Source organism: Bacteroides sp. MSK.20.12, from assembly GCF_019052435.1.
In the GTDB taxonomy this organism is placed as follows: Bacteria; Bacteroidota; Bacteroidia; order Bacteroidales; family Bacteroidaceae; genus Bacteroides; species Bacteroides xylanisolvens.
This window is the reverse complement of sequence record NZ_JAHQVH010000040.1, coordinates 1-56,733: the sequence shown is the minus strand read 5'-3', so window position 1 is coordinate 56,733 and position 56,733 is coordinate 1. Positions and strand designations below refer to the sequence as shown.

The 56,733-nt window shown below is 41.2% G+C and carries 49 protein-coding genes; 25 read left to right on the top strand and 24 right to left on the bottom strand.

The window, feature by feature from the left end; translation table 11 throughout:
- Positions 1-183 precede the first annotated feature (183 nt).
- From KTR06_RS18555 to KTR06_RS18530, 6 genes are read right to left on the bottom strand one after another with little or no spacing between them, the layout of a single operon-like run.
- Positions 184-435 carry a hypothetical protein gene (locus KTR06_RS18555; RefSeq protein WP_217290696.1) on the bottom strand — a complete coding sequence of 84 codons (252 nt, stop codon included), beginning with the start codon at positions 433-435 and terminating at the stop codon, positions 184-186.
- On the bottom strand, positions 432-1,865 hold the full coding sequence (locus KTR06_RS18550) for an ATP-binding protein (RefSeq protein ID WP_306462965.1): 1,434 nt from the start codon (positions 1,863-1,865) through the stop codon (positions 432-434). Before KTR06_RS18550 ends, KTR06_RS18555 begins: the two co-directional genes overlap by 4 nt.
- 31 nt (positions 1,866-1,896) lie before the next feature.
- The gene (locus KTR06_RS18545) at positions 1,897-3,927 is read right to left on the bottom strand and encodes a site-specific DNA-methyltransferase (RefSeq protein ID WP_151923517.1); all 2,031 of its coding nucleotides are present in this window, start codon (positions 3,925-3,927) and stop codon (positions 1,897-1,899) included.
- A gap of 4 nt (positions 3,928-3,931) precedes the next feature.
- The gene (locus tag KTR06_RS18540; protein ID WP_217290695.1) at positions 3,932-4,828 is read right to left on the bottom strand and encodes an abortive infection system antitoxin AbiGi family protein; all 897 of its coding nucleotides are present in this window, start codon (positions 4,826-4,828) and stop codon (positions 3,932-3,934) included.
- A 7-nt stretch (positions 4,829-4,835) separates the two neighbouring features.
- Complete coding sequence (locus KTR06_RS18535) at positions 4,836-5,486, bottom strand: DUF4391 domain-containing protein (RefSeq protein WP_151923515.1); 651 nt, start codon at positions 5,484-5,486, stop codon at positions 4,836-4,838.
- Positions 5,487-5,495: 9 nt separating this feature from the next.
- Entirely contained in the window at positions 5,496-8,759 is a 3,264-nt protein-coding gene (locus KTR06_RS18530; RefSeq protein ID WP_217290694.1) for a helicase-related protein, read from the bottom strand.
- Between the two features lie 394 nt (positions 8,760-9,153).
- Here KTR06_RS18530 and KTR06_RS18525 point away from each other — a divergent pair, with 394 nt between their 5' ends.
- The 3 genes from KTR06_RS18525 to KTR06_RS18515 all read left to right on the top strand — a co-directional run bounded on the left by KTR06_RS18525 (position 9,154) and on the right by KTR06_RS18515 (position 12,158).
- The gene (locus tag KTR06_RS18525) at positions 9,154-10,899 is read left to right on the top strand and encodes an ATP-dependent endonuclease (RefSeq protein WP_151923513.1); all 1,746 of its coding nucleotides are present in this window, start codon (positions 9,154-9,156) and stop codon (positions 10,897-10,899) included.
- Between the two features lie 108 nt (positions 10,900-11,007).
- A complete protein-coding gene (locus KTR06_RS18520; RefSeq protein ID WP_151923512.1) occupies positions 11,008-11,583 on the top strand; it encodes a hypothetical protein in 576 nt (191 codons plus the stop codon).
- Positions 11,584-11,723: 140 nt separating this feature from the next.
- Entirely contained in the window at positions 11,724-12,158 is a 435-nt protein-coding gene (locus KTR06_RS18515) for a DUF6078 family protein (protein WP_217290693.1), read from the top strand.
- 100 nt (positions 12,159-12,258) lie between these two features.
- Here KTR06_RS18515 and KTR06_RS18510 read toward each other — a convergent pair whose 3' ends face one another.
- The 6 genes from KTR06_RS18510 to KTR06_RS18485 all read right to left on the bottom strand — a co-directional run bounded on the left by KTR06_RS18510 (position 12,259) and on the right by KTR06_RS18485 (position 22,506).
- Complete coding sequence (locus KTR06_RS18510) at positions 12,259-14,349, bottom strand: BT4734/BF3469 family protein (protein WP_134993551.1); 2,091 nt, start codon at positions 14,347-14,349, stop codon at positions 12,259-12,261.
- A gap of 571 nt (positions 14,350-14,920) precedes the next feature.
- Positions 14,921-15,781 carry a hypothetical protein gene (locus tag KTR06_RS18505; protein ID WP_004314783.1) on the bottom strand — a complete coding sequence of 287 codons (861 nt, stop codon included), beginning with the start codon at positions 15,779-15,781 and terminating at the stop codon, positions 14,921-14,923.
- Positions 15,778-19,446: an ATP-binding protein gene (locus KTR06_RS18500; RefSeq protein ID WP_217290692.1), complete on the bottom strand. Its 3,669-nt coding sequence runs from the start codon at positions 19,444-19,446 to the stop codon at positions 15,778-15,780. Before KTR06_RS18500 ends, KTR06_RS18505 begins: the two co-directional genes overlap by 4 nt.
- Positions 19,430-19,981 (bottom strand): hypothetical protein, encoded by a 552-nt coding sequence (locus KTR06_RS18495; protein WP_004308256.1) that lies wholly within the window; start codon positions 19,979-19,981, stop codon positions 19,430-19,432. The genes KTR06_RS18500 and KTR06_RS18495 overlap by 17 nt, the downstream gene beginning before the upstream one ends.
- A gap of 29 nt (positions 19,982-20,010) precedes the next feature.
- A complete protein-coding gene (locus KTR06_RS18490; RefSeq protein WP_118194656.1) occupies positions 20,011-21,207 on the bottom strand; it encodes a hypothetical protein in 1,197 nt (398 codons plus the stop codon).
- Between the two features lie 69 nt (positions 21,208-21,276).
- A complete protein-coding gene (locus tag KTR06_RS18485; RefSeq protein WP_217290691.1) occupies positions 21,277-22,506 on the bottom strand; it encodes a YecA family protein in 1,230 nt (409 codons plus the stop codon).
- A 169-nt stretch (positions 22,507-22,675) separates the two neighbouring features.
- Here KTR06_RS18485 and bla point away from each other — a divergent pair, with 169 nt between their 5' ends.
- The 3 genes from bla (at position 22,676) to KTR06_RS18470 (ending at position 25,702) form a co-directional block, all read left to right on the top strand.
- Positions 22,676-23,557: a class A beta-lactamase, subclass A2 gene (gene bla / locus KTR06_RS18480; protein ID WP_217290690.1), complete on the top strand. Its 882-nt coding sequence runs from the start codon at positions 22,676-22,678 to the stop codon at positions 23,555-23,557.
- 76 nt (positions 23,558-23,633) lie between these two features.
- Positions 23,634-25,103, top strand: coding sequence for a GNAT family N-acetyltransferase (locus KTR06_RS18475; RefSeq protein ID WP_217290689.1), 1,470 nt, complete (start codon positions 23,634-23,636; stop codon positions 25,101-25,103).
- Positions 25,104-25,177: 74 nt separating this feature from the next.
- Positions 25,178-25,702, top strand: a complete 525-nt coding sequence (locus KTR06_RS18470) for a hypothetical protein (protein WP_212134797.1) — start codon at positions 25,178-25,180, stop codon at positions 25,700-25,702.
- 71 nt (positions 25,703-25,773) lie between these two features.
- Here the strand turns inward: KTR06_RS18470 and KTR06_RS18465 are convergent, their stop codons facing one another.
- Positions 25,774-26,448: a MarC family protein gene (locus KTR06_RS18465; RefSeq protein ID WP_049703233.1), complete on the bottom strand. Its 675-nt coding sequence runs from the start codon at positions 26,446-26,448 to the stop codon at positions 25,774-25,776.
- A gap of 158 nt (positions 26,449-26,606) precedes the next feature.
- Here KTR06_RS18465 and KTR06_RS18460 point away from each other — a divergent pair, with 158 nt between their 5' ends.
- Positions 26,607-27,587, top strand: a complete 981-nt coding sequence (locus KTR06_RS18460) for a linear amide C-N hydrolase (RefSeq protein WP_008021122.1) — start codon at positions 26,607-26,609, stop codon at positions 27,585-27,587.
- A 220-nt stretch (positions 27,588-27,807) separates the two neighbouring features.
- Here KTR06_RS18460 and KTR06_RS18455 read toward each other — a convergent pair whose 3' ends face one another.
- Positions 27,808-28,272 carry a MaoC family dehydratase gene (locus KTR06_RS18455; protein ID WP_004308264.1) on the bottom strand — a complete coding sequence of 155 codons (465 nt, stop codon included), beginning with the start codon at positions 28,270-28,272 and terminating at the stop codon, positions 27,808-27,810.
- Between the two features lie 120 nt (positions 28,273-28,392).
- Positions 28,393-28,920: a GDSL-type esterase/lipase family protein gene (locus tag KTR06_RS18450; protein ID WP_008651245.1), complete on the bottom strand. Its 528-nt coding sequence runs from the start codon at positions 28,918-28,920 to the stop codon at positions 28,393-28,395.
- A gap of 119 nt (positions 28,921-29,039) precedes the next feature.
- Here KTR06_RS18450 and KTR06_RS18445 point away from each other — a divergent pair, with 119 nt between their 5' ends.
- Together KTR06_RS18445 and KTR06_RS18440 are read left to right on the top strand one after the other, a co-directional pair.
- Positions 29,040-31,034 (top strand): RluA family pseudouridine synthase, encoded by a 1,995-nt coding sequence (locus KTR06_RS18445; protein WP_217290688.1) that lies wholly within the window; start codon positions 29,040-29,042, stop codon positions 31,032-31,034.
- A 60-nt stretch (positions 31,035-31,094) separates the two neighbouring features.
- On the top strand, positions 31,095-32,078 hold the full coding sequence (locus tag KTR06_RS18440; protein ID WP_008021115.1) for a fimbrillin family protein: 984 nt from the start codon (positions 31,095-31,097) through the stop codon (positions 32,076-32,078).
- A 96-nt stretch (positions 32,079-32,174) separates the two neighbouring features.
- On the opposite strand, the gene KTR06_RS18435 is transcribed toward KTR06_RS18440, so the two are convergent.
- Positions 32,175-33,548 (bottom strand): MATE family efflux transporter, encoded by a 1,374-nt coding sequence (locus KTR06_RS18435; protein ID WP_004314776.1) that lies wholly within the window; start codon positions 33,546-33,548, stop codon positions 32,175-32,177.
- 197 nt (positions 33,549-33,745) lie between these two features.
- Positions 33,746-33,949, bottom strand: coding sequence for a hypothetical protein (locus tag KTR06_RS18430; RefSeq protein WP_008771178.1), 204 nt, complete (start codon positions 33,947-33,949; stop codon positions 33,746-33,748).
- A 184-nt stretch (positions 33,950-34,133) separates the two neighbouring features.
- Between KTR06_RS18430 and KTR06_RS18425 the strand changes: the two genes are divergently transcribed.
- From KTR06_RS18425 to KTR06_RS18410, 4 genes are all read left to right on the top strand, one after another.
- Positions 34,134-34,433: a nitrous oxide-stimulated promoter family protein gene (locus KTR06_RS18425; protein WP_008021113.1), complete on the top strand. Its 300-nt coding sequence runs from the start codon at positions 34,134-34,136 to the stop codon at positions 34,431-34,433.
- Positions 34,434-34,454: 21 nt separating this feature from the next.
- The gene (locus KTR06_RS18420) at positions 34,455-35,186 is read left to right on the top strand and encodes an SDR family NAD(P)-dependent oxidoreductase (RefSeq protein ID WP_049703238.1); all 732 of its coding nucleotides are present in this window, start codon (positions 34,455-34,457) and stop codon (positions 35,184-35,186) included.
- Positions 35,187-35,304: 118 nt separating this feature from the next.
- Positions 35,305-35,571: a zinc ribbon domain-containing protein gene (locus KTR06_RS18415; protein ID WP_004314772.1), complete on the top strand. Its 267-nt coding sequence runs from the start codon at positions 35,305-35,307 to the stop codon at positions 35,569-35,571.
- Positions 35,572-36,020: 449 nt separating this feature from the next.
- Entirely contained in the window at positions 36,021-38,774 is a 2,754-nt protein-coding gene (locus KTR06_RS18410; protein WP_217290687.1) for a PAS domain-containing hybrid sensor histidine kinase/response regulator, read from the top strand.
- A gap of 37 nt (positions 38,775-38,811) precedes the next feature.
- Here the strand turns inward: KTR06_RS18410 and KTR06_RS18405 are convergent, their stop codons facing one another.
- Together KTR06_RS18405 and KTR06_RS18400 are read right to left on the bottom strand one after the other, a co-directional pair.
- On the bottom strand, positions 38,812-39,075 hold the full coding sequence (locus KTR06_RS18405) for a GNAT family N-acetyltransferase (protein ID WP_120067492.1): 264 nt from the start codon (positions 39,073-39,075) through the stop codon (positions 38,812-38,814).
- Positions 39,076-39,253: 178 nt separating this feature from the next.
- Entirely contained in the window at positions 39,254-40,567 is a 1,314-nt protein-coding gene (locus tag KTR06_RS18400; protein WP_087323516.1) for a TIGR01777 family oxidoreductase, read from the bottom strand.
- A gap of 60 nt (positions 40,568-40,627) precedes the next feature.
- Between KTR06_RS18400 and KTR06_RS24550 the strand changes: the two genes are divergently transcribed.
- From KTR06_RS24550 to KTR06_RS18375, 5 genes are all read left to right on the top strand, one after another.
- Positions 40,628-40,858, top strand: a complete 231-nt coding sequence (locus KTR06_RS24550; protein ID WP_032851589.1) for a hypothetical protein — start codon at positions 40,628-40,630, stop codon at positions 40,856-40,858.
- 21 nt (positions 40,859-40,879) lie between these two features.
- On the top strand, positions 40,880-41,860 hold the full coding sequence (locus KTR06_RS18390) for a lytic transglycosylase domain-containing protein (protein WP_217290686.1): 981 nt from the start codon (positions 40,880-40,882) through the stop codon (positions 41,858-41,860).
- A 131-nt stretch (positions 41,861-41,991) separates the two neighbouring features.
- The gene (locus KTR06_RS18385) at positions 41,992-42,840 is read left to right on the top strand and encodes an ion transporter (protein ID WP_009040786.1); all 849 of its coding nucleotides are present in this window, start codon (positions 41,992-41,994) and stop codon (positions 42,838-42,840) included.
- A 91-nt stretch (positions 42,841-42,931) separates the two neighbouring features.
- Positions 42,932-43,246: a type II toxin-antitoxin system RelE/ParE family toxin gene (locus KTR06_RS18380; RefSeq protein ID WP_141409009.1), complete on the top strand. Its 315-nt coding sequence runs from the start codon at positions 42,932-42,934 to the stop codon at positions 43,244-43,246.
- Between the two features lie 12 nt (positions 43,247-43,258).
- Entirely contained in the window at positions 43,259-43,567 is a 309-nt protein-coding gene (locus KTR06_RS18375; RefSeq protein ID WP_009040788.1) for a HigA family addiction module antitoxin, read from the top strand.
- On the opposite strand, the gene KTR06_RS18370 is transcribed toward KTR06_RS18375, so the two are convergent.
- Positions 43,562-43,927, bottom strand: a complete 366-nt coding sequence (locus KTR06_RS18370; RefSeq protein WP_117811035.1) for a DUF2809 domain-containing protein — start codon at positions 43,925-43,927, stop codon at positions 43,562-43,564. The genes KTR06_RS18375 and KTR06_RS18370 overlap by 6 nt on opposite strands.
- Before the next feature lie 175 nt (positions 43,928-44,102).
- Here KTR06_RS18370 and KTR06_RS18365 point away from each other — a divergent pair, with 175 nt between their 5' ends.
- Positions 44,103-44,771: an MgtC/SapB family protein gene (locus KTR06_RS18365; RefSeq protein WP_004314765.1), complete on the top strand. Its 669-nt coding sequence runs from the start codon at positions 44,103-44,105 to the stop codon at positions 44,769-44,771.
- Positions 44,772-44,858: 87 nt separating this feature from the next.
- Here KTR06_RS18365 and KTR06_RS18360 read toward each other — a convergent pair whose 3' ends face one another.
- Positions 44,859-45,632 carry a TIGR03915 family putative DNA repair protein gene (locus KTR06_RS18360; protein ID WP_151926783.1) on the bottom strand — a complete coding sequence of 258 codons (774 nt, stop codon included), beginning with the start codon at positions 45,630-45,632 and terminating at the stop codon, positions 44,859-44,861.
- A 233-nt stretch (positions 45,633-45,865) separates the two neighbouring features.
- Positions 45,866-47,128, bottom strand: a complete 1,263-nt coding sequence (locus KTR06_RS18355; RefSeq protein WP_004314762.1) for a putative DNA modification/repair radical SAM protein — start codon at positions 47,126-47,128, stop codon at positions 45,866-45,868.
- A 279-nt stretch (positions 47,129-47,407) separates the two neighbouring features.
- Here KTR06_RS18355 and KTR06_RS18350 point away from each other — a divergent pair, with 279 nt between their 5' ends.
- The 6 genes from KTR06_RS18350 to KTR06_RS18325 all read left to right on the top strand — a co-directional run bounded on the left by KTR06_RS18350 (position 47,408) and on the right by KTR06_RS18325 (position 52,017).
- Positions 47,408-47,683 carry a DUF4248 domain-containing protein gene (locus KTR06_RS18350; protein WP_217290685.1) on the top strand — a complete coding sequence of 92 codons (276 nt, stop codon included), beginning with the start codon at positions 47,408-47,410 and terminating at the stop codon, positions 47,681-47,683.
- Positions 47,684-48,260: 577 nt separating this feature from the next.
- On the top strand, positions 48,261-48,881 hold the full coding sequence (locus KTR06_RS18345; protein WP_217290684.1) for a hypothetical protein: 621 nt from the start codon (positions 48,261-48,263) through the stop codon (positions 48,879-48,881).
- A gap of 16 nt (positions 48,882-48,897) precedes the next feature.
- Positions 48,898-50,259 (top strand): replicative DNA helicase, encoded by a 1,362-nt coding sequence (gene dnaB, locus KTR06_RS18340; RefSeq protein ID WP_118407843.1) that lies wholly within the window; start codon positions 48,898-48,900, stop codon positions 50,257-50,259.
- A 190-nt stretch (positions 50,260-50,449) separates the two neighbouring features.
- Positions 50,450-50,974 (top strand): HU family DNA-binding protein, encoded by a 525-nt coding sequence (locus tag KTR06_RS18335; RefSeq protein WP_008644339.1) that lies wholly within the window; start codon positions 50,450-50,452, stop codon positions 50,972-50,974.
- A gap of 266 nt (positions 50,975-51,240) precedes the next feature.
- On the top strand, positions 51,241-51,564 hold the full coding sequence (locus tag KTR06_RS18330) for a hypothetical protein (protein WP_117811028.1): 324 nt from the start codon (positions 51,241-51,243) through the stop codon (positions 51,562-51,564).
- Positions 51,565-51,567: 3 nt separating this feature from the next.
- A complete protein-coding gene (locus KTR06_RS18325) occupies positions 51,568-52,017 on the top strand; it encodes an N-acetylmuramoyl-L-alanine amidase (RefSeq protein ID WP_004314755.1) in 450 nt (149 codons plus the stop codon).
- Between the two features lie 417 nt (positions 52,018-52,434).
- On the opposite strand, the gene KTR06_RS18320 is transcribed toward KTR06_RS18325, so the two are convergent.
- Together KTR06_RS18320 and KTR06_RS18315 are read right to left on the bottom strand one after the other, a co-directional pair.
- The gene (locus tag KTR06_RS18320; RefSeq protein ID WP_195504125.1) at positions 52,435-55,296 is read right to left on the bottom strand and encodes a hypothetical protein; all 2,862 of its coding nucleotides are present in this window, start codon (positions 55,294-55,296) and stop codon (positions 52,435-52,437) included.
- A gap of 374 nt (positions 55,297-55,670) precedes the next feature.
- A complete protein-coding gene (locus tag KTR06_RS18315; RefSeq protein WP_055236279.1) occupies positions 55,671-56,609 on the bottom strand; it encodes a site-specific integrase in 939 nt (312 codons plus the stop codon).
- Positions 56,610-56,733: the final 124 nt, after the last annotated feature.

Sequence of the window (56,733 nt, the reverse complement as noted above, 5' to 3'; positions counted from 1 at the left end):
TAAAGGTTACGGCGCAAAGATATGGCGGCTAACAACTTATGTCAAGGCGGAAAATAGAATGGTTACGCGGAAAATAGAATGGTTACCGTATGTTTTACCTGTACCGGTTTCCATCTCAACATCAAGCTGACAATGCCCAAGCTTGTCTACCACCTCATTTGATAAACGAATATTATTTTCAGTCTAAACCTGATGAATGTTTTTCAATAATTCATCTTTAGTCAAGACTATATCTCCGTTTTTATATCCGGTAGAGTCTTCTTCGAAATGTATATTCTTGACTTCTGTCAGCTTACCATTATCCTTTACATACGTTTTTCCTTTATCCACTACATACTCTGCCAACCCCTTGTTAGGCTGTCCGTTAAATACCTTCACTACATTTTCGACAGCATCTGTTTGGTATTGTTGTATCTTGAATTTAAGTTTCATCATCTTCCTTTTATTAATTTGTCCACTCCCGATTTCACTTTCCAGTATCCTGCTTTGTCTGAACCTATTCGTTCTATAATGTTTAGCTCTTTTAATTGAGCTATAGCCCTTCTGATTGTTGCCAGACTTACGTTTAAACGTTCACATAATTCAGGCCGAGTTATAGTCGGGGTTTCTTTTAACAATGAGATTAAGTCCTTTTGCAGTAAAGTAAAAGATTTTACAGGGTCATTTACAGGGTCATTTACAGGGTCATTTACAGGGTCATTCGTTTGACTTCTATAATTATTATTCAGCAGTTCAGTATAAAAGGAAGTAGCTTGCGAACGGAATCTAGGTTCTTTTGCTTCAGTAAAACCCGGAAGTTTTGCCGTTTCATTATATATCTTTCGTAATCCACTTCCTCTCTTTTCCATGAAATCCAACTGTGCAAACACATCGGCTAATATAGGATTACGACGTTTGGATGAAACATCATCCAAGTCCCGGTCTTGAATAAGTGTTCCATCAAACATTCCTCCCGGAGAATAAATAACCAATCGATCATCATAAATATCAATATGAACTTCACTTCCCAACTCTGAATAATCACGATGGATAAATGCATTAACCAATGCTTCAAACACTGCACGGCGTGAGTAATCAGGGGTGTTCAGACGGCGATTCGGCAATTTTATCCATCCTTTCAAATTGTGTAAATCCACAAATTGTTCTCCCGCATCAAGCAACGACAATAAGTTTCCCTGATATTCACGAGAGTCTTTAGCATCATCTTTATGAATACCTGTCCATCTGGTGCAATAAAGACTTGAATGTCTATAAGGACATTGGTCTGAAAAAAGCACACCTGCATTCGTCAAGAAGCCTTTGTCAGTAATCAGAGAGAATGAACGTAACAACTTTTCTTGAAAGGGAGAACCGGTTTGTTTTTCATAAGCTGTTGCCAATGCATTAAAACTCATTTCTTTCAAGGTGTATTCCGTAGATAATGAATCATACGTTACATTTCTACCTTTGAGTACTAAACCGCTTAGCTGATGGGCGTTGGCTACAACACTTTCATCCCCCATCCTAACAAAAGCGATACGGCTTCCGCTATTCACGAAATAATAAGGCGTCATACTTCCCGATAACACACGAAGTTCGAGAATATTTTTTCCGTCTTCTGTTTGGAATGTTTTCAGTTCAAAGTCTGGTATAGGATCTATTATAGTCTTTATTTTATCACTAATAAACTCTGTGTCCGATTTAATATTATTCAAACCTACTACTTCACCATCATCATTTACACCAAAAAATAAGGAACCGCCAAGCCCATTAGCAAAAGCACTGACACTTTTCAACCAACTTTTGAATTGCTTGCGTTCCAAAAATTCTTTGAAATCACAAGTGGTATTCTCGCCAATCAGCCGTTTAATTATATTATCCATCATTTACTTCTGATTATTCCGGTTTCATTGTTTCTTATAGTACTTTTGTTACTGTATTGGGAGAATAAGTTTTAAATATCTGTTCAAAGTTAGTGGCGGTACTGTCGTCTGTCATCGAGCTATCGCGAAACACAGCATATTGGGGCTGCATTTTAGCAATAGTGGTAACAACACTATCATCTATTTCATTATCAAAACAAGCAACAAGATAATTATTGGCAACATTATAGATAGCCTTACCTTTTATTTCTATTTGCTCAATCTTACTATCAAGAGTAGCTCCTAATTCTAGCATTACTTGAAATAAAAGATCTTCACCGGTACGGTCTGATTTAACGTTCTCTGTTTTTGCAAAAAGCTCTTGTTGACTATATTCAACAGGAGAATAATAAACATTCTCCATATTACTACTGTCAAGTTTGAGAACACGAAAACCGATATCAAGAGTCAGTTCTTTTTGTCTAGTAGTAATTCTTTCATCATGTTGTTTAACTGCTAATTCTTCTTTAATCTTCTTTCCAGCACGACGAATACGCTCTTTACCAATATCACAAATAGTTTTATAACCTGCTTTATAGGCTTCACTATTTAGTTCTGTTTTTTCTGGTAATTGTACCATAATAAATTTACGATTTCCACCAACTTCTGCATTAAGCTTCATTACAGCATGGGCTGTTGTTGCGGAACCTGAGAAGAAATCCAAAACAATAATAGGTTCATTAGAATCATTATATGAAGTAACATACGCAACAAAACGTTTTATAATCTCTTCATCTTTTGGGAAATCAAAGATTGAATTATCAAATAAAACTTGTAACCGTTTGGAAGCTCCACGCCCATCTTTATAAAAGACACTAGAAGCAACTTCATATTCCGTTTCTTTTAAATAGCGTTTCAAACAAGGTACCTTAGTTTCGTCCTCACCAAAATGTATTCTATTTTCCCGTAACAATTCAGGAAGTTTAGATTCTCCAAATCTCCACCCCCCTTTAGGCAATTTACATGGTCTACGTGTAATAGGGTGTAATATTTCAAACCTACCGCCATTGCCTGTCCCCTGTGCTATATCTCCAGGAAAATACAAACCTTTAGAGTCAACACATTTATACTGACTTTGTCTTTTTGCAGGATTGTCATCAGATAGACTCTTATAAAAAGCCTTAATACCTTTTTCTATTGCATTATAATCACTACCATATATATTTTTTAGATTCTCATATTCATTATAAATCTGTTCAAGGCCTTCTTTCTTATCTGACCAATTATGATTAGACTTTAACGAATCATTTTTTATATTCTCTATCCGATTCTTACAATAAATCAAACAATATTCATGATTAATTGCTATCTGAGCTGCCATTGATTTTCTTCCTTGTTCCCATACAATTTGGCTAACAAAATTAGAGGATCCAAATATTTCATTACATATTTCCTTCAAATTCACAACTTCATTATCATCAATACTGATAAAAATAACGCCATCCTCCGTTAGCAAATCTCTAGCCACCTTCAAACGTGGATAAATCATATTTAACCAATCTGTATGAAAACGCCCATTACTTTCCGTATTAGCAACAAGTCGATTACCCTGTTCATCATACTGCCCACTATTAGCCAAATATTCAGAAGTAGATTCAGCAAAGTCATCATCATATACAAAATCATTACCAGTGTTATAAGGTGGATCAATATAAATCATCTTCACCTTACCCAGATACGTCTCTCTCAAACATTTCAACACATCAAGATTATCACCTTCAATATAAAGATTCTGTGTATTATCAAAGTCAACACTCTCTTCACGACAAGGCCGAAGTGTAGCATTGATAGGTGAGTTAGCAAGGAGTATTGCCTTCTTCTTGTTTGGCCATGTAAACTGATAACGTTCTTCACGCCCCTCCGCTATCTCCGAAGATAACTCTTGACGAAGCTTATCAAAGTCAATAGAATGTACTAGTTGCCCTTTTTCATCTACCTTCTCTGTTATACAATTAGGGAAAAGTGCAGCAATCTTATCTATGTTATTCTGAACGCCATCAAGCGTTTGCATCTTTAATTTGTCCATATTATTAATAATCTTTTCTAATTCTTTCTATTGTATTTAGTCTACTTATCAATTGGTCTTTAATTTCATCTGTAATATCTACAGTTCCAAAAAGCTCTTTTGAAGAACGTATAAATTTTATATATGACTTCATTATTTCTTCATTAGGTAAAATTATATGATTTACTATATTTAAAATTTCAATAGGAGAAAAATTAATATAAAATTGAGAAGCTCCTTCCGTAATTCTATTCATATATTTTACAAGTTCTCGGCTTATGGTACTAGCATTCCCCTGCTCATCTTCAACTTGTAAATTTGAAGATCTATAATTCCAAGAAGCACCATCTTTAATATTATTAGGAAGTATAGCCCTCCATTCCCGCTCATCATAATAGTTACAATTAAAGTTATTATCATCACACGGCTTAAATAAAGAGTAAAATAATCCTATAAGTTTTTGCAAATTCTCACCCTCTACAAATTGATTGGGGCCCAAACTTATAATTGGATTATATACTATTTCATTCAGACCATCTTCCTTTATTTTCTCACTTATCAAATAACATTTTGATAGTGCATCTGCATACAAAGAAGAACTCACATAGAAAACAGAATTTAAACTATCTTTTAGCTTTTCTCTAAGTTTTGCTTTGTCAAATCCAATACCATATTTACCATATTTCACAATATGCTGTTCAACGCGTATTATCGGCGTATCACAAAAGCATATTATAGGTAGCACTAAATTATCCGCATTTTCTCTTGTACCAAAATTTTCCGGTTTAAATTCACAGGAAAAAGAGTATTTCAATCCAGTTTTAAGAATCTTCTTTAATATAGAGGATTTTTTTGTAAAATGGAATAATGAAGTCGAACTTATACAATTACCCATTCTATTATTGTTTAGCTTTAATGCCATCTTTATCTTACTTTATATGCCTTTCTAATTCAATAATCTGTTTATGAATCGCAAACTTCTTTCGAGGCTGCCTCTCCTTCGCTTCTTTCCACTTTAGAATCTCTATTTCTTTAAGCAACATTTCACGTTGAGTCGATTTCTCCACATCCTCACGTAAACTTTCGCTTTGTGCAATAATGCGCTCCCCTGCTACTTGGCGAACAAGTGCTTCATAGATAGCATCCATCGTCAACCCCTCTATGGAAAGACTGATTTCTGTATCTTTTATCCATTGAGAACGATACGTCTTCGCAATACGAAAAGTTTTATCCGTATTCGTACTGCTTTCCATCCATTCTTTGTAATTGAGGTGCAAACAAGTCATATCTCCCCAACGCAAAATAAAGATTGTATGTCGTGGTATCATACCATCAATAAAAGAAAAAATATCATCCGGACAATTTTCATCCTTAATAGGCACAAGGAAGATAGTGATTTCATGTACTTCTTTTCCATCTGCCACATTAATAGTACTTGGCGCTAACTTAGCCAACCATTCCACTCGAACCACATCATTTGTGAAGTGATCCTTCATGCGAGTATTAGCTCCCCATTGATTTACAAACGTTTTCTTGGGGATAACTCTGTTTACGATAGTTGATTGCGGAAGATTATACATAACGTTTCACTATTTAATCACCAAAAAACAGATTAACTCAAAATCATCAAGCCCTGATATTTTATTTCGAAGTGCAGTAGTTTCACCCGCCGAGAAAAGGCTCATAATATCCGATTCTTCTTTCACTTCAATAATGCTATGAATAGCTTCCTGCAACAAGTCAGAATAGTGACTCATCTCACGCCCGTCTTTCGTTTCTTTATTGAACACAGAACATAAAGTTTTATCTGGTTCATGTTTTCCCCGACAGGCTGCACGCATATTGTCAAGCATAGTTTTAGGGGACAAATGATCACAAAGCACTTCTCCCTCATGACTTATATAAACCATATAGAATGGATGAAGTAAATTCTGATTATTGATATTTACTCCATTGTTCCGGTTCTTCAACACATAGATAACTCCCGGCTGCACAAAATCTGAACTTCCAACAACAGCACTCATCCCAAAAGGAGTATGAGCAATATCCGGATTATCCTTCATGTAAGCCAAAAGGTCTAGCCTGAACTCATTAAGTCCTAAATCCATGATATTGATACCCGTATCCATATCTTCAATATCAACAACTTCTTCTTGTAGACGCTTCAACTGCTCCTTCCGGTATTGTAAATCCCCTTTTTCTTCGTCAGAGAGAAGATTATCATCACCAGTGGCAGTCATAACAGTAACCTTCATGCGAGCCTCTACACGACCTTTCAACTTGATATAATCATCCAACTCTACATCAGGCCAGTAATTTACCAGTTGAATCACCTCATTCTTGGAGCCAATACGGTCTATACGCCCAAATCGCTGAATAATACGAACGGGATTCCAATGTATATCATAGTTTATCAAATAATCGCAATCCTGCAGGTTCTGACCTTCCGATATACAATCTGTAGCAATAAGTACATCTATTTCAGTATTCGAACCGGGAAATAAGACATCACGTTCCTTTGAACGAGGCGAAAAGAGTGTAAGAATTGTATTAAAGTCAGGCTTTAATTTTTTGATAGTACACATTCCGTCCACCGAACCTGTCACCATAGCAACATTCAAACCATATTCATCATGAATACGGTCAGCCAGTTCCGAATATAAATATTCAGCCGTATCAGAAAAAGCCGTGAAGATCAAGACCTTTTTATTTTTATCATTGATAGGATGACTGAATTTAGATTCCAAATCTTCAATAAGTTGTTGCAACTTACTGTCGTGACGAGGAGTAATATCTTGAAGCATCACCAAAAGAAGGTTAAGAATCTCATTATCCCATTCCAGATACTGCCGCCAAGATATAAAATCCATATCAGCTAAATCAATCTTTGTCTTTTTTCCACCAACAAAAGCAGAGCCATAATATTCTTCATCTTCAGCTACCATTGATGGGTAATAATCGTCCACTTCCAAAGAGGTATGTCCATATCTGTCACGCGAGAAGTTATCTATCCTGTTTATCGTATTTTGGATAAGTTCCTGTATACGTTGAATAGTCAAGCGAAATGAATTAACTGAACTTTCCAAACGTTTTAGCATATTGATTGCCATCAATTGACGAATACCCTTTTCACGTCCATGCATGGATAACCCACTTTCACTGCCAGACTCGTCCAAGTCTACATACTTACTTATTCTGCTCGCCAATATAAAATCAGAAGGAGTATATATAGCAAGATTCAACGTTTGCAACTGGGTGTAAATTTCATTATAATTGATAGCTGCACTCAAATCCGTTAAGCATGGACGGCGGGATATTGGTTTCAGACGGGTAGGAAATTTACCGATATCTGTAGTATCATAATATCGCTCAATATGTTTTCGACTACGGGCAATTGTCACCGAATCTAACACCTCAAAAAAATCAAAGCTTAACATTCCCAACAACTTAGCCGTAGTACGTTCCGTCGGTTCAAACTTCACCCATCTATTATATGCAGTTTGTGCCTGACGGAATATATCATCAATGCTACTTTTAGTATCCAATAAAGAATCAATCTTTTCAACTTCACCCTCATAAGCCAACTGCAATTGATTCTTTAAATCCTTGAAGCCATTGTTGACAGGAGTAGCAGAAAGCATTAGTACTTTTGTCTTCACTCCGGCACGAATCACCTGATTCAACAAACGTAAATAACGGTTTTCTCTGGGATTCTCATCTTCCTCGTCAGTTGTAATCTTGCCACCATTACGAAAATTGTGACTTTCGTCTATGACGATAAGGTCATAGTTTCCCCAATTGATATGAGAGAGGTCTAATCCATTAGACGTCCCGTATTCACGAGATAAGTCTGAATGAAATAAGATATCATAGCGTAACCTGTCTGCTGCGATAGGATTATTCTTATAATTACTGCGAAACGTAATCCAGTTATCATTCAGTTTTTTAGGGCACAGAACCAAAACGGATTTATTTCGGTTTTCATAATACTTAATCACAGAAAGTGCCGTGAAAGTCTTACCTAAACCAACGCTATCCGCCAAAATACAACCATTGTATTTCTCTAATTTATTGATGATAGCAAGAGCTGCATCTTTCTGAAAATTATATAGTTTATTCCAAATCACACTATTTTTGAACCCTGTAGCTTCATTGGGCAACACATCTTCGGATATATCATCAAGAAACTCGCTGAAGATATTATAGAGTGTGATAAAGTAGATGTAATCCGGTGAGTTTTCCTTATAAACCGTTTCAATATATTCCAAAATCCGGTCCGTTACATCTACAAATTTTTCGCTATTGTTCCATTGCGCATTAAATATTTTCAGGTATTCTTCTGTAAAAGGCGACGGCAAGCTATGTACCATGGAATACACACTGTTCCCTCTATCCAAACCAAGTTCTGTTGTAGTGAACTCATTAAAAGGTGCATAAGAACGTGATTCAACATCAGACACTTGCAAGAAACCACCCATTACTTCCGATGAAGAATTAGATTTAAAGCGGACTTTCTTACGTATCCAATCTGCACATTCTCTGGCTATGGCTTTTTGAGATAATTGATTACGAAGTTTTATTTCAAAATCAGAACCATAAAGATTCCGCTCGCGATTTAGCTTAGGAATATAGAATTCACGCTTCTCCTTTTCTGCTTTATCTTTAACAAAAGTAGGTGATGTGAAAATAAAACGCAACTCTTCTACATTCTCCAATTCTTTTTTTAATGCCTCAAAAGCATAAATAGAAAATGAAGCAGCAGCTATGGACACTTTCGATTTAGTGGACAATCTGACTCTTAGATCGTCTATCACACGTTCATTTATGTTATTTATCAGTTTGGGTAGTTCCATGCTACTTAATATATAAAAAGAAAAAGTCAAGATATAAAATATCTACATGATGATTGCAAAGATAGGAAATTGTTATTTCAAATTGCTGTACATACCAATATTTTTTCAAAAGTTTCAAATCCGCAATACCGAATTTTTTCTTTTTAGATTATCGAGTTCTATACGAAAAATATCCTTTACAAGATAAATATCCTCAAAAGGAATGATATTGCTAAATTTTATTGCTACTTTTGTACAATTGAAAGAGTATTTATTTTTTTGTTTCGTAATGCTAATACTGATAAATTCCTGGAGTTTGCAAACTACTATTTATCAATCATTTATTTTACAACAAAAGGGTTAATCTCTTAAATCGAGACATTGTCACAAATTATAAACCACAAATAATCAAAACATGAAGCTAGTAAAATTTAAGGTTCAAAATTTCAGAGGTTTAAAAGGAGAGCATAATGAAATTCAGTTCAAAAAGTCTGATATTATATTTCTTATAGGACAAAACAATACTGGTAAATCCACTTTTTTAAGAGCCTACGAATTCTTCACTAATTCCAAGCAGAAAGCGACTTTAGATGATTTCTATAATCAGGATATCACCAATACAATAAAAATGGAAGGATGGTTTGAATTAGAGAAAGATGATGATAAAGATAAATCCTATTCCAAATCAGACCCAGACTGGGCTACTAAGTGGGTGAATAGTGATGGATATATTAAAATAAAGAAAGAATGGAACAATATTAATCAAGATTTCAAGAAATATACATTTTCTCCTAATGAAGGACACTGGGTTCTTAACGGATTCGGGGGATTTGATAGTTTATTCGGCAAAGCAGCCCCTACTCCAATCTCAATAAATGCCATGGAAGATGAAGCTTCTTTAGGGGAGAAAGTGAACAAGTTGATTCAAGATCAATATTTAAAATCTTTGAAAGATAACCATCAGGAACAATATGAAAAAGTTCTTCAAGAAATACGTAATCTACAGAACTGCGTTATTGGTTGTGCCACTATCCAACAACAAGATGAATTACTCAACCAATCTTTCCAACACGTATTTGACGGATTAAAGCTTAGCATAGAAGCCAATACCTCCGAAAACATTAAAGTAGAAGATCTATTAAAAAAGAATCATACAATTACCATACAAAAAGATGGAATAGACAGAAAAGATTCTTTTCAAAGAAGCGGTCATGGTATCATACGACAGGCGCTCTTCAATTTCATAACCTTTTTATTAAATATGCAAGAAGAATCGCATCGAAAGGAGTACATTATCTTATACGAAGAACCAGAACTTTTTTTACATCCAAAAATCACTTTTAAGTTGCGCGAAGAATTGTATAATCTAGCAGCTCCCGGTAAACCATATCAAATATTGTGCGCCACACATTCACCTATGATGATTGACATATCGAAAGATCATTCTTCGCTTATTAGAGTTGTTAAAAATCAGGATGAAGAGACTATCACATACCAAGTACAAACTGGAGTTTATACAGAAATGTATTCGAAAGAAAGAGTACAAATGATAAACAGATTTAATCCTCATATATGCGAAGTTTTTTATGCAGATAAGGTTTTATTGGTAGAAGGAGATACTGAAACCATTGTATATAGAGAACTATTAAACAAGTTCTTTCCAGAGAAAGAAATCTTTGTCTTAAACACAGGTTCCAAAATGAACATTCCATTTTTCCAAGACATCTTAACAGCATTTCATATCAAACATTATCCAATCCATGATGTAGATTCTAAGCTAATCAATACAGTTAATGGACAAAAAACAAGTGCAGCATGGAGTCTTAATGAAAAGATATGGAAGAAAGTGGAAGCTGCCAATATTATTGAAAACGGATTATCAAACAGATATGTCCACAACGCTAATTTTGAGAACGCCCATAAATACAACTTATCGAATGGGAAGGATAAACCTCTGAATGCATTCCTCTTTGTTGAAACAATCAAGGATATCAACCAAGATGTTCCTTGCCTAAATTGGCTAAAAGATATACTAGGCGAATGTAAAATTCGGCATGATCAAGAACATGTAGAATCTATCGCAAAAACGATAGAAACAATCGAGAATGATAAAAAAACGTATAAAACAATCTCAATAGACGATTCAAATCACAGTATTTAAACAAGATAGTTCAGATAACAGATTAAAGTAGTTATGAGCTTTTTCTTCTAATACTCATTCAAAGAAAAGAAATCATTCTACTTTTATGAATTATTAAACACATTCCTTATGAAAGACAAGTTTCCATATTTTCCTCATTCCTCCACTACTACAGAAAAGAAGTGGGACAAAGAACTTTTTAACAATAAATTTATACATCAGTATATTCACCCTATCGCTATTGAGATAGAGTATCATTACCCCTATTACGGTTTGTTAGATAGAAAAGGAAAAAGAATCGCATTTTTTAATCGACATCGTGAACCTATACCTAAAAGTCACAGAGACAGTGAACTGCGATATTGGTACAAAATAGACATTAACAATATCGAATATTACACCTATAAGATTGAATATGAAGAATTTCAAAATATTAAATGTGAAGTAATTCAATTTTACGATCAATCCAATGCAGTCAATGATGAAAAAAGTTTCACTGAATATATTAAAAGACTTAATCATATAGATGAAACACTATTAGAAGTATCCCCTATGCAACAACGTTTTGCCCTGACAATAAAAAAAGCCTATGAATTGAAAAAAGAAAATGATTACCTAAATATTGAGAATGAACGATTAATGAGAATAAACAAAGAGCTACGTGAAGACATAAGAAAGAGAATAAGAGATGCAAATAATGCATAAGGAGCATAATGAAAATTCCTATTATATACAAATAAAATAATCCAAACGCTTCCCATTCCCAAAATAAAGCCCTACTTTTGTGGAGAATTCTGTTTGCTATATTTACAACAGTATTTCACAAATAAAATAAACCCAACAAGATGAAAGAAGAACCCGACAGTCTGTCTGTCCCCTACAATTTCTCCCGGTGTTTCAATGACCAATGCCCACAAGCCTCGAAATGTTTGCGCTACATAGCTGCACAAAATGAAACAGCCGATTACCTTTATATCTCCATCGTTAATCCGGCACGTTATCCTGCGGATGGAAACCAATGCGAATGTTTCAAGACTGCTGTCAAAGTTCATGTGGCGTGGGGACTAAAACGGTTGCTCGACAGAATCCCTTATGAGGATGCAGTCAGTATCAGAATGCAATTGGTAGGACACTATGGGAAAACAGGATATTACAGGTTTTATCGCGGAGAACGAGGGCTTATGCCTAAAGACCAAGCCTATATCAGACAACTATTCCGCAATAAAGGGATAAAAGAAGAGCCAACTTACCAACGCTACACAGAAGAATATATTTGGTGAGTTGCTGTCATCTGTCACAATTTAGGGGTTAATTGTTTAGTAATGAACCGATAAGACTGTGACAGCAAGAGGTGACGGCAGGGTGATGGCATTTTTGCCGTCACCTGGTTATTAGTCTTACAACATGATAGAGTGTACCGCTACGCGTATGTTTGGAAGGTATTTCTTGCTTTTTCAGTATTCTTCCGAAGGAATTAACCCTCTTGACAGACATCGGGATTGAACTGCCTTTTTGAATATCTTCCATAATCTCCGCTGGAGACAACCACTCCCCTTCTTCAGGCTGTGCGGCACGGAAATAACGGAAGAAAAGTTGCTCTTCCGGCGGGACTTGTTCAAATTCACGGTTGTTTTCCACCATGATCTTTTCTTCCTCCTGGTCGAACCAGTAACGTTCGCCATGTTCCAATTCGTACATAGCTTGTGCGTAAAGCTGCTCATAGTCTATCGGACGGTTGGTGTCAATCACTCCGGTCACTTCGATGCAAATAAAACGACGACTGCCGGAAGGGTCGGTCAACAAGTCTTTCTGGTTACTTGTAGCTATGAATGAGGCGTACCGACGCATTTCAAGCACGGCACTGCCATGAGGTTTCTTCACATTCAGTACAGGCTTTTGCAGAATATGTTTCAGAAAGCCTTGTTGTGTCGAACTCACCTGGTCAAATTCATCGATATTGATAAGCGCAAAACGATTGAGGTAAAGTTCGGCATCTTTCTTTCGGGAGAAATCAATGCTGTCAGTATAGTAGGAACGCTCGGAAGGGGGCATTATGCTCCGGCAAAAGGTGGATTTACGTGTCCCTTGCGGTCCGACAAGTAAGGGCGAAACACTGTTTGCATACTTTTTATTGCTTCCTTTCCAATGAGAAACCATATTGAGGAACCAACGGTGGAACAAATCCATCCAATACGGATTCTTACAAGGGACGGTGGCTGCCAATGCACGAATACGGTCTTTACCGTCCCATGCGGGAAGCCGGTAGAGGAAATCTTCCAACGGGTTGAATACAGGGACGCGGTTGGAGTAAATATAACGACTAATATCCCTATCCCACAACGGGATACCTTCCATCTGTGCATCCAAAGCAATGCTGTTCAGCGCACGTTTATCGAGAGGATTGAAACGGAAACGAAAAGAAAGCCTTTCACGATATTCTACCTCACCAATTTGGGTATTATGACGGAATTCATAGCGGCGTTTCATAAATTCTTCAGTCTGCAAGGCGAGTTGCTGCTCTTTAGTCAGGCTGATATTCTTGCCGAAACCTTTGCACTCGGTATATATATTGCCAATCATTTGCCGGATAAGCTCTTCCTGTCTATACATATAGAAGTGGAAAACAGTACGTTTCACAACTTCTTCTTGTGGAAGTCCCGAAGCAAAACAGTTTTTAGCCAGTTGGACAACTAAAGGATGCCATGTGTCTTTGCTCAATTCGAGCCCCGCTTCCCGGAGATCGGCATAAGCTTTCCGAAAAGCGGCTTCGAAAAGCATCAGGAAGGCATTTTCCGCATCATATCCCGGTACGGCACGGGTCAATGGAGATTTCTCCGCCTGAACCGCTTCACGGAAAGTGGTTTCTTCGGGCATTGATGATGGTTGAGAGAGATAAAATTGGACTGAATTCGGACGATATATGATGTCCGGATCGTGGGATAATCGCGAATATTGTTCCAGAGTCGGTTCTTTGGGAAGTATATCGAACGGGATTTGGGGCTGATAACATTTCACAGCCAGTCGATAAGCATGGGCATGGAATAGTTCCGCTTCTTCCCGTGTTTTGGGAAGGGAGTTGTCCGGTCGGGTGAAGGTAGTCCATATTTTCACAGTTTTGCCACTTGAACCCATAAAAACACAACGGGTTTGTGGTTGCTCACAGGCTTTTTGTTTCACTAAAGCGATTTCCGACTTATTGGATAAAGGGCCAATGGTCAGTTCTACAATACCGTTGTAGCTTTTCATCTGTTTCTGACCGTTTACTTTTCGGAATTCAGCGGCAGGAATTATCTTGGGCAGTTTATCGGCAAACATACACCGTTCATCGGAAAGGGTATATCGCAGATGTTCTCTGAATGTAGAAACAGGACGGGATTTTATTTCTGTCTTTATCTTATTTACCAGTATATCAAGATCCATTACGCTGAGCGCTATCGTATCTTCATTCTTACGAAATTGAGTAATTTTCATTAATTTGATAATAAATTGTTTTGTCAGCGCCTTTGTGATCGTTGAGACTGCTAAATTAGTCATAATATCCGAAACCAGCAAAGAAAACAAGTTTTTAATACAGAAAATTATTGATATATCAAGCATCTCTTTAACCGAAAGAAACGGGATTGCCACCGCCGAATTACGGGGCAAATTAGTTTTCCCTGCTTGAAACTAAAGTTCCAGCTAAGGGAAACTGTAGTTTCATCGGTGAGAAACCAATGGTTTCAAGCAATTGGAACTATAGTTTCAAGCGTATGAAACTAAAGTTTCGCACCTTGAAACTGTTGGTTTCAAGGCAGGACACAACTCATAAGTACGAGGATAATAAATTGAACTACTAATCCATTGATGGCTGATACTATTTATTTTCGAGCAGCGTCTTTATTTTGTCTTTGTTTTCTAGGTGACAGCATTATTGCCATCACACTGCTGTCACACTGTGCTGTCACACTATTAAATACTTATACTCTGCAAGTTAGATTATAATCTGTGACAGATGACAGATATATTTTATTTTTTATTTCATAGAGATGCTGATATGACTAATTTAATACTTTATATATCCTTCTTGTTCATACGCTTTCCCATATTTATGAATCATTGCCACCAATGGCCTTAAACGTTCGTCAGAAACCAACATAGCCCTATAACGCAAATACTGATTATCATAAAGCTGCCGGTTTCCGTCCTTGAGGCGTTTCTTCACATCCGCAGGAATGAAAAATTCCGCACGGTTGCCCAATTTGACATAGAATTCATTTAAAAAGATAGAAATGCCAGCCAAATCTATGTCTCCGAAATGAATATAGCGATTGGGAATTATCTTTAGCCAGTTACACAAATCCTTCGATTGCGGATAACGGGACACGAAAAGAACTTTCATTCCTTCAAACAAGTACTTTTGGGCACGGATATGCTGAAAATTCTCTCCATTCTCTATACCCACTACTACAACATCTTCAGGAATACGGAAATATTCGTAATCCTGCATGAAAATAGAAGTGCCTTGCAAAGGAGAAAGCACACATGGTTCGCCATGAAACGTAGCTTCTATAGGCGTATAACAATTAAGGAGAAAACCTTTGAACGTACGGGTATATCTCAATTTAGAGTCCCCCGCCTTCGCCACTTGCTCCGAACGTGACACTTCATCCGGACAGTTCTTCATCTCAATCCAATCTTCCAGCTCCATGCCGGAAGTATAATTCTGGGAGATGTAGATACGGCATCCTTCCGGGTCAATCATACGAAAACTACGCTTACTCCCTCGGGGAACAATAGTGATGATTCCCTCATCCATTAATCTATTTGCTATCAGTCCATCAAACTTTGTGTAAGGTATGAGCTCACCGCCCAGCATTTTCAGAACCAGCCTCGCCATTGCCAATGTAAATAAACTGCCACTCATTTTTCTATCTTATTATAGGTTAACAATGGGACAACCTGGGTATTTGACCGCCCGTCTTTACTCAATAAATAGGTATAACGATAGTCTTCCACATTGTAAGTAGTGGGAGAACTGTTTACCAACAAAATATTCCGGCAATTGGCAAAGTCCAAAATACCTTTCACATTGTTGGGGTGTAACTTGCCTATTTCATCCATCATACAATGGATTTTAAAGTCACCAAACTTACGTGACGCCTTTTCTTTGAACACATTAATCAGCATGATATTGACCATTGCTTTTACCAGAATATCCGTACCGTCAGAACCTACATTGGCAATCTTCTCCACCCATCCCGTGTCATTATCATTCTCTTTCACGCGGAACTCCAGTTTGAATGTATCGGCAAGTGCCAACCGCCTGCGTCCCGGCTCGTCGAGCAGGAATTTCATAAACGACAACAAATGCCGGACAGCCACCGCATTGACATCTTCACGGGAATCCTGCGAGAACAAATCAACCTTTCCCATATTATATTGGTTCTCATCGCTAAACCGTTTAATCTCCAGCAATAACTGCATCAGTTTATCGCTGCTCTGAAGCGGGCGAAGAGCTATTTCCTTTATTACTCCGGCAAAATTCCGCTTGACAAAATCGTCGTTGATATCCTTTATTGTTCTGTGTATCTCGCTTTCATTACGGGTCAGTCCTCCCACTTCCTGCGAAATCCGGCGGATTATATCCGTATACCGTTCACTGATATGTTTCTGATAATCGGAAATCTTATCATTATCTACAAACTCGCACAGATTGGAAGCGAAATCATAGTAATCCTGTTCTCCAACCAGTTCCGTACGGAAATGAAACGTGTTTTTTGACGAGAAGTTTCCATTGAACTGCGTCACCGCTTTCTTGAATTCTTCTGTTTTTCTGATAGTGGATACGATGAGCGACTTCAACTCTTCCACAATAACATCGCAATTTTTCCGAGTAGGCTTCTCTCCTATTTCTGTCACAGAAGGCGGACAAAAAATTTCATCTTTCCGGAACATATCCACTTTATTCAACCCGTCCTCCAATAAGTGCAATTCTTTGCCAATCCGCTCGAGGTGCTCGTCCGCCCCTTTTTTCTGAACCTGCAACTTCTCCTTTTTCAGAGCGAAACGTTCGTCCAATGCAACTAGCTTCGCATCCAGTTCTTTCTTCCTGCTTCGCGTAGCAGGTTCTTTATCAAACAGCTCCTCCTTGTCTCTTTCATAAAAAAGAACTTGTGGGCGGGATTTACCTATATAATCTAATTCTTTATTTATTTCGGCAAGCCTGTCATCATACTTGCGGATAGTGACCGTATCAGCACCCTTTCCATTCAATTCATTCTCCTGCGCCTGCTTCAATTCCTTTTTCCGCTCCGCAGTTTGCTGTTTCATCCGCTCTATCTCTTGCTGAATGCCGGCAACAAACTCCTCCAGTTCCTTCCGGAGTTCCGTCCTGCTACCATTATACACTTTCCGGCAAGCTTTCAACAGTTTTTCCCGTTCCGCCAAATGCTTCTCCTTCTCGCCTTCCGCCACATAAAGACGATGTCCGATTTCATTCAGTTGCGCCTGTAATTCTTCGGTACATCCTCTTTTCCATTCCTCTTCCTTCGTCTTCCATGAGGCGTAATCAGCCTGCAAATTCTTCAATTTTGCAGGAATCTGCATTCGCTCGGCTTCCATCAGATGTTGTTCTTCCAAAATACTATGTATTTGCTTCGAATACTTCTTCTCCAAAGAAGAAACAGCTTCCCCCTCTTCTTCCGTCAGTCGGGTGAGACGGTCGGTACAGAGTTGCCGGGCTGCTTGTTGCCTATCGCGCTCCTGCTTCATTTCCTCGGGAGTGCGGACAGAACGCTCGATTGCTGTCAGATTGAGTGAAACGCCGAACAAAGTAGCTTCCTTATTCACTAATTGAGGTTGCAGTTCATTGTTGTACAACACCAGTTCCTCATCCGCCACCTTGCCTATCGTCTCCTGCCAATCCGGTTTGTTCTTCTCCAGCCATTCACACAAAGAACCTTTTCGTTTCTCAATCAAGGCGTCCAATGTTTGCAACTGTTCTTCAATCGCGCTCCGTTCTTTACGAACGGTCTCCATCTTTGTCTGAAATTCCCATTTCAATTCTTTCACTTTCCATTCACACTCCTGTCTCAACTGCTTTATTTCTCCTTGCTGCTGACGGATGCCAAGTTCCAGTTCCTTGTCCTTTTTGCGCAGTTCGTTAATCCCATCTTCACAATCGGACATTTCCTTTTGATGGGGATGTTCGTATTTCACCTTTTGAAGTTTCAGGTTACACTGTGCCTGTTCGTCGCGCAACTGCCGGATACGATTATCCACAGTCTGCACTTTCTCTTCTTGCGTTACCCTTACTTTTTCTTCTTCCACACGAAGCTGTTGCATCAATTCCTCCTGCTTGCCGGCAATCTCCGCATTCCGAGCATTTATCCGTGCTCGCTGGCTATTCTCAAAAGTACGGAAATCAGCTTCCAGTTTCTCAAACAGCAATCGGTACTTGCTCAAGACATCCTCATAAGCCCTTGTCAGTTCTGATTTCATATTCCGGACTTGTTCAAGTTCCTGAATCAGTAATTCTTCGCAAGATACCCGTTTGATGATTTCTTCAATCTGCATCTGCTCGTAATGCAGACGTTTCTCACGTATCTTTTTGAGCAAATCGTTTATTATACCTATATCCCTAATCAAGCCATCACGCTCATTGGTGTACTTTTGTTGCAGTTCACCCATAAGCCGCAGCAACCGTTCACGTTCCGTCTCGGCTTTAGCCTGTTCTTCCTTCACTAACGGAATCTCATGCAAAGCCTGTTTCTCCGCAAAGTTAAGCTCCGCACGCCCTTCACCAATCTGCTTTTGAGTATAAATCAAGTCACGATAGGCGTTCATTACTTTCTCCGCCATCTTCCGGACAGGCACTTCTCCATTCTTGTTCTTTGTAAACCAAAGCATCACGTCCCTGTATTCCTGCTCGAATTCCTTTATCTGGCTACGATAGAAGTCCAAATCGACAGAGATATCCTCATCACTCATCGAACGGATAATGGTATCTTTTATAAAGTCAGCATCCAGTTTGGAATTTAAAAAGACGTTCTGTATCGTACGGGGAATATTCTGATATTTTGCACTTTCCACAATGGCAAACTTGCGGTAAGGTATCATTTCATGCTTGCGATTATTACCGAAAATAATGTCCCGATACATTTCATAGCTAGTCACTTGTGCAGTAATCTGAATCTTCGAACCGATATGTTCGCGAATGCGTCCCCACTCGGAATGTACCACATTGTGTTCGTCAATGAACCAGTCCTGTTGGAATGGCGCATCAATAAAACGGAAAAACACCCGTCCCTGGGATTTGGCAGCTACCACACAATACGCCCCATTCTCCCGCATCACCTCATAGATAATGTAAGAATTGGCGTATGGAAAGTAAAAAGCATCGAAGCTTTTCTTCTCCTTCGGAATGCCTAGTCTTAGTTTGTCAGCATTATAAAAGAATAGGATGGCACGGAGCAGCGTACTCTTACCGACACCTTGCGTACCTATAAAATGTACATTCCCATCCAACTTCACTTCCGCATACGGAATATGGGCACTGTTCAGAAAAATAATCTTATTCAGGTATCTCATCTTGCACCTCCTCTGAAATTGTGATACAATCAACCAAGTCCTCCATATAATGGAAAGCCGACAATACTTTATACGTCCCGTCAAGTTCGTTTTCTTTCTCTATCAGTCCTATGCTCTCCAGTTCTTTCAGCAGTTTGCCGACTACTTCATCATATTTCTTCTTATCCGAAAACAGTTTAGTTGCCTTTTCTTTCAGTTCGATATCGCATCCTATCTGAATCTCAATATCAGCAGCACGAAACAGAAAGCCCGGGCCGAATGCCGAATGATAGGTTTTCAGGAAACTCAGGTAATCAATCCACTTCTGAATTGCTTCCAGTTTACGTTCCAAATCGACTTTCGATTCCTTGCGAGTAAAGTAGTAATAACCGTCACCACCTTCCAGATAAAAACCGATGCCTTTATAGTAATCATAATAATCGGGCAAATCTTCCTCAATGGCATCATACAAGCGTTTCACTTGGGTAGAGACACTATTGGAAGAAATGAATCCCCCTTTGCTAAGTATATTAAATATCTCTTCAGTATATTTCATAGTCATCTGTTTTTAGCATTCAGCATACATCATTTGGCATATATTAAAGGGTATTCCACTTCATCGGAGATTTCATAAGTATCCGTAAAGCGAAGTTCGTCGGCATACTGTGACGCCAGTTGGCAGAAAAAGATTAATTTCTCTCCACGTGTCACCTCTTTCCGGTAGCGATAGTTCATCACAAAAGAGAACAGATGGGTGCTGGACGCCATAAATGAATTATGCACCTCCTGCAAGTTTACGGTATCTATCATTTGCGACTGCCCATCCAGGTATCCTTCCGGAATGGCATCTGCCAGTTGTTTCATTCCTTTCGGAGTATTTTTCTGCCGCGCGACAAGTTTCTTCAAAATCTGAAAAGCCTCATCGGAAGTCCGTAGATTATCAATAGAAAGCTTGATGCGATAACCGACCTGCGGCTCCATCCAGACGGGATTCTTTTGCGCTGCAACCGAACGGATACTGGTATGTTCTTCCAACAGAAACTGATCTTTCAAATACTTCAGTTTCTTTACTTTCTCGAAAATACGATTCTGATAGTCAATGAGATTCAGGTAATGGATAATTTGCTTCTGGATTTCAATCAGATTGTGATATGAATCGTTCAGCTGTAGTTTCACGTCGCTTACTACATTCCGCATTTGTACGTCCATCGCCACCCGGAAGAAAACAGGCTGTCCGTAGTCTATCAATTCCTCACTTTTACGGATCAGCAGAGCAATATTATTCCGTTTCTCATCAAGCCGGACGAGTTTGGTTTTCTTTATCTTATAATTCGGTTCGTTCTTATAAGTATTATCCATGTTTCTTTTCAAGTCCATCACATTGCGGACTGTAGTCAGAGCGATGTTTTTCAGACAGCGTTTCACTTCACGCTGGTAGTTGTATTTACGTTGCTCGTTATTCTCTTTCAGATAATAGTCAATATTTTCATTCAGTCGCGTCAGGTAATCCTGCACGAAAGATACATTGATTTCTTCATTTACTTCGAGCACGTCTTCAAAGAATTTCAGATAAATATCCTCCATTTCAAGAAAGTCGCCAGTGTCCCGGATAACTCCATAGTCTATCAGATAGCGGATACGCTCTTCTTTGTACTCTGTCATTTCAAGCGCATAATCATAACGGAACGAAAGAGATTTCCGTTTAGCAAACATTTCTTTCAAGAGTTCTTTCTCCCGGTCGAGACTCTTGACCAGTTCTTCTATGGAACGAAAAGTACTCATCTAATTCACTGTTCTTCCAAATTCATAATATGTCTCATTGCAGGATATTCTTCCGCAATCGTCCTTTTCTTAATTATTTCTGCCACAACACTTTTTATATTTCTTCCCGCTTCCACAGGGACAAGGATCGTTCCTTCCGACCGTGTGTTCGGAAGGCATGCCACGAAACAGATTGTCTATCCTTTCCTGCATTTCCGGAGTAATGTCCATACCGGCAGCCTTCATATTTGGACCTGCAACAATGCGGGGAGGATTCTTTCTAAATTTGTCTTTTTGAAATAAAACGAATGCCTCCTCTGAAGAATAACCTTTCAAGAACCAACGGGGACAATGATTCACATAATCCATAAATAGTTCAATGGCCTCTTGCAGTTCCTGCATGGAAGAAAGTTTGTGGCTAATCATTGAAGTAATAATAGACATTGAATTTTCTTCCGTTTGAGCAGTAAACCACAAATATGCCAAACTACTATCCGCCTTTTCTTCCGTATATCGCAGTTTCTTCATCATATACTCCTTCAATTCATCCCAACACGGATTAGGAATGATACTCAATGGCATCATGCCCGCTGAAAAGGCTTCCTCTTTAGAAAACTTCTTCCTGTCCGGTATATCACGGCGCAGATACAATTGCTCCTCCAAAGATTCAAAATCATCCAAAAAAGGAGACTCTATGTAAAGGTTTGTATTATAACCATCTTCCACTTCAAAGGTTAGTCGCTGTATCAATGCCGAATTAGCCAAACTGTCAGCTATTTCTTCTTTTGTCACTGAATGCTGCAAATAGCCTACCAGTATATACAATAAGTCCGAATAAGAGAGAAAACCATATAAATTTACGATTCCACAGGCATACTGTTCTATCATAAAACGAACAGATTGCTTTTGGGAAGTCAACAGTTTATTCAGATAAGGAGCTACTGCCTCACGCAATTCATCGCAGATCATATAACGGACTTTACTCTCATCCATGTGACTACAGTCCGTTGCTATGAAAGAAAGAGTTTCCAAAGTAGTCACCAAAAAAGAATTTGTACATTCTACGTAACTACCAGATCCCGCTTTCACTAACTTATCAAGTAATACCAGTTCATAATGCGTCAACCGGGAAAGCCACATTTCAGGACAGGTCAAAACAGCTTCTGCAAAATAAGTTACATACTCATCCTTGTGTAACTTGGTAGGAACAGGTAAAAGCAAAATTTTCGCCATCCTCTTTAATTCCTCTTTTGTATTCATCTTCAAGCCATCCACCAATTTCAATGACGGCTGAAACAATTCCGACTGACATTTTAACATAATATCTATTCACTTATTGATTAATTCACAAAAGTAGGAATTTCTTATCCGACATCACTATTTTTGAATGAGAATTTGCAAAGGCAATTACTATTTATACCTTTGTGACTTCAATAGAGAATGTGATTTCAATAGAGAATTAGTAACCCGTTAAAAGAGGAAATTGATTATGCGTTCATTCATAGTGCTTCTTTGTTTAGTACCCACCCTCCTGCTTGCCCAACAAAGCAAACTTGAAACACAGTTGAAACAGGCAATCAAAGATAAGAAAGCTGAAATAGGGATTGCCGTTATTATTAACGGAAAAGATACAGTAACTGTCAATAATGACACTCACTACCCGTTGATGAGCGTATTCAAGTTTCATCAGGCGTTGGCATTGGCCGATTATATGGGAAAGAAAAAACAATCACTGGACACCCGGTTGCCAATCAAAAAATCAGATTTAAAGCCGGATACTTACAGTCCGCTGCGAGATAAATATCCGCAAGGGGGAATTGAAATGAGCATTGCCGACCTGTTAAGATACACACTGCAGCAGAGCGATAACAATGCTTGCGATATTCTTTTCAACTATCAAGGTGGTCCGGAAGCAGTGAATAGGTATATCCATTCATTAGGAGTTCGGGAATGTGCCATCGTTGGAACAGAAACAGCGATGCACGAAGACTTGAATCTGTGTTATCAAAACTGGACCACTCCGTTAGCTGCTGCCGAATTATTGGAGATATTCCGCAAGAAACCCTTGTTTGCAAAAGTGTACAAAGACTTTATATATCAGACAATGGTGGAATGTCAAACCGGGCAAGACCGTTTGGTTGCTCCGTTGCTTGATAAAAAAGTAACCGTAGGTCACAAAACTGGAACGGGAGACCGTAATGCAAAAGGACAGCAGATTGGTTGTAACGACATCGGTTTCGTTCTTTTACCCGATGGACGTATTTATAGCATAGCTGTCTTCGTGAAGGATTCTGAAGAAAACAGTCAGGCGAACAGTAAGATTATCGCCGATATTTCCCGCATCGTTTACGAATACGTAATACAGCATTAAGAGCGACACAAAACACGTTCGGTGCGAATCAGGATTGAAACAAAGTAAAAAGTAATAGGAATAAAAAAACATTTATATGAAACTGCATCATATTGCCATTTGGACCTTCCGGCTGGAAGAATTAAAAGAATTTTATGTCCGTTTCTTCGGAGGAAAAAGCAACGAGAAATACATTAATCCCAAGAAAGGATTTGAGTCATACTTTGTTTCTTTCGGAGAGGGAACTGACTTGGAACTCATGAGTCGTACAGACGTACAAAACACACCCATTGAAGAAAACAGGGTCGGACTGACACACTTTGCTTTCACCTTTCCCAGCCAGGAAGAAGTATTACGTTTCACCGAGCAGATGCGTTCGGAAGGATATACCATCGCCGGTGAACCGCGTACTTCGGGAGACGGATACTTTGAAAGTGTTGTGCTCGATCCTGATGGAAATCGGATTGAATGTGTATATCAGGAAATAACAGGAGGAGAAGGAAAAGGGGAAGGAAAAACAGAAACAGCAATCGGAACTGAAACTGAAGTTGGACCGGAAGCTGAAGCTAGACCAAACACCGAAACAGAAAGTATTCATTCCGTAACGCTCGATACAGAACGCTTGCTTCTCCGCCCTTTTGAAGAAGAAGATGCAGAAGCATTTTTCGCCTGTTGCCAAAACCCGAATTTGGGGAACAATGCCGGATGGCCGCCCCACCGGACATTGGAAGAGTCCCACCGTATACTCCATTCTACATTTATTAATCAGGAGGGTATATGGGCAATGATACTAAAAGAAACGCAACAACTGATCGGTTCCGTAGGAATCATCCCCGATCCCAAACGAGAAAACCCACAAGTGAGAATGTTGGGTTATTGGCTCGACGAGACTTATTGGGGCAAAGGATATATGACTGAATCAGTGCAAGGCGTTCTTAAATACGGTTTTGAAAAATTGAAACTAAGTCTCATCACTGCCACTTGTTATCCACATAATAAACGTTCACAGAAAGTCCTGAAAAAGAACGGTTTCATCTATGAAGGAACCCTCCATCAGGCAGAACTGACTTACAACGGAAATATCTACGACCACCAGTGTTATTATCTCCCCGGCATCTCCCAACCTACTCCGGAAGATTATGAAGAAATCCTCCATGTATGGGAAACGTCCGTCCGTCATACGCATGATTTTCTGACGGAAGAAGATATCCAGTTTTACAAACCACTGATGCAGGAACATTATCTACCAGTTGTTGAACTTTTTGTTATCCGCAATGCCAACGGAAAGATTGCCGCTTTCATGGGACTAAGCGACGAACTGATCGAAATGTTGTTTGTACACCCTGACGAGCAGGGAAAAGGATACGGCAAACGATTAATAGAATACGCAAGAGACAAAAAACAGATGGATAAGGTAGATGTCAACGAACAGAATGAAAAGGCACTCCAATTCTATCTCCATCTGGGATTCCAGATCATTGGCAGAGATGAAACGGACAGTATGGGCAAACCTTTCCCCATTCTTCATTTACAACTACCGGAAGCGAATACCGGTGACAGAAATTAATATCAAACAAACATCAGTTGAGTAAGTGCCCCCAAGCAATTGTTGAGCTAACTTAATGATAAAAGAAAAAAAACATGAACCTACGTGCCAGATTATCCGAACGTGTACACATTGAAGATATCAGAGAAGTACTCCATTTCATACAGGACGACAAGCGTCTTAGAGAAGAAGTCTACCAGCTGATATTCGACGAAGACCACATTGTTTCCTATCAGGCATTGTGGGTATGTACCCATTTCTCCAAAGCAGATGTAGAATGGTTGAGCCAACGACAGGACGAATTGATTGATGCCGCCATGACCTGTCCACATTCGGGAAAGCGGAGAATGATTCTGAACCTGATATGCCAGCAATCTGCCGCCGACCCGCCACGAGTGGATTTCCTCGATTTCTGCATGGAACACATGATATCCCGTGAAGAACCAGCCGGTGTGCAATCTCTCTGCATGAAACTGGCTTATCAACTGACGCGCTCCATCCCGGAACTGCAACAGGAATTACGTACCATGCTGGAAATCATGGAACCGGACTTACTGGTTCCTGCCATCCGCTCTGTACGAAGAAACACCCTAAAGGCTATGAAAGCAAAGAAAAATTGATTGTTTTTATCACTTTCATTTCAATAAGTACAAATACGTATTTAGCTGTCAAATAAGAATATACCTATCAATCAAAGTATATTCAGATGGAATATTTGAGATATACCCGTCACTGAAATCTGAATACCGATACAGAAAGTAAAAAAGGCTACGAGCTTATTAATGATTTGATTTCCCACAGGTCCCAATTTCTGAATGAACCTCTGTCCTTGCGAAAGAAACACATAGAAGATAGCCGCCATACAAATAATGACAAGCGCAATGACCAAATAATTAATTCCGGTTTGCAATAGTTTGCCTTTGACACTGGCGGACGCCATCAAAGTAAAGATGACCGATATGCTACCCGGCCCGATGCTGATAGGAAACGTGATGGGATAAAAAATCTTCTGCTCTATATTCTTCCATCTGAAACCATCCACATTCTGGCTGGCCTCTCCTTTATCAGTAGAACCCGAATCGCCCAACAACTCCATTGCCGTCTTACAGATCAGTATTCCGCCTCCCAACTGAATAACGGGAATAGCCAAACCAAAAATCAATAGAAACAGATGCCCTATCACCAACGTCCCGACGCCAATCATTATAAAATTGAACGTCAGTTTCTGAATAGCCGCTTTCCGCTGTTGAGGATCGAGATCTGTAAAAAATCCATTGACAACAAAACCGTTTCCCAGAGGATTTATCACCGGAAAAAGCGCCATAAACGATGACGAAAATATAATGAGAAGATTACTTAATGACATAATTCCTGTTTTTTGATACTTTATTAATATCTGATACTTATCTAAAACATAAATGGAACGTTATTGTTTTGAGAATATGTTTTTGCGGAATGAATTCGCATCCGTTGGATTCCCTGTAAAAGCAGCTTATAATAAACCTTTAACTAGAAATTAAAATTATGTGTACAAGAGTCGTTTATTCGGGAAAGAATGGAATGGTGGCAACCGGCCGGTCTATGGATTGGAAAACAGAAATGCACAGTAATCTTTGGGTATTTCCCAAAGGTATGGAAAGAAATGGAGAAACGGGAGCCAACTCCCTGAAATGGACGTCCAAGTATGGCAGTGTGGTAACTTCGGCTTTCGAGATTGCCAGCACAGACGGGATGAATGAGAAAGGTTTGGTTGCCAATCTATTATGGTTGCCCGAAGCAGAATATCCGATCAGGGATCAAAGCAAACCGGGACTTGCCATTACTGCATGGGTGCAATATATGCTGGATAACTTCGCCACCGTAGACGAGGCCGTGGCCGCCATTGATGAAAATACTTTCCAAGTGGTATCGGACCTGATGCCGGATGGTTCCCGCCTGGCAACCTTGCATTTATCTATTTCCGACGCAACGGGCGATTGTGCGATATTCGAATATACAGGTGGAAAGCTGACTGTTTACCACAGCAAGGAGTACAAAGTGATGACCAACTCCCCTACCTACAACAAGCAACTGGCACTAAACGAATACTGGAAATCAATAGGAGGATTGAGCTTCCTGCCCGGAACCAACCGTCCATCCGACCGTTTTGCAAGAGCCAGTTTTTATATTAATGCCCTGCCCCAAACAGATGATGTGAGAATAGCCATAGCAAGCGTATTCAGCGTTATCCGTAATACTTCTGTTCCTTATGGCATATCCACTCCCGAATTTCCGGAAATTTCCACCACACAATGGAGAACGGTATCGGATAGTAAGAATCTGCTCTATTTCTTCGAATCGAGCCTGACTCCCAATACATTCTGGGTAAATCTTCGGGAAATCGACTTGTCAGAAGGGGCTCCGGTACTCAAATTATCTATCGCCAATGGTGAAACTTATCACGGAAATGCAACCAAAGACTTTAAACCGGCACAGCCGTTCAGATTCATGGGAGTAAAGGGGTAAACGGGAATGTACATAAACTTATGCTTACTGACAACTCAAATAAAAATCGTTGTAGGTATTCATGATAAGTCAACGTCAGCCCCCTGATTGGCGTGGAGAAGATTGATACAAAAAAGACTGATATATAAGAGATTGATGCAGAAAAAAAATAGTGACGGTATCCTTGTCATATACCGTCACTATCACAAGTAGATAGAATCTGTATTTCTTCAGCTTATTATTAATTGAAATAATAAAGGAACACAGCAATTCCTTCCAGCGCCTTCTTTGGTTGGTCTTTTATTTCGATAGCAAACTTGATTTCCGCTTTTGCCACACCACGCAGATTAGTCAGCGAGTGCAAAGTAGTCACTAGACGGATACTCTGTCCTGACAATACAGCCTGACCGAATTTCATTTTGTCCATACCGTAGTTAATCATCATTTTCAGGTTATTTACCTGGATAATCTGATTCCACAAATAAGGAAGCATAGATAATGTCAGGTAGCCGTGAGCAATCGTGCTATGATAAGGGCTGTCTACTTTAGCACGTTCCGTATCTACATGAATCCATTGATGATCCAGCGTTGCATCAGCAAAAAGATTGATACGTTCCTGCGAGAGTTCCACATAATCGGAAACACCTATCTGTTGGCCTACTAGTTTTTCGAATTCTTCGTACGAATTGATAATTACTTTTTCCATAAGTCTTATCGTTTTTATGGGGGTTATTTACTATTAAATTGGGGACAAAAATAGGAAAAATAAACTGATATGCCACCAAATTTATAAATAAAAGCAAGGAATGAAGTATTTAGGTATGTTTTACAAACCGGAAGCCTGTTTCAGTGCTTCTGTCAGAATACTGTACCCCTTACCATTCAAATGTAAATCGTCGAGAGTCAACTCCGGATTCAGCCTGCCATCCTGCAATAAACGATTGAATACGTCCAGATAGACAATATCTGTTCCCTGCAATTTTTCGTGTATCTTCCGGTTAAGGATCTGGATAAATTTATTCACAGCCGTACTGTAGTCATCATAATCATTACGCGGAAAAATACAGAAAAGATATGTTTTCAGTGAAGGGACGGCAAGAACCGCTTTTACATAACGCTCTACATATTCATCTATATTTTCATCGTTCAACTGATAAATATCATTGGTTCCGAATTGAACGACAACCTGGCAATCGGAAGTGTCCACCGCAAAGGACTCCACATAGGCCAGCCCTTCACCGGGAGCACCATAGTTCAGACATTCCCATTGTGGGAAATAGATATCTAGTGCCCAAAAAGCCATGTGACTGTTACCAAGAAAGGCAAATTTTGGTTTTTCTTCTATCCTATCCATACAAATTCATTCAAACGTCCACATTATCTCACTCAAACTCTCAAACAAATATAGAATAAAATTCGCGGATTTACGTTACTTTTGCAAAGGTAATCACATTCATTCATATATATAAACCGATGATACATTTTTTCAAGAAACCCGTTTCTCACCTTGCGTTGCCGGAGAAATTCACTTATCCTTTCCATTATACCCCTCATCCATTGTGTGTGTTGGCTGCGGAAGAAGTGAAAGAATATATTGCAAGCCGGAAAGAATGGCAAGAGGAATTGGCTTCCGGAAAGATGTTTGGAGTGTTGATTGTGCAAACGGACAACGGAATAACAAACAACGAAGAAAATCAGATTGGTTATCTTGCAGCTTTCTCCGGCAATCTGGCCGGAAAGAATCTGCATCCTTATTTCGTTCCTCCTGTTTATGACCTATTACAACCAGAGGGATTCTTCAAAATCGAAGAAGAACAGATTTCTGCCATTAATATCCGTATTCGTGAATTGGAAAACAGTAGTTCTTATCTCGATTCAAAAGAGAAATGGAAGATAGAAACGGAACAGGCTAAAGCTGTTTTGAATCAAGCAAAAGCGGAGCTTAAAATGGCAAAGGAGGCGAGAGAGATTCGCCGCCAGTCATCTCCGGAGCTTTCCGAAGAAGAACAAGCCTCCCTGATTCGGGAAAGCCAATACCAAAAGGCGGAATACAAACGACTGGAAAAGGAATGGAAGAAACGATTGGAAGAGCTCGAAACGGAAGTCAGGCACTTCGATATTGAAATAGAGCGATTGAAAACCGAACGAAAAGAACGTTCGGCAGCTTTACAAAGAAAATTATTCGAGCAGTTCCGGATGCTAAACGCCCAAGGAGAGGTGAAAGACTTATATACTATTTTTGAGCAAACGGTTCAGAAAGTTCCTCCTGCCGGTGCGGGTGAATGTGCTTTGCCTAAGTTATTGCAATATGCGTATCTTCATCAATTAAAGCCATTGGCTATGGCTGAATTCTGGTGGGGCGACTCTCCTAAAAACGAAATCCGGCATCACGGATATTATTATCCTTCCTGCAAAGGAAAGTGCGAACCGATCCTGCAACACATGTTGCAAGGATTGGAGGTAGACGAAAATCCACTGCTGAATCCTGTTCATGAAGAGGAAGAACTGGAAATCGTGTTTGAAGATGAATGGTTACTGGTAGTCAATAAACCGGCAGGGATGTTGTCCGTTCCGGGAAAAGCAGAGGACAGAGATTCAGTCTATCATCGTTTGAAGAAGAAGTATCCCGAAGCTACCGGCCCCATGATTGTACACCGGCTCGATATGGCTACTTCAGGATTATTGCTCGTTGCCAAAACAAAAGAGGTACATCAGGATTTACAGGCACAATTTGCAAACAGAAATATTAAGAAACGCTATGTGGCGGTGTTGGATGGGGTGATAGTGCAGACAGAGAAGGAGAAGGAGAAGGAGAAGGAGAAGGAAACAAAACCAATAGCAGAGGAAACAACATTAATAGCAGAGGAAACTGTATCAACGAAAAAAACAGCAAAAGTAGAAAGAACTGATTTAGCACTAGAAAATACAGAACTAAGACCAGAAAGGACAGAAAAAGTAGAAAAAGACAAAAAGACAAAAAGAACAGAAAGAACAGAAAGAACAGAAAGAACAGAAAGAACGGGAAGAACAGGAAGAACAGGAAGAATCGAACTCCCTCTTTGTCTGAATCCTCTCGACCGCCCTCGGCAAATGGTTAGTAGCGAACACGGGAAAGAAGCGATTACAGAATATCAGATCATCAGTGAGTCTGAAAGAATTACCAGTGAATCTGAAAACACTTTCAACGAATCAAACAGGATTAATGAATCAGAAAGTAGTATCAATGAGTCAAGAAAATACACCCGGATTATCTTCTATCCATTGACCGGACGCACACATCAGTTACGGGTACACGCCGCCCATCCGGAAGGCTTGGGATGCCCCATACTTGGAGACGAACTCTACGGAAAGAAAGCAGACAGACTATACCTCCATGCTGAATATATAGAGTTCCGCCATCCCATATACGGAGACATTCTCTGCATACAGAAAGAGGCCGATTTCCATAAAAATATGATTAAGCCATGAACCAAATTCTTTTTGAAATGTATATAGGGGTAATTACTAATTTTCAAAAAGAACCTGACTATGGACATCAAATTCCGCATTACAAAGTATTTAGCCGTATCTGCTTTAGCAATGCTGCTACTGGGAGCCTGCTCCAAAAACAATATCTACATCAACTATCCTGACGAAGAAAACAACGGAGGTTCATCCGGCTCCGGCAATGATGACAACAACGGCAATCCGGCCAAAGAGAATGCGCTGGTTACTTTCAGTGCTTCCGTAGAGGGACGAAACATCACACGAGCCATGTCTCCTATGGGAAAAGGACTTCAAAGCTGGCTGTGTGCCTATATAGCCAACACATCGAACAATATCACAGGCGCTCCCGTTGCTCAAGGCAACTATGTCACCTCCTCCCCCGGTGTACTGACAGGAAATCTAGGATATAAAATGTATTTGAGCAATGCTATCTATAGCTTTTATGCCGTATCATGCAATTCCACCAGCCCGGCGCCCACTTTCACCAACGGACTATCCGAACCTTTATCCAACGGAGTAGATTATCTTTGGTGGCACGCGGTTCATCAGGACATCGCCAGTTCACAGGTAAACATCCCCATAACCTACCAACACGCAGCCACGCAAGTAGTTGTAGCGATCGCCGGAGGAGAAAATATCACTTTAAACAAGATACTTTCCGCTACCATCACCCCGCCGAAACCGGGCGCAATCATGGACTTGTCAACAGGTATCATCACTTCGGAAGTCAGCTATGACAAAGCAGCCGATATGGGAATCAACGACTTCACCGTACAATATATCATGCTACCCGTAAAGAGCTCCTCTCCCATGACCTTGACACTGGAGCTGATGGTAAACGGAGAAAGCTTTTCACGTACCTACACCACTCCGCTCACTCCACCCAACAACCTCCTGTCAGCCGGAAATTCATACCTTTTCCGGGCAGTTATCAATGAAAACTCCATCTCATTCGCCAATGTCAGTGTGAAAGAATGGACAGAGGTAGACGAAAGCGGAAACCCGCTATACCCTGTACAAGATTAAAATATCCGAAATAAAATCAAAGCAAACCAGGTTACGCAAGCCACAAACCGGGTTATGCAAACTGCAAGTCGGGTTACGCAAACCACCAACCGGCAATCATGCCACCGTTTGCGTAACCTGACTATTCGTAAATACCTGCTTCTTCAATCTGCGATAAACGTAGATAAAGGCCGGCACGAGGAATAAGTCTGCCGCTATCCAAGCCATCGGATCACCGTAGCAGACAGCAATAAAACCGAATACCGGTACGGCATAGAGACTGACAAGAATACGAGCAATCATCTCCGCCACTCCGGAGAACATGGCAAGATTGGTAAAGCCTACTCCCTGAATGGTATAACGCAAGATGCACAACAAACCAAGCATCGGGAAGAACATACAGGAGACATGCAGGAACAACTCCGTATCCAGCAGAATTTCCGTTTCCGACGGGTCTACGAAGATCAACGCGAAATATTTAGCCCCTACCATCAGAAGAAGGAACGTGAAGGCCGCATAAATAATCATCATCAGAGCACTAGCCTTGATTCCCAACCAAATACGTTCCGGTTTACCCGCTCCGTAATTCTGTCCGCTATATGTAGCCATCGCAATGCCCAAACTCTCGAACGTACAGATAAAGAACATCTTGATGCGCATAGCAGACGTAAAGGCTGCCACACACGCCGTTCCCAAGGCATTATTCGCACTCTGAAGCATGATGCTGCCGATAGCCGTGATAGAAAACTGCAATCCCATAGGCACACCGATGTAGAGCAGCGTCTTAGCCAGTTTCGACTGGAACCGGCGTTCTTTCGGAGTACCCTGCAATATTTCAAACTTCCGGTACATATAAATGTAGCAGAGAACAGCCGACAATCCTTGCGAAAAGACAGTAGCAATAGCAGCTCCCGCCACTCCCCAGTCAAGTACCAGAATACAGAACAAGTCGAGAATGATATTCAGAACAGCCGCAAACAACAGAAACCAGAAAGGCGTCTTACTGTCTCCCAACGCACGGATAATGCTCGAAAGAAGATTGTAAAAGAACGTACATGGCACACCGATAAAAGTGACAAGCAGATAAGCATAAGCCCCTTCAAAAATATTCTCCGGTGTACGCATGATCCGAAGAATATCCTCACATAAAATACAGGTGAGAAGTGCAATTACCACCGACATTCCCGCAGCCAGTTTCAGACTGACAGCCACATAACTGCGCATCGTACTGTAATCCCGCGCCCCAAACTTCTGCGCAACGGGTATTCCGAACCCTCCGCAACATCCATTGCAGAACCCGAGAATGAGAAATACCACTGACGTGCTGGCTCCAACAGAAGCTAACGCGTTTATTCCCAAGAACTTTCCTACAATTGCAGCATCAACAAGCGAATACGTTTGTTGCAACAGATTGCCGAGTAAAAGCGGCAGTGTAAACTTTAAAATGAGAGGTAATGCCGGCCCTGCCGTCATTTCTTTAGAAGTTGCCATACGTCTATGTTCTAAAATTGGGCGCAAAGATACGGAATATTCAACGAATTAATCCTTGTTTCCCGTCCCTCTTTTAGTTGACATAAATCAAAAAATTGTGATTAACGGTTTAGTGATTAATGCCATGCGGTATATGTGCTGCAATTCAATATTGCATAGTACGTTAATCATTAATCACTAACTCATTAAACAGTTAATCACTTAACAAGTCGTTTAGGCGAACCATGCCACGAACAACCCAGGCAGAAAACCTCTGTCAGGTCGAACCCTTCCATCGAATCTTCCGGATATTTGGGAACGACTTCACCATTTTCGAGCACATAAACCAGCAGCCTTTCACCCTGTTCATTCTTCACATACATGGCTGCAATCTTGCATTGCGGACATAATAACTTTTTCATGCCGCAAAGATACAGATTGTTTCCGTCATCCACAAGCTCTTCAGAAGATGTTTCAAAAAACCTGTTCATGATTTACCATCAGAAAAGAAAATACCCACCAGAAAGATACATTTTAACAAAATACGCCTGTGATTCTGCATAATCTTCGCTATCTTTGTCAAACCAAAGTGTAAAGAAGAAAGAGATGAAGGTATCACGCATCGCACACGAAAAGAAAACAGTAGAGTTAATGATCCGCCTCTATTGTCGGAAAAAAGAAAAAAACAAGATTCTTTGTACCGACTGTGAAGAGCTGCTTCGCTATGCGCATGCCCGTCTCGACCGTTGTCCGTTTGGAGAGAAAAAGGGTGCATGCAAAGAGTGCACGGTACATTGTTACAAGCCTGTCCTGCGCGAACGAATGCGACAGGTAATGCGTTTTTCCGGACCGAGAATGTTGTTCTATGCACCCTGGCAAACCATACGACATTTATTGAACCTATAACTTACTAAAAAAAAATCAGTGATGAAAAAAGCCATTATCATAGGGGCCACCTCCGGTATCGGACAAGAAGTTGCAAAATGCCTGTTACTGGAAGGCTGGAAAATCGGAGTAGCCGGCAGACGGCAATCTTCTCTCGAAAACCTGCAACGGGCAGCACCGGATCAAATTCAAATCCAAGCATTAGACGTAACCCAAGAGGATGCAAGCGAAAAGCTGAATCTGCTCATCGACAAACTAGGCGGCATGGATTTGTTTCTTCTTAGTTCCGGCATCGGTTTCCAGAATATGGACCTGAACATGGAAGTAGAATTGAACACAGCACACACCAATGTAGAAGGCTTTATCCGAATGGTAGACACTGCATTCATGTACTTTAAGAAAAACGGAGGCGGACACCTGGCCGTTATCAGTTCCATTGCCGGAACGAAAGGGCTCGGAGTTGCTCCTGCCTATTCTGCCACCAAACGTTTTCAAAACACTTATATTGATGCGCTCGAACAACTGTCACACCTGCAAAAGCTACATATCCGTTTTACCGATATTCGTCCCGGATTTGTAGCCACCGATTTACTGAATGACGGAAAGCATTATCCACTGCTGATGGATGCCGCCGAAGTGGGCCGTCACATCTCCTGGTCGCTGAAGCGCAAACAACGGGTAGCAGTAATCGACTGGCGTTACCGGATTCTGGTGTTTTTCTGGAAAATGATTCCCCGCTGGATGTGGAAACGCCTGCCGGTAAAAACAAATTAACCCCAAAAGTGAACAAGCCGGGAAATGAACAGGTAATTAGCAAGATCAGATAACTCCTATTCCAATAATTCTACCTATATTTGTCCTGTAACATAAACTTATAATCTAACAAAAAAAGATGGAACAAAAAATTTGTCAGAGTTGCGGTATGCCGATAGACGACTCAACTTTTGGAAAAGAAGCAGACGGTAGCAAGAATCAGGATTATTGCCACTATTGCTATGCGGACGGACATTTCACGAAAGAGTGTACGATGGACGAAATGATCGAACTCAACCTGAATTACCTCGATGAGTTTAATAAAGACTCGGAAGTGAAATACACGGTGGAAGAAGCACGTAAAACGATGAAAGAGTTCTTCCCACAGTTGAAGAGATGGAAATAAGACGTAATAAATATAGACTTTCAGAGAAAAGCGTATCTCTGAAAGTTTATATAATAAAATGAAGCGTCATGTTCCTTTCCGACTACAAATAAATTCTCCCAGATTCTATCTTTCATATATACATCATCTATTTTCAAGTCAAAATTCTAAAATTACCCATCACGAGTTCATTATTCATAAAAGACATTCTATTACAGATTTCCTTTCTTTTTCTCACAATTATACGGCAATTCAAGAGATATGATAGTAACCTAGAGATATTTCTATGAATTTGAGAAAAGCATAAAATATCCACAATTTCAGTTTTTTCGTTCATTATTTCCTTTTCTCTATTGTTTTTATTACATTTGTAGGTAAGGAGTATACTACTATGACAAAAAGTAATGTATGTACACTCTATTATTAAATTTTCCATTTAACCATACAGACGAAAATAAACAACAATTAAAATGAATGAAAAGGAGACTCTTTCCAGTGATAACGGCCAGACAATCTTTGAACAAGGAATAACAGAATTGATACACGAGCAATTTCTGTTTGCAGAAAGTGTATATGCCCGCCTGCCGATAAGCATAGAAATGTATGACACGGACGGCATTTTACGTTTCATCAATGACCATGCATTGAAAATGTACGGAGTTAACGACCGGAGTGCAGTAGTAGGCACAGTCAACCTGTTTTCCAGTCCTTACATGGACGACCAGCTCAAAGCCAGAATACAAAGCGGAGAAGAAAATATAATGCTGGAATTTGAGTATGATTTCAATCGCATTAATGAAGACGAGTACTTTACGACTCATAATAAGAACAGCATGATCTTCGAAGTCCAGGTAATCTCTTTATGGAATAAAGCAGGAAACATCATCGGACACGTGCTGCTCTCCAACGATAAAACATCGGTAAAAGAGACAGAATTCCGGACTGAAGAAAACAAGAAAAATCTGGAAATGGCAATGGAGGCCGCCAATATGTCTTCCTGGGTATATGATGTCCGCAAAAAAACATTCAGTTCATTACATGGCACGTCCATTGTGAAAGAAAAAATGACACTGGACGATTTTTTTGATATATTGCATCCGCAGGACTGTGAACAGTTGCGCCTTGTGTTTTCACAGCTAATAAATAAGGAAATCGAAAACGGACAAATCACATTACGTTTCTTTGATGAAGTCGAAAAGCAATATCGCCACTATGAAAGCAGGATGCGCCTATCCTCCGAACACATGGGGAAATTACTGATTATCGGAACACAACTGGACATCACCGAAAGACTACAAATGGTAAAGAAAACGCAGGAACTGATAAGCAAACGCGAACTTGCCATGCAAGTGAGCAATATCATTCACTGGGATTTCGATGTGCGTACCCGGAAATTCGAGTCCTACCACGATCCGATCAATGATTACGCAAGCGACAAACCTCTCACCATCGCAGAGTATATAGAAGCCGTCCATCCCGATGACCGTTCTGCCGTCTATGATGCCATGCAATCCATGCTATCAGGAAAAGATGTCACCATCAATTTCACCTGTCGCATACAAACAAAATACGACGATTCATGGCAATACTGCAACATTCTGGGCGTACCTTTTGAGAAGGATGAAGATGGCAACAACATACGCTTCACCGGTTTCCGCCAAAATATATCCAAACTTCACCAACTGGACGAGGAAGTAAAAGAAAGAAACTACAAAATGGAGCTTACTTTCAAGACTGTCGGAATGTCGTACTGGGATTTTGACGTCACGACCAGACAGTTCAAAGCCTTCAACGATCCCGTCAACGACTATCATCCGGAAAGAACCATCACTCCGAACGATTACATGGAGGCTACACATCCGGAAGATGTGGACTGTGTTTGCAAATATATCGAATATATGATTCAGCGAACGGACAAGGAATTCAGTTTCCAGTACCGTTCCAAAAGTAAATGGGAGAATGAATGGCAAACTCTGATTGTAACGGGAATCCCCGTGGAAAGAGATAAAAAAGGAAACGTCACCCGCTATACCGGTATCAAGTTCAACAACACGAAATGGGAAAAGATGGCGCAGGAACTGAAAGAGATGAAAGAAAAAGCAGAACTTTCCGACCGCCTCAAATCAGCCTTCCTCGCCAATATGAGCCATGAAATACGTACGCCTCTGAACGCCATTGTAGGCTTCTCCGGTCTGATGGTGCATTGCGATGATCCGGCCGAAAAAGAAGAATACATGAATATCATCGAATCGAACAATGAATTGTTGCTGCGGCTCATTAATGATATTCTCGATCTCTCCAAAATAGAATCGGGAATCCTCGAACGTAAGAGGGAGAAATTCAATCTGTCAAGAGTCTGCAACGAGCTGTATATGATGATTCAACAGAAAATGACTAATCCCGACGTGAAACTCTTTGTTGACAATCCTTGTTCGGATTGCTGGATATTTCTCGATGTCAACCGTCTGAAACAGGTATGGATGAATTTCCTTACCAATGCGGTGAAATGTACCCATGCGGGATTTATCAAAATGGGATATAGTATAGAAAACGAAGGAGTGCGGTTCTACGTACAGGATTCGGGTGTCGGTATCCCGGTGGAATTGCAGGATAGAGTATTCGGTCGTTTCCAGAAGCTCAACGAATTTGCACAAGGCACAGGACTCGGACTAGCCATTTCGAGAGCAATCATAGAGGGCGCAGGAGGAGAAATAGGCTTTACTTCCAATCCCGGTATCGGTTCCACTTTCTGGGCATGGGTTCCCTGTAAAATAGATACACAGGAAAAGGAGGAAATACAAGAAATTGAAAATGCACCTGCAACACCGGTCCTCGTCCAGCAAATACCTTCATTGAGCGAGATCAACAAGAAAGATTTCAAAGTACTGATTGCCGAAGATAATGACAGTAACTTTTCGTTAGTGCAGCACATTCTCTTCAAATACAACCTCACACGGGTAAAAAATGGAGTGGAAGCACTTGAGAAGTTACGCAATGAAAAGTACGACATCATTCTTATGGATATGAAGATGCCGATTATGGGGGGACTCGAAGCGGTACGAAAAATCAGGGAATTCGATACAAAAGTCCCGATTATCGCCCTGACAGCTTACGCATTTGATTCTGACAGAACGAGTGCCATGGAAGCAGGCTGCAACGCATTCCTCACCAAACCATTAAACAAAAGCCAACTATTAGGACTTTTTTCTACCAAATATCAATAAACACAAACAATTCTGTTGACGCCATCCGGACAATGGTTTAACCTAACTCCGGATGGCGTTCCAGCCATTTCACCGCATAAGAGCAGGTGGCTTTCGGTTTCATTCCGTTGGCTACTGCATAGGCATAAGCAGCTTTTACCAATGCAGCGGCTATTCCGCGGCCTTCTATCGGGCGGGGCACGATGGTATGAATGATGTCGAGAGAATCACCTAAGAGGCGATATTGTACAAAGGCGGTACGACCGTCTACTTCTGTCTTAAACAAATGCTGTTCGGGCTGATGAATAATTTCGTAATCCATAATCTATGTTGTTTTAAAGTTCATTATTGTTTTAAGTACTCTTGCCTAATAATTATCTATTATCAGGCACGGATTTTACGTTTTTTTTCAAAATGACGCATGGATAAAGCAACAGTGTTCATCAGCGTAATTCGTGCCTAGATTTATTATATAAACTAATTATGAAGCATATTTATAATCAAAATTGTTCTATCCATTGCAACCGGTTGGTATCGTAACCGCGGCGTTCGGCAGCGGTGACGAGTTTCTTTTTGATTTCCTCGGGCAGTTGCGGCGCGCGGCTTAGTATCCAGAGATATTTATCGGTGCTGCTGCCTACAAGGGCATAGTTGTAATTCTCTTCATCCAGCTCCAATATGTAATAATCAGAGTAGAAATTAAGGAAGAAAGAGACTTTCAGTTTACCCGGTTGCGCGGGATCGGGTATCTTGGCGTGTCCGTTGGCAGTCTTGCAGATATCATAAGGAGAATTGCGCTTGCATCCCCGGTTCTCCACACGAATCGTACCGTCGGGACGAAGCGTGTAAGTGGCCGTGACATCTACCAGCCCGTGTTCAAAACGGTTCTCGTAGCGGGCTATTTCGTACCAAAGTCCCATATATCGGTTCAGGTCGAGAGAGGAGACCGTGGTGTGATCCGTACCTTTAAAAAGACGTTCGACAGTAGGGATGGAAAAACGGAACCCGGCTTCCGTCAGACGTGTCGGGCGGACTTTCTGACCGGCTGTAAGGAAAGAGGCCGCTTCACCGTAAAATATACGGAAAGCCCGCTGCGGAGCAATAATCGTTGTCCATGCCTGATAAGCCCTCCCCATCTCACGGGTAAAAGAATATTGCGAAATCTGTTGCGGAGCGACCAGATTATACACACCTCGCGTTTCTTCGTGGGCGATCAAAAACTCCATAGCACGGCAAAGGTCGTGCATGGCTATCCACGGGAAAGACTGGGTGCCGGGACCGATGGCGGTAGCTACCTTCGTGGCTTGCAAAGGACGAAGCATCTGCTGCATCGCTCCCCCATCCGGAGAAAGCACTACGCCAAAGCGTGTAATGACGAGCCGGGTAGGTTGGGGACAGTGTTTGGCTTCTTTCTCCCATGCATAACAGAGATCGGAAAGAAAACCGTCGCCGCGGGTACGGGTATATTCGTCCGCTTCCACTTCCGGAGGATAATAGCCCACGGCGGAAGCTGAAATCATCAGTTTCGGTTTTGTCTTGACGGCATTTAACGCACGGATAATACGGTGCGTCACCACAATGCGGCTGTTGAACAATTCCTGTTTGTACTCCGGTGTCCAACGCTTATTGATGGGTGCGCCAGCCAGGTTGATGATTACGTCGCAATGCGTCAATGTCTGAATCAAATGTCCGGACATACCTTCGCGGAACATCGATCTTCCCAAGGGAATAATCCGGTGTCCGCCCTTTTCTGTGAGATAATTGGAAAGATGTTTACCTATATATCCGGTAGCTCCGGTCATTGCTATATTCATCTTGATTCATTATTTATTTTAACTCTACTAGAAAAACGTATAAAATGCAAGAAAAGTTCTTTGAAAAAAACAAAATGGGGCTATCTTTGCAAGGCAGACTTTAATACTGAAAGAAAAAAAATCTCTGAACAGACTGACAAAGAGAGAGAAAATTTGTTCTATCAAATAAAGGAGACGATGAACGGCATCTACAAACAGGGCGGACGGAATACAGAAAGCGATCTGTTTGGAGAGAATGGCAAGTATGTGAACAGTCCGACAAAGTCTGAACAAGAAACTGAATGGTATTAACTGAAATAATGAAATAAATAAATGAAGAAACAAACTAAAATCAACTATATTCTTACGCTCATATTAGTATTTTGCATCGGCGCATCCATTCCTGTATTGACAGGCAGCAGCCAGGTGACCGAACAACATTCCGCCAAATCGGAAGTTCCTTATTGCGTCACCTCGCCCACCGTTCCCGCCCAGGTTACTTTTGACGGAGAAACCATTGACCTCCGCCGCTATGACCGCCGCGAACGGATGGATCGTGAGATGATGGCTTTCACCTATATGCATTCCACCACCATGCTACTGATAAAACGTGCCAACCGATACTTCCCCATCATAGAACCGATACTGAAAGCCAACGGCATCCCCGACGACTTCAAATACCTGATGGTAATCGAAAGTAACCTGAACAACATCGCCCGCTCTCCGGCAGGAGCAGCAGGACTGTGGCAGTTTATGCCCGCCACCGGACGGGAATTCGGACTGGAAGTGAACGACAACGTAGACGAACGCTACCACATTGAAAAAGCAACCGTAGCCGCCTGCAAATATTTCAAACAAGCGTATGCCAAATATGGAGACTGGATGGCTGTCTCCGCCGCCTACAATGCCGGACAGGGACGTATCTCCTCCCAACTCGACAAACAACTGGCAAGTCATGCCATGGACTTATGGCTGGTAGAAGAAACTTCCCGCTATATGTTCCGCATATTGGCAGCCAAAGAGATATTCAACAACCCGCAACGTTACGGGTTTCTGTTGAAGCGGGAACATCTGTATCCGCCCATTCCCTACAAAAAGGTGACCGTCTCCACTAGCATCAATGATTTGAATGATTATGCCAAATCACAAGGTATCACATACGCACAACTCCGTGATGCCAACCCCTGGCTGCGCGACACCTCATTAAGGAACAAGACCGGAAAGACATACACCCTCTATATTCCCACACAAGAAGGTATGTATTACGATCCGAAAAAAACAGAGGCCTATAATAAACAATGGGTCATTGAGTGAAAATCCTCTCCCCCCAACCTCTTCTCATAGTGGAAAACGGAGTTTGTACTGCCCATCCACAGCCAAACAACCTCTTTCTACAAGAAGATGCCGGAGGAACGTCCAAATAGCATTTAGTATGAACTGTTAGTATGAAACTGAAAGAAAGAATCCATCGTTTTTTACATGACGAAAAACTGAAACGAAAGTTGTACGTCATCATCTTCGAATCGGACACTCCCGCCGGGAAACTGTTTGACGTGATTCTTATTGGCTGTATTCTAGTCAGCGTACTGCTTGTCATCATCGAAAGCCTGAAAGGACTTCCCAGCTTTCTGACGACTCCGTTCGTCATTATGGAGTACCTTTTCACCGCTTTCTTCACTTTCGAGTACCTAACGAGAATCTACTGCTCGCCCCGTCCCCGGAAATACATATTCAGCTTCTTCGGAATCGTAGACTTGCTAGCCACCCTTCCGCTCTACATCGGCCTGCTCTTCCCCGGTGCACGCTATCTGCTCATCATCCGTGCTTTCCGCCTGATACGGGTATTCCGTGTCTTCAAGCTCTTCAACTTTCTGAATGAGGGCGAACGACTGCTCACCGCCTTACGCGAAAGCAGCAAGAAGATTGCGGTATTCTTCTTATTTGTCGTCATCCTGGTGACTTCCATCGGCACGCTGATGTATATGATTGAAGGAACACAACCCAACTCACAGTTCAACAACATCCCGAACAGCATTTACTGGGCTATCGTCACCATGACTACCGTAGGCTATGGAGACATCACCCCCGTCACCGGTCTTGGGAAGTTCCTTTCCGCCTGTGTCATGCTAATCGGTTACACAATCATTGCCGTACCGACAGGGATCGTATCCGCCTCCATGATGAAAGACTACAAACGCAGAAGAGACAAAGAATGTCCCAACTGCCATCGCTCCGGACACGAAGACAATGCCGAGTTTTGCAAATATTGCGGACATAAATTGAATAATGACTAAACAATATCTATTCTTTATTTAACACGAAAAAGGTATTCACTATTTTCGTGAATCACAAATTAAATGCTATATTTGCAGAAACAAACGGAATATGATTATAGAATATGAGAAAGAGTATCTAAAAGAGTTATATGAGAATGGCAAGTGTAAAAGCAAAAAATATCGGTTTGATGCGGCTATTATAAAAAAATACCAGAAGCGTATCGACACATTAATCGCCGCTACCCGAATAGAAGATTTATTTGTCTTCAACTCTCTGAACTTCGAAGCTCTTCAAGGCCGTGCGGACTACTTTTCCATTCGCATAGACTATCACTATCGACTGGAATTTAAAACTCGCACTGAAGGTACAGAAATCATATTAACCATTTGCATAGTGACAGATATAACCAATCATTATCAATAAAAAGATTAAATTATGGATACAATAAAAAGATTACCAACACACCCAGGTGATATATTGAAAGAAGAATTGGAATGTCGCAGAATCTCTCAAAAGAAATTCTCGGAAATTCTGGGAGTTCCCTATACAATGCTTAATGAGATTTTAAATGGGAAAAGACCTATTACCAGTGATTTTGCATTAATGATAGAAGCCGCTCTAAACATTAATCCGGAACTACTCATCAATATGCAAGCACGATATAATATGGCTCTGGCACGTGAAAAGAAAGCACTTTCAAACCGATTAAACGAAATACGAAAAATGTGCGCCTCATTGCTATGAGTTCTTGCCAATACGCTCGAATAAAACAATAAACACACAGCCCACCGCATAACAAGCTATGTCCGCCCAATCGAACGTAGAGCCCAGAATGATTCTGGCTGCACGGTTCGTGATCCCCAATGTTTCCACCAACCGGAAGTATTGCAGCACTTCCACAAAACAGGCAAAAAGAAAGACATAAAACGGCATCCGCGGAATTCCTGTCGGGAGAAATATCCTCACAAAACTATACACCAGCACTACCACCAGCATATCTCCGACATAAGGACGTATGAAATTGTCACGCACATACAAAGCTATCAATACCTCGATGCAAAAGATCAGCAGAAAGCTGATTATATAAAAAAATCTTTTCTTCATTATTCACTCAATCACAGGGTTAAACATTCATTTGAGTCTGCGAATATACGATAAAATAGATCGAATACGTTCAAATATTACTAAATGATTGATCCATAAAAGAGAAATAATTGTATATTTATAGTTCCAAGTATTTTTCCACAAACAATAAAAAAACAGAAAGGAGATTGAACACATGATGTTGAACATAGATTTCGTCATTCGTTTATTGGTCGCCGGCATACTGGGGGCGATCATCGGACTGGACCGTGAATACCGTGCCAAAGAAGCCGGATACCGTACTCATTTCCTCGTATCACTAGGCAGTGCCCTGATTATGATTGTTTCCCAATACGGATTTCAGGAGATTATAAAAGAAAGCAGTGTCACGCTCGACCCCAGTCGTGTGGCGGCACAAGTCGTCAGTGGTATCGGATTTATCGGTGCGGGAACCATCATCTTCCAAAAGCAGATTGTACGCGGACTGACTACCGCAGCAGGAATCTGGGCAACTGCCGGTATCGGACTGGCAGTAGGCGCAGGAATGTACACCATCGGCATTGCTGCCATGGTATTGACCCTCATCGGACTGGAATTACTTAGTTACCTGTTTAAAAGCATCGGAATGAAAAGCTCGATGGTTTCTTTCTCTACTTCCAACAAAGACACTCTGAAACAGATAGCGGACAGATTCAACTCTAAAGACTACCTGATAGTCTCTTACGAGATGGAAACGTTGCATAAGGGTGAAGCAGAGTTTTATCAGGTGAGCATGGTCATCAAGTCGAAACGAAATAACGATGAAGGCCATCTGCTTTCATTGATACAGGAGTTTCCGGAGGTAACAGTGCAGCGGATTGAATAAGTCCCTTTACAAAAAGACAATAGAGAAAAGAAAAGCAGAAGAGACAAGGAGGAGTATTTTAATTCTAAAATATAAAGAGATGGAACTCTATTTCTGCTTTTCCGTCAGATACTTCCAATAACGTACAGGCATATCCTGCCTGTGCTTTCTCGGATTCATACGTTCTTTGATACAAATGGCCTTGAAATAAGTTTTCCAGAGTTGTTGGAAAAGTTTCTCATCCTTGTCCATCAGACTTTCATCCAGCATCCCCGTAATCAGATGGGATTCACGGCTGTCATCATCAAACGAGATGGTTGTCACCTCCTGCAAGTCATAATAAAAACCATAACGGCGTTTCATGTCATAGATAATCCACTTCTGATCGGCAAAACGGTCTTTGAAATGGTGAACGGTAAGAGGAAGCGCATTATACTGCGGTTCGAAAGCCGCAAAGAATGTACCATCCGCAGCTTTCTGAAAACGGACAAACTGCATCAGGTGCACACGTTCGCCATCCACTTTCTTCCATATTTGCGCCAATCGCAAAACGTCCGGATCGCCAAAATTGGTTTCGATGGAACGGGGTGAGTCGATCGCTTTACGGATATAACGAAAAATGAGCATCCCTACCTCCGGAAGCTCCGACAGCCAACTTTGTGTGAGGCAGCCCAAAGCGGAAACAGAGACTTTCTTCTGCAATCCCCGCCACACACGTCCTGCCTTCTCTTCATCGGTGACTACGGTATGCAACTCATCATAAAATAAGGGCAAAGCATCTCCTTCCGACAACAAATCATCGGGAAAGGTCTTGCGAAAATAGGCGTCGAACACGGCAGTCAGCAGACCATCAAAGCTTTTATCGTAAACGAAAACTTTCAAGATTTATGATTTATGATTTATGATTTCCGGGTTATGAATTATGATTTATGATTTATGATTTATGGGTTATGATTTCCGGGTTATGATTTATTTTTAGGCACGGATTACAGGGATTAATGCGGATTCTTTGCAGCAATGACAGCACTAAAAACCGTGTAATCCGTACCTAAATTATTATATAAGCTAATTAACATACTTAGTAATTCGTTTAATCAGAATTCATAAATCAGAAATCAGAAATCAAATCGTAATTGTCGTTCATCCACTTTCTTTTTTGGTTTCGGGAGCAATAAGCTACGTACCCGTTGCGGCGAAAGTTCGTTCACAGTCAGCATTTGGAGAGGCAGCTCTTTGCAGGTGATGAAATATTGCGCCTTCTTCATCACCACTCCTATCTTCTTCAGTTCATAAAAACCCAGTCGCGAAAAACGGCGGGAGGCGACAATCAGCTTCGCCGACTTCACTCCCACTCCCGGCACACGGAGCAACATTTCGTAGTCCGCTTTGTTGATGTCGACAGGAAACTGTTCGGGATGGCGCAAAGCCCACGAGAGTTTCGGGTCTATCTCGAGGTCGAGATCCGGATAGGCATCATCCACAATTTCGTCCACCTTGAATTGGTAAAAACGCAATAACCAGTCAGCCTGATAGAGCCGGTTTTCACGTACCAAAGGCGGTTGCTTCAATGCCGGAAGACGTTTATCGTATGTATTCACAGAAACGTAGCCCGAATAGTAGACACGCTTCATGGTAGGCCGTCCGTAAAGAGCCGACGAAAGGAAAAGAATATCTTTATCCGACTCGGAGGTAGCGCCCACAATCACCTGGGTACTTTGTCCCGCAGGCGCGAAACGGGGTGCATGGCGAAACTTCTGCCGTTCTTCCTTACTCTCCAACACACCTTGCTGAATGTATTTCATCGGAGCAAATACACTTTTATGATCTTTCTCCGGTGCAAGGAGTTTCAGGTTTTCTTCTTTGGGAATTTCGACGTTGACACTCAAACGGTCGGCATACAGTCCGGCCTCATTCACCAATTCACGACTGGCACCGGGAATACTCTTGAGATGAATATAACCGTTAAACCGGTACACTTGCCGCAAATCTTTGGCTACACGCACCAGTCTCTCCATCGTATAGTCCGGATTGCGGACCACTCCGGAACTAAGAAACAACCCCTCAATGTAGTTACGACGATAGAATTCCATTGTCAGTTCCACCAATTCCGAAACGGAAAATGTGGCGCGGGGAAGATCGTTGCTACGCCGGTTGATACAGTAGGCACAGTCGTAGATACAATAATTGGTAAGCATGATTTTCAATAGCGAGATACACCGCCCGTCCTCGGCAAAGCTGTGGCAGATCCCCCATCCTCCGACAGTGTTTCCCAGCGTACCCGGCTTATTGGAGCGCACCGTACCACTGGAAGAACAGGAAACATCGTACTTGGCAGATTCCGCAAGTATCTTCAGTTTAGCTAAGACGTTTTCGTTCATAATTCCCAATCTTGATTCTTTTCGCAAATATACGATTTAATTTGAGACGCGTATAGAAGAAAAAAAGTTTAGCAAATATATCAATACAAAACAAGTTAAATTTTATGATACAAAAAGCTACGCTTACAAAAGGAGTTTACCAAATACAATATTTTATTACATAGATCAAATAATAGAACAAAATAAATTAATTATTTTATCATAACAAATATATTTTCATTAACTTTGCAAAGTCAACACATGAAGTGTTGCATTAATAAACAATTTAATTTTACACAAATGGAGAATCCAAACGAAAACGAAGAAGAAATGGAAGAACGAGAATGGGTTATCAATGGTTTTAAAACCTTCTCTGCCGTAGCGCAGGAGTATTTTCCCGAATATTCTAACGCTGACACAGCCAGCAAAAGAATGAGAAACGAAATAGAACTCGACAAACAGCTCTTCGATGAATTAAAAGCCGCACATTACGTACACGAAACAACGCGTCTAAGTCCGAAGCAACAGCAGATCCTTTTCATGACCTGGGGACCGGAAAAAATAATCCTACGTTAGCGCATCACCCATAAGTAAAGATTTACTGCATCCTGACACCTCCGAAAACACAGAAAAAGTGTGTTGAATGAACTATATTATATAGATTATTATATTTTAGTATTTATATATGTTCGGTTGGTGGCTCGCCTACTTTTTTTTGAGCGTTGCAAACGCATGACAGACAAGCAGTTGAGTCACCTTCAGGGGGTGTTCGTTTGGTGGCTCGTTTTTTTGTTAAAAAAAATACTCAAAAAAAAAGCCGCATGTCCCCGAATAAAGCCTCTATTTACGGCAAACAGAGGTTCTATTTCTAATAAACAGAGGCTCTGTTTCATCCCAACAGAACCTCTGTTTTTCTATTCATTCCCCCAATCTCATCTTTTACACCCGCGCGGTGTCACACAGAACAACATTATTTCCGTCCTACAGCCCCCAATACAGCCCAAATACCACCATACCGTTCAAAACACCTTCATTCCAGCCAAAAAAGATTTGCACGAACAGCCATTCATACACTACCTTCGCAGCCGCATCCGACAATGTGTGCACATGGGAATAACCCCAAACAACAACAAGTAAATAAAAATACGCCTCAATGAAACAACTTCCAGAAAACCTCCTGCACGAAGGCTACATCCTGATTCCCAAAGCACTGTTAAAACGCCAGATAAACGATAAAGCTCCGGGAGAACTGGAAGCGCTCCTCCAAGTCCTGATACACGCCAACTACTCGGAAACCACGTACAAGATTCAGGAGATCGACATCGTATGCCAACGTGGAGAGTCCGTCGTCAGCTTGCGACACTGGAGCCAACTCTTCAATTGGAGCCGCTCCAAAGCCACCCGCTTCTTTCAAAAAATCCAGGAAGAGGGCATTATCAAGATCATCCCGCACCAGAAAGGAATCTTCCACATTCATATCAACAACTATGATTTCTGGACCGGCTGCATCTCTCCGGAAGCCCGCGAAGAAAAAAAGAAAGAAAAATCCGAAGCGTTCGATGTTTTCTGGGATAAATATCATGAAACGATGCAAAAACCCAAACAGAACGTCGCCCGTGCCCACCGAGAATGGGACAAGCTCACCAAAGAGGAACAGCAGACAGCCATCGACCACATCGAGGAAGTCTACTACCACACCAACGACACACGTTTCATCCCCCTTGCCGCCACCTACCTGAAAGACAAGGCTTTCTTAAACGAATATATAGACTAAAAAACATCGAAAAGAAATGCAACCACACGCCAGCGAACTCGAAGAAGCCATCATTGGAGCCTGCCTGATAGAACAGGAGGCTCTGCCACTCGTAGCCGACAAGCTACGTCCCGAAATGTTCTACGACGATCATCATCAGCTGATCTTCGCCGCCTTGATAGCTATGTATCAGGCAAACAAAAAGATAGATATTCTCACCGTCAAAGAAGAGCTCACCCGTCGCGGAGTGCTCGAAAAGATAGGCGGGCCGTACACCATCGTACAACTAAGCAGCCGGGTAGCCTCCTCCGCCCACATCGAGTATCACGCGCAAATCGTCCACCAGAAATACCTGGCACGCGAAGCCGTAGTCGGTTTCAACAAACTCCTCACCTGCGCCATGGATGAGACAATCGACATCGACGACACCCTCATCGACGCGCACAACCTGCTCGACCGTCTCGAAGGCGAATCCGGCCACCACGACCACATGCGCTGCATGGACACCCTAATGACCGACACGCTGAAAGAAGCTGAATTGCGTATTGCCAAAAGCGTGAACGGCGTCACCGGCATCCCCACCGGACTGACCGAACTCGACCAGAAAACAGGCGGTTTGCAGGATAGTGATCTGATAGTGATAGCCGCCCGACCTTCCGTAGGTAAAACGGCTTTTGCCCTGCACCTGGCACGCAGCGCGGCAATGGCGGGCAATGCGGTGGCCGTCTACAGCCTTGAGATGCAAGGGGAACGCCTTGCCGACCGATGGCTGGCAGCAGCAAGCAACATTAATCCTTACCGGTGGAGAAACGGAATACCTACCCTGCAAGAGATGGAAAATGCCCACACCGCAGCTTCAGAACTGTCGGGACTCCCCATCTACGTGGACGACAGCACTTCTGTCAGCATGGATCACATTCGCTCAAGTGCCCGGCTACTGAAAAGCCGCAATCAGTGTGACGCAATTATTATCGACTACCTGCAACTCTGCGACATGACTACCAAGCAGGCCAACCGCAACCGCGAGCAGGAAGTGGCACAAGCCACCCGGAAAGCCAAGTTGCTGGCCAAGGAGCTGCATATTCCCGTCGTACTGCTTAGTCAACTGAACCGCGAGTCGGAGAATCGTCCCGGAGGACGTCCGGAACTGGCACACCTGCGCGAGAGCGGAGCTATCGAACAGGATGCGGACGTCGTGATGTTGCTTTACCGACCGGCGATGCAACGCGTCGTCACCGACCGGGAAAGCGGTTACCCGACAGAAGGACTGGGGGTGGTTATCGTTGCCAAGCAGCGTAATGGAGAGACTGGGAATGTATATTTCGGACATAATCCGTCGATGACAAAAATATATGACTATGTTCCGCCATTGGAATATTTGGAAAAACATGCTAAATAAAACGATCTATTGTATAAATAATCAAGACAATTTATCAAAATAGTATTGATACATATCCGGTGCAAAACTTTTTATATTATCAGAGAAAATAAAACCATATTTACTTGACTTTGCCTCTCTGATTTTGTATATTTGTAGTATCAAAAAGAAAACATATAATTATTCACTTAAACCTTAACTTTTCAAATTTATGGATGTATTAGTAGAACGCTATCAGCGCAGAAAGTATGTAAATCAGGAGGATGCTCCGTTACTGTATTACATACGTCAGAAATCGGGCAATGTAAGAGTGATGGACGTTGATACGATGGCTACCGCCATCGAAAGTAAATCGTCACTGACTGCCGGAGATGTGAAACACACCATTGAGGCATTTGTAGAACAGTTGCGTCTGTCGCTCACCCAGGGCGATAAGGTGAAGATTGACGGATTGGGTACGTTCCACATCACGCTGACTAGTGATGGTACGGAGACTATGAAAGATTGTACGGTGCGCAGCATCCGCCGTGTCAATGTCCGCTTCGTTGCCGACAAAGCGTTGAAGCTGATGAATTCGAGCCATACGAGTACACGAAGCGAAAACAACGTGGACTTCGTTCTGGGCGGAAAGGGCGATGGAAGCGATTCCGGAAACGGTGGTTCGGACGATGATTCCGGCAGCGGTTCGGGGGGCAATAAACCGGGCGGTGGAGAAGCACCGGATCCAGCAGCGTAAATAAGCTGCCCGCTCTATCTTCTTTGGCAGAATGAAACTTCATCCTTAGAAAAAACAGTATCACATGGTTTCAGGAACTGATCCATGTATGGTTCCTTGCCATGTGGTTGCTGTTTTTCTGTTTTTCTCTTTCCCGCATTTTCCCATTTTCTTTATTTCTCTATTTTTTTCATTCTCGTGTTTTTTTAGTTTTCCTATTTTTAGTTTCTCTTATTTTTTAATTCTCAATTCTCAATCTTTAATTTTTAATCTTTAATTCAAGAAAGATGTTAGACAAAATCATTGATATTATTACAGCCATCCTCCCTTTTTTCGGAGGTCGCAAAAAACGTCAGCAAATGATGCAGGACGTCAAAGAGTTCAGCGAACTAGTGAAAGAGCAGTATGGCTTCCTTATGAAACAGCTCGAAAAGGTGCTCAAGGATTATTTCGATTTGAGCGACCGTGTGAAGGAAATGCACTCGGAGATTTTTTCATTAAAAGGCAAACTTTCGGAAGCTGTCACTTTACAGTGTGTCAATAAAGAGTGTATTCAGCGCAACAATGGTTCCGAATCCACATCATCATCCACTTCTTTAATACCTGCCTAACGCATGAGAACTATTAATCTGATTGTCGTGCATTGCTCCGCTACCCGCGAGGATAAATCTTTCACCGAACATGATTTGGACGTTTGCCATCGTCGCCGCGGCTTCAATGGTGTGGGTTATCATTTTTATATTCGTAAGAACGGGGATATTAAGTCTACCCGTCCGTTAGAACGGATCGGTGCGCATAGCCGTGGTTTCAACCGGGAAAGTATCGGTATCTGCTATGAAGGCGGACTGGACTGCATGGGACAGCCGAAAGACACGCGCACTTGTTGGCAGAAACACTCGCTACGGGTTCTTATCCTGACTTTATTAAAGGATTTTCCGGGATGCCGTGTCTGCGGGCATCGTGATCTTAGTCCTGATCTTGACGGAGACGGTGAGATTGAACCGGAAGAGTGGATCAAGGCTTGCCCCTGTTTCGAAGCGAGCAAGGAGTGGGATAAAGAATAGGTTTCTTTTTTCATTTACATATTCTATTGTTAGTTGTTATTGGTTAATTGTTATTGGTTATTAATCAAGAAAACCCGGACTTTCGCAAGCCCGGGTTTTCTGCATCTTGGGAACGCCTCCTTTACCTATAGGGAAATGGGGGACTAGTAATTTGATTCTAGTACAACAAAAAGACGCTCCGAGAGTAAAAATAAAAAGGGATACCTGTGGGAAATGTGGGAGGCACCCTTTTCTAAAGAAGAACAAAGATGGAAGGATTGACTTTCACAAGCCATATCCTTCACTTTGTTTCTTCTCGGCATATTCTTCACACGAGGGTGAAGAAGGGTTTTATTATCTATAAAAGTTATCTATTCAAAAACTCTCTCTTCTAATGAAATAAAAGAGATATCTTTTAGAAAAGAGTTATTATCATATTTACTCAACCGTTACAGTTATTGTCGTAACATCACCTGTTGAAGAGATTACTCCTCCCCATTTAGACTTAACTGTTACTTCTACAGTTGCCGTCAAGCCGTCTCTAGATGGCATATCCTTACCAGCTTGAGAGTATGACAACTCGCCGGCAGCACTAACTTCAAACTTATCGGCATTGTCTCCGACAACTTTGAAAGCAGGAGCTGTAAGACCATACATATCAAGAGCATCAACCGAATTAGCAAATCCATTAGAACCATCCCCAGTTACACCAGTTCCGGCTTCCCACATCTTCTGACCTCTATAGTCTTTCCAAACAGATCCTGTAGCTAAATTAACAGTAGAGGTTTTATCAGATGCTATTTTTTGTGTAAGCTTAGTTGGTGCAGTCCATGTGCCGCTCAACTTAGCATCAGGAACGAGTGTTACTGTATATACCGCATTTTTCTTTTCGCCACATTTCACTGTAGCTGTCACTTTTACAGGTGCTGCATAGTCCTCATTAATAATTAGCTTTGGAGCACTAGAGAAATCTATTCCAGTACCTGTTGCTGCAAATTCAATAGTACCACCTGCATCTGTAACTACCTTTTTGTATACATCACTATAGTTAGGGAATAATGTAGAAACATCTCCTACTTCTACAGCAATTTCAGTAGCCTGTGCTGCATCTACACCTGCATCGACCTTTTGAGGAGAAGTTACAGTAGTCAAAGCAACGTCTGCCAAAGACTTAACTGTAACAGCGGCCTTCACTGTAATTGTCTTCACAGAAGATACAGTTATCACTGCTGTAGGATTATAAGTGCCGACTTTTGTTGCACTAGGCACTGTTATTGTCAAAGCGTTCTCACTGCCGCGAGCAAAAGTTACACTGTTATCTGCACCAGTTACATCAAAAGCACTAGCTGCCAAAGCTTTATAATCAGCCTCCGTAATAGCTCCTTTGTTATACAAATCAACCATATTGATAGTATATGTCTGCACGCCATTACCTTTCCAAGTACCTTCGAAGCTATATGCTATTTCTTTATTTTCCGTTTTCTGTGTAATAGTCACTTTATCGGTAGCAGTCAAATCAGTGGTGACAGGATCATCAACGCCTGTAATTGCAGTCTTTGCATCAACATCAACAGTCTGACCTACCAATCCTACTTGACCAAAGGCAGTCTCCGCTAATGTCACTTTACCTGTTGTTGCATCAATAGCAAAATATTGCTTGTTAGCACCAGTCAATTCAAAGGTTGTATTGAATACTCCCTTGAGTCCTGCGGGTATATCCGTATAGGTAGTTGAAGCATCAGCATCGGCAGTAGTCTTATCATCATAGAAGACAGCTTGTTCCTTACCATCTTTGCTGAATGTCAGACTTGACTTATTATCATTATATATAATGCTTCTGTCCGTTTCACCAGTTATATATTTAACCTTGTAGCCAGGAGATAAATATTTGGTCGTCATCAACACAGGGAAGTAGTTTGATGTAATCTCTGTCAGTACTTCCTTACTGTTATCCTTCACCATCAGACACAATGCATAGTTTTCAGATGCACTAGTAGTACTCAAAGGAATAGTGATAAGACCTGTAGGTTCACCACCCTCTTTCTCTACTGTCACCTCACCTACTTTGAAGATATTCGTATTCGTAGAACGTGTCTTTTGCGCATCCACAAGAAGGCTATACTTTCCTGTCTCAAAGCCTAGTGCTGCTTTTGCAGGCGAAACGCGGAATGTAACAGTCAAGTCTTCACTGCGTGAGATGATAGAATAGCTTGTAGCACTCGAATTCTTCTTAGCATACAAAGTGGTAAACTCTTCTGTACCGGCTGTATTCTTCGGAACATATACCACGCTCTGTACCATTGCTTTGATAGCTTCGATGTCAATACCATGTTGTTTCACGTCACCAACCAACTGCTCGAAAGTGAAGTCGGTAGTTTTCATAGCTTCATCGATAGCATCTTCTACTTTACTCTTCAAATTGGTAGGAGTAAACATCGTCTCATAGTTTGAACGCAATGTCTCGATCTGGTTCAGCACTGCCGCGAAATCGGCATACTGTCCCGGATTCTTTTCCAAGAAACTGTTTATAGCATCTTGAATATCTTCCAAATCATCCAATCTAGCAAGAATACCTTTGTTTGTTGCATCACCATCCAATGCTTTAGTGAGCTGATCTTGAATTTTAGTTAACGCACCATCTTTTCCTGTAATAGCTGTAATAGCATTGTTCACAGAAGTAAGTTCTGTTGCAATGGCAGTGCTTACGGCAGTATTGATATATTCTACAAGATCTTTACCATCAAGTTTCTCTGCGATTGTGCTATTGATAAAAGCAGACAGCAATTCGTCAGTTTTTGCAGCTGCACTGATTACTTTGTTGTTCTCGTAGTCGGCTACAAAATTCTGCAAAGTCTGAATATCACCTTCGGCACCAGTCAGTTTGTCATAGCTTTCCTTCAATGCTTTGAGAGTTGCATCGTTAGCATCTACTAAAGTCTTCAGTTCATTTTGTTTACTAGACAATTGCGTTGCAAGTTCTTTAGCTGCTGTAGCATCCCCCTGTGCGGCAGCCAGTTTAGCTTTTAAGTCTGCAATTTCAGCCTCCAATGCTTTAATAGAGGCATCTTTGTTCTCCAGAGCTTTGGACAGTTTGTCGATTTCTGTAGCCAACTCCGTTTTTGCAGCTGCAATGGCGGTTTTCATATCCTCAATGCTAACGGGACTTGACGTGTTGATCTTATCAATCTGCTCCTGCAGATTTTTCACATCATCGTCGTAGTCCTTACAACTTGTTACAGTTGTACTTACTGCAAGCGTCAACGCCCCGAAGAGCATCACTTTTACAAATTTTCTTTTCATAACTACTTAAAAATTACATTAATAATATATTATTAAACACTAAGTTTCAATAATAGACCGCCCGTTACTTTGTAGGTAACGGGAAAACCTTTGTGCCTGCTCTTCGGGAGTAGTCAATACTGAAAAATGATACGATAAGCAATGAAACTTTTTTACCCCTGCTTCTGAAAGGCAGTAGAGGGAAGGAGATCTTTTGCAAAAATTTAGAAGTTAACAAAGCCCTAATACAAAGAATCCGCGTGTTTTATTTGGTTAATTCCTATTTTGAGTAGTTTATTAGAAAAAATGTATGATTTCGTTTGGTTGTTTTAAGAAATATGCTCATATTTGCACCGATATTCATTCCCGTTACCTACAAAGTAACAGAGTAATTTTCAAGCGCTTACACCTATAACAGAGCGTTTCACGAAGTCAAGAACTTGTCTATTTGCTTCATCAATTTTCTTACTCCGAAAAGGTTTCAAATAAGTCTCCGTCACAGTGATAGACGAATGCCCCATCGCTTCGGAAATAATACCCGGATGGATCTCACAATAATAAGCTGTCGTAGCCCATGTATGGCGGGCGGTGTACGAGCTCAACTTATCGGATAATCCCAATAATTCACCTAGCAACATCAACTGTTGGTTAAAGCTGCGCAATGCCAACTGATATTCGCGATACGCCTCTTTAGTTCCTTCACGGCTTTTCAACAATGGAAATAAATAGGGAGAAGAAGGATCACGATTCATATACTTCTTCACCAGGATCATCGCTTCGGGAGTCAATGTCACCGACAATGGTCGTCCTGTCTTACGTCTGCGATACGTTATTACGTTATCACGCAAATCACTCTTACGCAAATAAGCGAGATCGACAAACGGCATACCACGAAGCGAAAACATCAGAATGAATAACTCTTGTGCCTGACATACAGCAAATGGCACACTTGATGTACGAGACAATTTTGCAAACACCTTCTTCATATCGTCATCACACAACGCACGTTTATGATCGGCACGAGTACCGGTATAAACAGAACGGAACAGATGAGGTACATAAGGAACTTTCCCAAGATCGACGGCACGATTGTAAACCGCACGAAACGTACGCAGATAAGTGGAAACGGTGTTCCAGCTACAACCACGACTGCGAAGGTAAACTTCGAATCCCTTCAGCCACTCCGAAGTTACTTCACTAAAAAGCAAATCTTCTTCCCCACAATAAGCAATGATGGCATTCAGACTGCTACGATAAACATGCGCAGTACCGAAGTTTCCCTCCATCTGTAGCCCCATGGCTACCTGCTTCATAAATGTTACTACTTTCAACATTTCTCAATTTATTAATTTATTCGACAATAAAGATACAAGTATTCTCACTATTACCACCCGGATATATCCAAAGATATTCTATCATTTATATAACTGCCATCCATCAATATTCATTTTTTATTGT

Coding starts and splice junctions, on each gene's coding strand:
- KTR06_RS18405 (WP_120067492.1), bottom strand. CDS start 39,075: ATGGATTACGAAATTATTCATCAGCCCGAACAGCATTTGTTTAAGACA.
- KTR06_RS18440 (WP_008021115.1), top strand. CDS start 31,095: ATGGACATCAAATTCCGCATTACAAAGTATTTAGCCGTATCTGCTTTA.
- KTR06_RS18505 (WP_004314783.1), bottom strand. CDS start 15,781: ATGAGTGGCAGTTTATTTACATTGGCAATGGCGAGGCTGGTTCTGAAA.
- KTR06_RS18490 (WP_118194656.1), bottom strand. CDS start 21,207: ATGAGTACTTTTCGTTCCATAGAAGAACTGGTCAAGAGTCTCGACCGG.
- KTR06_RS18530 (WP_217290694.1), bottom strand. CDS start 8,759: ATGGAACTACCCAAACTGATAAATAACATAAATGAACGTGTGATAGAC.
- dnaB (WP_118407843.1), top strand. CDS start 48,898: ATGCAACCACACGCCAGCGAACTCGAAGAAGCCATCATTGGAGCCTGC.
- KTR06_RS18550 (WP_306462965.1), bottom strand. CDS start 1,865: ATGATGGATAATATAATTAAACGGCTGATTGGCGAGAATACCACTTGT.
- KTR06_RS18540 (WP_217290695.1), bottom strand. CDS start 4,828: ATGGCATTAAAGCTAAACAATAATAGAATGGGTAATTGTATAAGTTCG.
- KTR06_RS18470 (WP_212134797.1), top strand. CDS start 25,178: ATGAACCTACGTGCCAGATTATCCGAACGTGTACACATTGAAGATATC.
- KTR06_RS18555 (WP_217290696.1), bottom strand. CDS start 435: ATGATGAAACTTAAATTCAAGATACAACAATACCAAACAGATGCTGTC.
- KTR06_RS18385 (WP_009040786.1), top strand. CDS start 41,992: ATGAAACTGAAAGAAAGAATCCATCGTTTTTTACATGACGAAAAACTG.
- KTR06_RS18450 (WP_008651245.1), bottom strand. CDS start 28,920: ATGGATAGGATAGAAGAAAAACCAAAATTTGCCTTTCTTGGTAACAGT.
- KTR06_RS18415 (WP_004314772.1), top strand. CDS start 35,305: ATGGAACAAAAAATTTGTCAGAGTTGCGGTATGCCGATAGACGACTCA.
- KTR06_RS18330 (WP_117811028.1), top strand. CDS start 51,241: ATGTTAGACAAAATCATTGATATTATTACAGCCATCCTCCCTTTTTTC.
- KTR06_RS18520 (WP_151923512.1), top strand. CDS start 11,008: ATGAAAGACAAGTTTCCATATTTTCCTCATTCCTCCACTACTACAGAA.
- KTR06_RS18510 (WP_134993551.1), bottom strand. CDS start 14,349: ATGAAAATTACTCAATTTCGTAAGAATGAAGATACGATAGCGCTCAGC.
- KTR06_RS18315 (WP_055236279.1), bottom strand. CDS start 56,609: ATGTTGAAAGTAGTAACATTTATGAAGCAGGTAGCCATGGGGCTACAG.
- KTR06_RS18425 (WP_008021113.1), top strand. CDS start 34,134: ATGAAGGTATCACGCATCGCACACGAAAAGAAAACAGTAGAGTTAATG.
- KTR06_RS18400 (WP_087323516.1), bottom strand. CDS start 40,567: ATGAATATAGCAATGACCGGAGCTACCGGATATATAGGTAAACATCTT.
- KTR06_RS18535 (WP_151923515.1), bottom strand. CDS start 5,486: ATGTATAATCTTCCGCAATCAACTATCGTAAACAGAGTTATCCCCAAG.
- KTR06_RS18430 (WP_008771178.1), bottom strand. CDS start 33,949: ATGAAAAAGTTATTATGTCCGCAATGCAAGATTGCAGCCATGTATGTG.
- KTR06_RS18345 (WP_217290684.1), top strand. CDS start 48,261: ATGAAACAACTTCCAGAAAACCTCCTGCACGAAGGCTACATCCTGATT.
- KTR06_RS18460 (WP_008021122.1), top strand. CDS start 26,607: ATGTGTACAAGAGTCGTTTATTCGGGAAAGAATGGAATGGTGGCAACC.
- KTR06_RS18485 (WP_217290691.1), bottom strand. CDS start 22,506: ATGTTAAAATGTCAGTCGGAATTGTTTCAGCCGTCATTGAAATTGGTG.
- KTR06_RS18500 (WP_217290692.1), bottom strand. CDS start 19,446: ATGAGATACCTGAATAAGATTATTTTTCTGAACAGTGCCCATATTCCG.
- KTR06_RS18495 (WP_004308256.1), bottom strand. CDS start 19,981: ATGAAATATACTGAAGAGATATTTAATATACTTAGCAAAGGGGGATTC.
- KTR06_RS18435 (WP_004314776.1), bottom strand. CDS start 33,548: ATGGCAACTTCTAAAGAAATGACGGCAGGGCCGGCATTACCTCTCATT.
- KTR06_RS18445 (WP_217290688.1), top strand. CDS start 29,040: ATGATACATTTTTTCAAGAAACCCGTTTCTCACCTTGCGTTGCCGGAG.
- KTR06_RS18370 (WP_117811035.1), bottom strand. CDS start 43,927: ATGAAGAAAAGATTTTTTTATATAATCAGCTTTCTGCTGATCTTTTGC.
- KTR06_RS18525 (WP_151923513.1), top strand. CDS start 9,154: ATGAAGCTAGTAAAATTTAAGGTTCAAAATTTCAGAGGTTTAAAAGGA.
- KTR06_RS18335 (WP_008644339.1), top strand. CDS start 50,450: ATGGATGTATTAGTAGAACGCTATCAGCGCAGAAAGTATGTAAATCAG.
- KTR06_RS18420 (WP_049703238.1), top strand. CDS start 34,455: ATGAAAAAAGCCATTATCATAGGGGCCACCTCCGGTATCGGACAAGAA.
- KTR06_RS18350 (WP_217290685.1), top strand. CDS start 47,408: ATGGAGAATCCAAACGAAAACGAAGAAGAAATGGAAGAACGAGAATGG.
- KTR06_RS18375 (WP_009040788.1), top strand. CDS start 43,259: ATGGATACAATAAAAAGATTACCAACACACCCAGGTGATATATTGAAA.
- KTR06_RS18320 (WP_195504125.1), bottom strand. CDS start 55,296: ATGAAAAGAAAATTTGTAAAAGTGATGCTCTTCGGGGCGTTGACGCTT.
- KTR06_RS18380 (WP_141409009.1), top strand. CDS start 42,932: ATGATTATAGAATATGAGAAAGAGTATCTAAAAGAGTTATATGAGAAT.
- KTR06_RS18355 (WP_004314762.1), bottom strand. CDS start 47,128: ATGAACGAAAACGTCTTAGCTAAACTGAAGATACTTGCGGAATCTGCC.
- bla (WP_217290690.1), top strand. CDS start 22,676: ATGCGTTCATTCATAGTGCTTCTTTGTTTAGTACCCACCCTCCTGCTT.
- KTR06_RS18475 (WP_217290689.1), top strand. CDS start 23,634: ATGAAACTGCATCATATTGCCATTTGGACCTTCCGGCTGGAAGAATTA.
- KTR06_RS18515 (WP_217290693.1), top strand. CDS start 11,724: ATGAAAGAAGAACCCGACAGTCTGTCTGTCCCCTACAATTTCTCCCGG.
- KTR06_RS18325 (WP_004314755.1), top strand. CDS start 51,568: ATGAGAACTATTAATCTGATTGTCGTGCATTGCTCCGCTACCCGCGAG.
- KTR06_RS18545 (WP_151923517.1), bottom strand. CDS start 3,927: ATGGACAAATTAAAGATGCAAACGCTTGATGGCGTTCAGAATAACATA.
- KTR06_RS18410 (WP_217290687.1), top strand. CDS start 36,021: ATGAATGAAAAGGAGACTCTTTCCAGTGATAACGGCCAGACAATCTTT.
- KTR06_RS18365 (WP_004314765.1), top strand. CDS start 44,103: ATGATGTTGAACATAGATTTCGTCATTCGTTTATTGGTCGCCGGCATA.
- KTR06_RS18465 (WP_049703233.1), bottom strand. CDS start 26,448: ATGTCATTAAGTAATCTTCTCATTATATTTTCGTCATCGTTTATGGCG.
- KTR06_RS18390 (WP_217290686.1), top strand. CDS start 40,880: ATGAAGAAACAAACTAAAATCAACTATATTCTTACGCTCATATTAGTA.
- KTR06_RS18455 (WP_004308264.1), bottom strand. CDS start 28,272: ATGGAAAAAGTAATTATCAATTCGTACGAAGAATTCGAAAAACTAGTA.